Raw genomic sequence first — 57,671 nt, 5'->3', positions numbered from 1 at the left:
GTATTTCAGACCACGCCATCAATGATCATCGAACGCGGTGCTTCAACCCGCCTCGCCGATCATGTTCGCGCCAAGGGCTGCAAGTCGGTGTTGTTGGTGACCGATGCGGGGGTTATCGCGGCCGGGCTACTGGATGCGGTGATCAAAGGCATCGAGGGCCAGGAGATCGCCGTCAGCGTGTTTTCCCAGGTACAGGCCGACCCGCCGGAGTCGGTGATCCTGGCCGCGGTGGATGCCGCCAAAGCCTGTGGCGCCGATTGCGTGGTGGGCCTCGGCGGCGGCAGTTCGCTGGATGCCGCCAAGCTGGCCGCGCTGCTGGCGTGCAGTGGCGAGTCCCTGGCTCAAGCCTATGGCATCAACCAGGCCAAGGGCCCGCGCCTGCCGCTGATCCTGGTGCCGACCACCGCAGGAACTGGTTCGGAGGTGACGTCGGTGTCGGTGGTGACCACCGGTGCCGGTGAAAAGAACGTGGTTTACTCGCCGATGCTGCTGCCCGACCTGGCGGTGCTGGACGCCGAACTGACCCTTGGCCTGCCACCGCACGTCACGGCAGCCACCGGTATCGATGCCATGGTGCATGCCATAGAGGCCTATACCACCAGGCACCTGAAGAACCCGATTTCCGATTGCCTGGCGCGAGAGGCGCTGCGCCTGTTGTCCGGCAGTTTGTTCCAGGCGTGCGTGGACGGTACCCACCTGCAAGCGCGGGAGAACATGTTGCTCGGTGCTTGCCTGGCGGGCATGGCGTTCGCCAACGCACCGGTGGCGGCGGTGCATGCCCTGGCGTATCCCCTCGGCGCCCGTTTCCACATACCCCACGGTCTTTCCAATGCCTTGGTGCTGGGGCCGGTGATGCGCTTCAACCTCGAGACGGTGGCGCCGCTGTATGCGCAACTGGCCGATATCGTCCTGCCTGGCGTCCTGGGTAGCGATAGGGAGAAAGCCTCTGCCCTGGCCAACTACCTCGGCTCCCTGGCCGGTGAGCTGGGGCTGTCGACCCGCTTGCGTGACCTGGGCATCGTCGAGTCAGACATCGAGGCGCTGGCGATCGATGCGATGAAGCAGCAACGCCTGCTCGGCAACAATCCCCGGGAACTCTGCCTGGCCGATGTGCGCGCGATCTACAAGGAGATTCTATGAGCAACAAGGCCAAGCGCCCATGCCGGGACGAGTTTTGCCGTTTCACCTCGATGCCCACGCGCTTCGGAGACAACGACTCCTTCGGGCATGTGAACAACGTGGTCTACTACTCGTACTGTGAGTCGGCGATCACCGCGTTCCTGGTCGAACAGGGCACCCTGGACATAACCAACAGCCCGGTGATCGGCTTGATCGTCAATTCGGGGTGCGACTACTTTTCGTCCATCGGCTTCCCCGACCAAATCACCGTCGGCATGAAAATATCCCGCCTGGGCAACAGCAGCGCACGCTACGAGCTGGCGCTGTTTCGCAACGATGAACAGGTAGCGGCGGCAGCGGCCCATATCGTCTATGTGTATGTCGACCGCGCCAGCAACACCTCGGTGCCCATCCCGCCAACGGTGCGCTCCGCACTCGCCAGACTCGCTGACTAAGCGAGCCGGCTCGGTCATACTCCAGTGTGCTGCTTGCCGGTTCTGCCACAGTGGCAACGAGCAGCATTCTGGAGAGGACAGCATGATCAAACCAACCTCCGACAAGCCGGGCGTGCAGGTCGAAGTCCCGGCCCAGCCGCGCAAGGAACCTCGGCAGGCGCGCTCGATCGCGCTGGTCACGGCGGTGAAGCAGGCCGGTCGGCAGATTCTCGAAAGCGAGGGGCGCGATGCCTTGAGCGCCATTCGCCTGGCCGAAGACTCAGGGGTGGCGATCAGTTCGATCTACGAGTACTTCCCGACGATGGAGTCGCTGATCGCTGCGGTGTTTGATGATTACCGCACGGAAGCGCGCATCGGGCTCTACGCCGACATCATGGCGCTACCGCCTGGCACCACGCTGATGGACGGGATTTTGCTGGCCTTGCGGGCCGTACTGGCCGCCCATCACAAGAAAACCCTGTTCGACCCGGCGTTCAGTGTGCGCTCCACCCATTATGACGAGCTGGTGCGACTGGATGTGGTCAAGGCCAAGCAACTCTGGACCGCCACGGCGAGTTCGGCATTGATGAAGCGCTTCGCCAGTGAAATCACGGTGAAGGACCGGGAAAAGGCCGAGTTCATGGTTTACCAGACATGGTCGGCACTGCCACGGGCCATGCTGCTGGAAAGACCGGGCTACCTCACCGACAAGGACACGCCAAAAATGATGGCGCGGATGCTGCACGGGATGTTGACTGACTCGAGCAATTAAAACAGTTTCCAGGCGAGCAAGAAATTTGTGGTGAGGGGATTTATCCCCGTTGGGCCGCGAAGCGGCCCTCAGTGTCCGTACAAGCAGACCGAGTTGTGCGGACTTACGACTGCTTCGCAGCCGAACGGGGCGGTGCGACGTTTCGATAAATCCCCTCGCCACAAATGTGGGACCCCACGCTTAACTGAACATACTCAGATACCGATGCACAGGTACTTGATTTCCAGGTAGTCCTCGATGCCGTACTTGGAGCCTTCACGGCCCAGTCCCGAGGCCTTGATGCCACCGAACGGCGCCACTTCGTTGGAGATGATCCCGGTGTTGACGCCGACGATGCCGTACTCCAGCGCTTCGCCAACGCGGAACACACGGCTCAGGTCGCGGGCATAGAAGTAGGAGGCCAGGCCGAATTCGGTATCGTTGGCCATGGCGATCACATCCGCCTCATCCTTGAAGCGGAACAGCGGTGCCAGCGGACCGAAGGTTTCTTCCTTGGCGACGGCGGCGTTGCGCGGTACATCGACCAGCACCGTCGGCTCGAAGAAGGTCCCGCCCAGGGCGTGCGGCTTGCCGCCGGCCACCACGCGAGCCCCTTTGCCCACGGCATCGTCGATGTGCTCCTGGACCTTGGCCATGGCCTTGGCGTCGATCAGGGGGCCTGTGGTAACGCCGTTTTCCAGGCCGTTGCCGATGTTCAACCGGGCCACGGCGGCGGTGAGTTTTTCGACGAAGGCATCGTACACGCCATCCTGGATGTACAGGCGGTTGGCGCAGACGCAGGTCTGGCCGTTGTTGCGATACTTGGAGACCAGCGCGCCCTCGACGGCAGCGTCCAGGTCGGCGTCATCGAACACGATGAAGGGGGCATTGCCGCCCAGTTCCAGCGAGACTTTCTTGATGTCCTTGGCGCACTCAACCATCAGCTGGCGCCCGATTTCAGTGGAGCCGGTGAAGGTCAGCTTGCGCACCAGCGGGTTGCCGGTCAGCTCGGCGCCGACTTCGCCGGCACTGCCGGTGACCACGCTGAACACGCCTTTGGGAATCCCGGCGCGCTCGGCCAGCTCCGCCAGGGCCAGGGCCGAGTAGGGGGTTTGCGAGGCCGGCTTGAGGACCATGGTGCAGCCGGCCGCCAGGGCCGGACCAGCCTTGCGGGTGATCATCGCCGAAGGGAAGTTCCATGGCGTGATGGCCGCGGTAACGCCGATCGGTTGCTTGAGCACCATCAGGCGCTTGTCGACCTGGTGACCGGGGATCATGTCGCCATAGACGCGCTTGGCTTCTTCGCCGAACCACTCCAGGAAGGAGGCGGCGTAAGCGATTTCACCACGGGATTCGCTCAGCGGCTTGCCTTGTTCAAGGGTCATCAGGCGGGCCAGGTCTTCCTGGTTGGCCAGCATCAGGTCGAACCACTTGCGCAGCTTGTTGGCGCGCTCCTTGGCGGTCAGGGCACGCCAGGCCGGCAACGCCTTGTCCGCGGCTTCGATGGCTCGACGGGTCTCGGTCGCGCCCATCTTTGGCACACTGCCAATGATTTCACCGGTGGCGGGGTTGTTGACCTTGAGGGTCTGGCCGTTATCGGCATCGACCCAGGCACCGTCGATATAGGCTTGCTGGCGGAACAGTTGCGGATCCTTGAGTTGCACGCTTGATTCCTCGTTATCGGGTTGCGACGCAGGCCGCCACAGGGGCGGGCCGAGTGGAGCTGGCGGGTTTGGCGAAACTGGCGCCAGAGCGGATGAGTTGTTCGCCGACCTTGTCGACGATGTACGCACCGATCGGGATGGCGGAGGTCGCGGCAGGCGACGGGGCATTGCAGACACTGACGCTGCGAGCGGTGTTGACGAACAGGAAGTCGTCGATCAGTTTGCCGTCCAGCGACACCGCCTGGGCGCGGACACCGGCGGGGTAGGGGGTGAGGTCGCTCTTGCTGATACTTGGGCAGTATTTCTGCACTTGCTTGAGGTAACCGCCCTTGAACAGCGAGTTTTTCATCTCGATCAGGCCGGGACGCAGGTTGTTCTTCAGCACCTTGAGAATGCCCGGGTGGGTCAGGGTCTCGAACATGTCGGACAGCGAAAAATCGGACTTGCGATAGCCTTCGCGCTTCATGGCCAACACCGCGTTGGGACCCACGGTGACGGTGCCGTCGATCATGCGGGTCAGGTGCACGCCGAGAAACGGCATGGAAGGGTCCGGGATCGGATAGATCAGGTGATTGACGATCTGGTTGTGCTGCTTGGGCAGCAGGTAGTACTCGCCACGGAACGGGCAGATGATGAAGTTCGGCGTGATCCCGAGCATGCGCACGACGCGGTCGGCCATCAGGCCTGAGCAGGTGATCAGGAAGCTGCCGTGGTGCTCCTGGTCATGGGTGCGTACCACCACTTCATCCGCACGTTCATCGATGGCAACCACTTCACTGTTGTAGCGAATCTCGCCACCGGCGGCCTCGAATTCGCGCCCCATGGCGGCGGTGACCTGGGCGTAGTTCACGATACCGCTTGAAGGCACGAAGATACCGCCCAGGCCGACGATGTTCGGCTCGCGCTCGCGCAACTCGGCGGCCGTCAGCCAGTCACGCTTGATGCCATTGGCGGCGGTGCGCTCCCACAGCGCGCGCATGCGCTCCATTTCCAGCTCGTTGGTGGCCACCAGCAGCTTGCCGCACTCGTCATAAGGGATGCCGTGCTTGTTGCAGAAGGCCTTGGTGGCCTTGTTGCCTTCCAGGCAGAAACGCGCCTTCAGGCTGCCCGGGGTGTAGTAGACGCCGGCATGGATCACGCCACTGTTGTGACCGGTCTGATGCCGGGCCGGGCCGGACTCTTTCTCCAGCAGGAGGATTTTTGCGTCCGGGTAAACCTGCGCCAATTGCATGGCCGTGGACATGCCCACAATGCCGCCACCGATGATGATGAAGTCGTACACAGCCATTCGCTTGCACCCACCTGGATTACGTTTTTATTGGAAGCACCGTCACGCCTGGCAGACCTTACTGGCCGCGCTGGTACAGGGTTTTCTGGTAGCTGATGTAGCCACGCTGGCGCATCAACTCACGACGCAGGCCCAGGTGCGCGGTGAAGCGGTCACGGCCGTGCAGCCAGAACATGTTATTGACCAGCACGAAGCTGCCGACCGGCACCGGTACCGAGAGTTTCTGCGAGCTGCCTTCCAGGGATTCGCTCAGGGCGTTCAGCCAGATACCTTCCTCGAAATCCTTGGGCTGCACGAACTGGTCGATGTAGCGCATGGTCGGACGGCCTTCGGCATCGTTGTCGAACACGGCATGGAACACGTCTTCGCGCACGTTCTTGCTCGGTGGTGCGGTGAAGCGCATTTCACGGCGGGCCAACGGGTGGGTGTAGTAGTGATGCAGATCTTCCCAGTCATCCAGGTGCAGCAGCAGGGAGTTGCCGCCTTCCATGTTCTGCTCGTCGATCTTCATCATCATCACGTAGTCGGTGCGCTCCTGGACGAAGGTACCGTCGTTGTGCAGTTCCATGACCCGATGTGGCTGACGCAGGTAGCTGTCGGAATTGTCGGTGTTGACCACCACGAAGCGCGCGTAGAACTGGCCGCTCATGGCATCGAAGTTGGAGCGACCGATCAGGTGGGCGACTGCCGAGGAGAACTTGACCATGTCATCGGCCTGGGACACGTCGTCCAACCCTTCAGGCGTGATCAACATGCCGCCGGTGGCGCGGTCGAGGATGGTGTTGATCAACACCGGGCGCAGGGTGCCTTCGCACAGCTGGTCAAGGATCTGGGCAACCCGGAAGCGCAGGAACGACTTGTACTCCAGGGCCTGGACCGGCCACTCCGCCACGGCCTTGACGAACGCGTCGACGGTTTCCCTGGCGAATTTCAGCTCAAGCAGGCGCGGCGACTGGCTGGAAGGGCCAAGTGTGAAACCCTTGGTTTCCGATGGCAGTGGCATCACAAGGTCCTGAATTTGCGTAAAGGCGTTCATGGCAACTCCGGGCAGAAGGGAATGAAAGGCGCCTTCCAGCTGTCTCTGGATCTGGCAGATGAAAAATATCGCCACAATTTAAAAATGTCTACATTTTTATAAATAGACGACAAAACTTGCGTTTGTGGATTGTTTTTCGTCTGATAGATGTTTGGGTATGATGGATGTTTGGCACGTTTTGGAGCAGCACCTTGGAAAGCCTCACCCCCAGGCTCAACTCTGCGTTCAGTGGGTATGAGCGGCTCAAGCTGGACATCATCCGCGGCACCTTCAAGCCCGGTGAAAAACTCCTCATGAGCGGGCTCAAGGAGCGTTACGACCTGGGGGTCGGGCCGCTGCGTGAAGCACTGTCACAGCTGGTCGCCGAGCACCTGGTGGTGGTCATCAGCCAGAAAGGCTACCGGGTCGCACCCATGTCCCTGGCAGAGATGCAGGACATCTACGACGCCCGCGCCAATCTTGAAGCCATGATCGTCGGCCTGGCCATCGAGCGCGGTGATGACGCCTGGGAAGCACAGATCCTCGCCCAGTCCCACACCTTGTCCAAAGTCATGGACGTGACCACCCGCGAGAAAGTGCTCGACGTCTGGGATGAACGACACAAGGCTTTCCACAGCGCCATTGCGGCGGGTTGCGGCTCCAGGCATTTGCTGCAGGCGCGTACCTATCTGTTCGACCAGGCTGAGCGGTATCGGCATTTGTGGCTGACGCAAACGGTGTTCTCCGAAGAGGCACTGGCGTTGAAGCGTAAGGAGCATGCGGCGTTGGTTGAGGCCATTTTGGCCCGCGATACCGATCGAGCGACAAGCATGATGCGAAGCCATTTGATGACGCCGGTGCCGATTATTGTTGAGGTGATGCAGCGGGATGAGTGGGGGAAAGCCTGAGTGATCGAGGTCGTTAAACATCCTCCGGGGGAGCTTGTTTAACGACCTTTGCGGTTACTTGATGAAAGCCACAACTTCTTGCGCCGTTGCCTACGGTTACGCCAGAATCCGCCGGCTTGTGCGCCCTGGGGCCGCTCGGTAACTTGATTCGCGTCACTGCCCATCAGTGATCGGGTTTAGTCGCCCGTGTTAACTCAGTTGTGCGTGCATCTGTCATGCAGGTCTTTCATTGCCTGTACTTGATGGTAGCTGTACGTAGGGCGCTCTCGGGCGCGCCGGTTTGCTGAGTTTGCCGGTCGACTAACCTGCGTGCAGTTGCCTCCCCTTTCGTTTAGTCGCAAGAGGGGTTGGCACATCATCAGGAAAACTCAGCAGATGAAGAAGCCGTCACCCAATCCGCCAGACAACGATCCGGCATCCCCGTATGAACCCCACTCAAACAAACTCAACGAAGCCGCCGAACGCGCCCTCGATTATCACTTCCCCTCGACCGCCGATATCAAGGCCACGCCGCGCAAACTCTGCAGCATGTTCATCGTCAACCCTGAACTCGATGTCGAAACCCTGCTGGCCCACGCCTGTGAGTCTCTGGCTTCGGCCAATGTCATGACCCTGGATCTGGCGGATCGTACGGAGGGGACGAGTCGCAATACCCTGCTGGGGATTGCGCAAGTCATCATGCTGGGGGAGCTGGCGGTGAACCGGGCGCTGGATCGGATTGATCCGCGGGAATAGAAGATCAAAAGATCGTCCGAACGCGGCCCGAACCTGCGGCAGCTCCTACAGGGGATTGCGTATTTTCTGTAGGAGCTGCCGCACGCTGCGATCTTTTGCGGATGTGAAAACGCTTTCGCGAACTTTCGGTCGCCCCTTTGCCACCGTCGCGCTCAAGCCGGCGACGGTGGTGTGGGCTGACATCCGTCAGCGGGCTGCCGAGACCGCCACGGTCACCGTCGCCGGTGGCGACTCCGCGCCCTTGGTATCCTTGGCTTGATAGGTAAAGGTCGCGGTAAACGGCGCGGCGATTGTGGCCGGTGGTGTGTAGACCACACGCAAGCCGTCGGTGCTGACCGAGCCCTTGCCGGAGTCCGGCTGCGCTAGACCCACTACTTTGAGCGGCACATTGCCGTCAGGGTCGGTGTCGTTGGCCAGGACTTGTATGATCAGCGGCTTGCCGTTGTTGCTGACGGCGCTGTCGGCTTTGGCGATCGGTTTCTGGTTCTGGCCTTCGTTGTCGTCATCTCTGGCGCCGGTGCGGAAGGTCGGCAGCGCCGCAGAGTTCACGTAGGTGACGCCGTCCCAGCCGGGCAGGGGCGTTGGCATCAACTGGAACTGGCCGGGCTTCTCGATATCCCAGCGCAGCAACATCGAGGTGTCTTCGTGCTGGGTGTTGTGGCAGTGCTCCATGTAGGTCCCGGCGAATTCGCGGAAGCGGATGGCTATTTCCACGTCCGTCGAACTGTCGATGCCTTCACCGATGCGATACACGTCCTTGCGCGCCCACTTTTCCCATTCCGGTGGTGCCTTGCCGTCGCGGTTGAGGACAATGCCTTCTTCGAAATGTACGTGCACCGGGTGGTTCCAGCCGTTGCCGCCGTTCCTGATTTTCCACACCTCCAGGGTGCCGTCGCCGCTGTAGCCGCCATCGGTCGGGCCGTTGGCCAGTTGCGGGGCGGCGGCGAGCCGGCGTGGGTCCATGCTGTAGCCGAAGCCGCCGTCGGTCTTGATGGTCCACGGTTCTTCGTCGGTGCCGTCGGAACGGCCGAAAATGAACTCGCGATGCCGCGCCACGTTGAGCTTGGCAAGGTCGGTGGGGTTATCGCGATCGAGGGTCAGCGGGATCATTTTCTTGCCCGCCGGCTTGCCCGGTTTGGCCGGTTCATAGTCGGCCGGGTTCATGCTCAGGTCCTGGCCGGAATAAGGCTGCACGACCATCTGCATGAACTTGCCCACCACCGGGTCGCCCATGTCCCATTCCAGCCCTTTGCTGCCCAGCTTGAGCACCGCCTTGTACTTGCCGGACAGCACATCGGCCAGGCTCAGCGGTACGCTCTCCGGGCCCTTGCCGTTCTGGTGCTCCATCAGGTTGACGAAGTACAGCTTGTCGCCGGTCTTGATCCCGTTTTTCGCGAAGTTGACGATGATATCGAAACGCTCGGCGATGCCCTGGGTCGGCAGGATGGCGTTGTGGTCCTGTGTATCGCCGTCGCCATCGAGGTCCATGCTGCCGTCGAACGGCACGGCGTGTTCCATGAGGTTGCCGTCGTTGGCGATCAGGTGGAACGGCACGCGGGTATAAGACAGGCCGGAACCTGCAGGCCCCGGGAATTCGCCACCGGTGCCGGCGATTTCACGTACCAGGGCGAAACGGAAGTAGCGCGACACCGAGCCGTTGAGAATGCGGAAGCGGTAACTGCGTGCGCGCACTTTCAGGCGCGGTTGGTACTGCCAGTTGACCAGGATCTGATCGCCGAGGAAGCCGTCGGTGTTGAACGGGTTAAACCACAGTTGGCCGTTCTTGTCCCAGGCCTTGTCGGCGACCATCAGGTTGACGTCGTAGTCGCGGTTGCCCCATGGCATGGCCGAGCCGCTGGGCAGGCGCAGGTTGACGCCGTCTTGAAGCGCTTCGTTGCCACGGTCCAGGGCGCTGTAGTAGTTCATCATCACCGCGTTGCCCTTGTAGACGTTCTGTGCGGTGAAATCGAGCATGTGGTCGTGGAACCAGTGGGTGCTCATGGTTTCGCGCCAGTCGCCACGGATCTTGATCGAGCCGTTGTTGCAGGTCTTGAGACCGGGACTGGCGTCGTTGACGTACAACGTTTCGCCCGGTGCGCAAGGGAACGCCGCGCGTGGATCTGCAGCCGTGGTGTTGATGGTGTCGTAGCCGGCCAGTTGCAGCGGCCAGCGATAATCGTAGTACTGCCCGGGAAAGAAAAACGCATTGGTATAGCCGTCGCTTTCGGCCGGGGTGTGGCCGTTGTGTTCGTGGGTACTGAGGGTGTGCAGGCCGAAACCCATGTTGGCCGACGGGTCGATCGGCAGGGCGTTGTAGTGACGCATCAGCACCGGTTGGCCATAACGTACCATCAGCAGTTTGGCCGGGAAGGTGCCGTCGAAGGTCCATAGCGCCTTGTGGTTCTGAATCGGCATGTTGGGGTGAAAACGGGTGTCGATACCTTTGGTCGTGCCGGTCGTGGTCGGGATGTCCGAGGTCTGGTAGTAGAGCCCGCCAGGCCCGAACTCACCGACGGCGTAGTTGTGCAATTGTCGGCGGTCGCGCATGCCGGTGTTGATCCGCGCGCCGACTTGCACGGTCTTGAAGGCGGCCTGCGGGTAGAACTCGTTCCAGCGTTGATGCGACCAACCCTTTCCAGGCGGACGCCCCTCGGCCGGCGAACCTACCGGATGGCGGTTGAGGAAGGCTTCGATCTGCGATTTCCACGGGTTGCGGTCCAGCACGTTGGAGTACTGCGACGGAAACGGGTAAAGCCCGGGCTGGCGCATGAAGGCTTCCAGTGCCGCCTTCGACGGGCCGCTGCGAGCGATGCTGTCCGGGTCCTGGGCCGGCGCCGGGCCGGCAAGGGGTACCGGGAATTTCAGTGGCGGCGCGGGCAGCGTCGGGTCGAGTTTTTCCGTGCCGAATTCTTCGAACAACAGCAATTGCTGGGTGAAGGGCTGGGCCCCGAACAACGGGCTGGGCTTGCCGTTGGTGGGGATCTTGAACGATGTCTGCAGGCTTGGCGGCAGAACGTTCTCGGCACGTGGGGTGTTGCGGTCGCCATACACGCCGTTGGGCAGGGCGATCGCGCCCTGGTTGGTCGGCGGCATGGTTTTCAAGGCTTCCAGCGCGGCCGCAGCGGCCAGTGGGTCGGCTGGAGGATTGGTATACGCCGAGGGGTCTGTCGGGGGTGGCTGGCTGACATCGTCGAGCGGCGCGGCATCGGCTGTGGCCAGGGTCAGGAGCATCGCGCAGGGCAAGCTGGACCTGCGCAGCAAGTCAATGGAATAGCAGGGTGGTGTTGCACGTTTCATTTTTCTCCCCTCGCGTGATGCCCCGCCGTCTCCAAGTCCGGGACGATGTTGCGGGTAGAAGGGATGGAGCAACTAACGAGCCACTACAGCAGGGCGAAAAAAAAGTTCAAATTAATTAATGAGTTGTTTTAATTGTTAAAAACGACAGAAATGTTACTGGGGGATATTCCTCAACTTTGGGGGGGAATTTCCCCTTAAGTGGGTGTAATGCCCCATTCATGTTGATAGTGGCGGCCCTGTTTTACCAACCGTTTTTGGCCAGGCCGCGCTCGATGCTGCCGACCAGATCCGGCACGGAGTCGACCGGGCAGGTTGCTTTTCAGGCTTCGCCGGTAACTGTGTTCTGATACAGATGTTTGGCCTGTATAGGCAGGAAGTACGGGACTCATGGCGCGATGTGGGGTGCCTGGACATTGCTCGCCACCTGGTGAAAAGTGGCGTGCAGGCCGGGGTGCCGAAGGCGAGTCGGAGTCGGGCAAATATGAAAAATTTGCTCCGGGGGTGTAGCGCCGGTCAGCCATCGCCTGGCTCGACCGGCCGGCAGGAAAAAGTTAGTTACTGACCAGTAGCTCAGGACCTAGATAATCGTTGATTTGATCGATATCGTCATCGCCAAGACTGCCCACCGAAGAGGCCAGGCGCAGGCGCGACATCAAGTAGCGCAACTTGGCTTCGAACAGATCGTGGCGCGCAACGAAGAGCAGTTCTTCAGCGTTGAGGACGTCCGAGTTGGTGCTGGTGCCCCCCTCCTTGAAGCCCTTGCGTGTCGAACTCAGTGAGCGTTCGTTGGACGCCACTGCCTTCTCCAGCGCGCGAACACGCTTGGCGCCGCTCTGCACACCTTGATACTCACGGGTGGTTCCGGAGATGACCTCCTGCCGTGTGGCGTCGAGTTCGTCCTGGGCCTTGTAGCTATTGGCACTGGCCTGGCGTGTCAACGCGCTGACGCCTCCACCGCTGAACAGCGGGAGATTGACTTCCAGGCCGATCGAGCCGTAGCGGTTGCGTTGATTCAACTCGGAGATCGATTGGCTATCGCCCGCGGTGTAGCCGGCAACGAAATCCAGTGTTGGCCAGTGGCCGGCCTTGGCGCGCTTCACTTCTTCTGCGGCGAGGTCGCTGCTGTAACGGCGCGCGATGATCAGCGGGCTATCGGCCTGGGCCTTGACCAGCCAGTCCTGCAGGTTGCTCGGCAGCAGCGGTGGTGTATCGAAGTTCGGCTGCAAGGTGGTCAGCGATTCGGGAGTCTCACCGATGTATTCCTCCAGCTGGCGGCGGGCGTTGACCAGGTTGTCCTGCGCTTCGATCAGTTCGGCCTCGGCGAGGTCGCGGCGAGCGACCGACTCGTCGATGTCGGTGACGGTGCCGGCCCCCAGCTCCATGCGCCGTTTCGCCGAGGCGAGTTGCTCATCGAAGGCACTCAACTTGGCCTTGGCCAGGACGATGGTTTCGCTCGCCAGAAGCACGTCGAAATAGCTTTCGGCCAGGCGCACCGCGGCGTCCTGGGTCTTGGCATCGAACACCGCGACACTGTAGTCGGCACGTTGCTGACCCTGGCGGTACTCGGCCATCTTCTGTTTGTTGAACAGTGGCTGGCGCAGGCGCACGTTGGCGCCCTTGGAGTCGTAGTCCAGATCCCTTTCGACACCGCTTTGGCGCTGGGTGCCATTGACCTTGTTGTCGTAGGCCGAGGCACTGATCTGCGGTAGCAGGCCGGCCTTGCCAATGGCGCGGTTTTCCTCGCCGGCGGCTTTTTCATGCACGGCGGCGCGGTAGACGGGCCCCTGGTACTGCAACAGGTCCCAGGCTTGTTTGAGGTCCATGGCGCAGGTCGGCAGGGAAAGCCCCAGCAGGCAGAAGAATAGGCAATGACGGTCCATTTCATTGTTCCTTGAATGAGCTGTCCACACGCTCGAGCATCGGTTTGAGCAGATAGCTCATCAAGTTGCGCTCGCCGGTCTTGATCGTGACGCTGGCGGGCATGCCGGGACGAATGTGATTGCTGCCAAGCAGGCTCATGCCGTCGGGTGTGACTTCCACCTGGGCCAGGTAGAACGGTTGCTTGCTTTCCTCGTCGAGCAGGCGGTCGGCGGAGATGGTCTTCACGCGCCCTGGAATGTTTGGCGTCTGGGCGTGGTTGAAGGCCGGGAAGGCAATGTCCACGGGCAGGCCGGGGACCATCTTGTCGATGGCCTGCACGGGAATCATCGCGTCGACCTGCAGCGGTTCGTTGACCGGAACGATTTCCATGATCTTGAAGCCGGGCTGAATGATTCCCCCGACCGTGGCAATGCTCAGGGACTGGACCATGCCATCGATGGGCGAGCGAATCACCGTGTGGGTCACTTCATAATCCAGCGCGCGCAAGCGGTCAGCCAGGGTGGTGTTTTCCTTGGCGGTTTCAGTCAGCTGCGATTCGACTTCCTTCAGGTAATCGTGCTGGCGTTGCAGGATGCGCAACTTGATTTCGGTGGTCTGGCTACGCACCCGAGCGATGTTGTTGAGGTTCTCGGCCTGGCCGGCGGACAGGTCGGCATTGCTGCGTTCCAGTTCAAGCAAGCGGTTGCGCGGCACATAGCCTTCGGCCGCCAGCACGCGGGTGCCTTGCAGTTCCTGGTTGAGGAAGTTGATTTGCGAGGCGCGGGCGCCATAGACCTGCTGCAGGCCCTTGAGCTGCACCTGCGACGCCGCCAGGTTTTCCTCCAGGATGCTGATTTCACCCGCGAGCCCAGCGCGCCGGGTGTCCAGCAGGCGCTGTTGCAGGTCCATGGCGGCCACCAGGCGGTGGTCATCCCTGAAGCGCTTGAGCAACTCAGGGTCGAATTCCACCACATCGCGGCCGTCACGTTCCGCTTCCAGGCGGTTTTCCACCGTCTTGCTGACGATGTACTGGGCGCCAACCGCACCCTGTTCGGCAGCGGCACGCAACGAGTCGAGGCGGACCACCTCCTGGCCTTTTTTCACCACATCGCCTTCGCGAACGAGAATGGCCTCCACGGTGCCGCCGCTGAGGTGCTGCACGGCCTTGCGATTGCTGGTGACCTTGACCGTGCCTGTCGCTACCACGCCGGCATCCAGCGGTGCCAGCCAGGACCACAGGAGGAAGCCGCCGAATCCGGCGAGCACCAGCCACACGCCCCAACGCGCGGGTTTACCGACGTCCAGGTCTACCACGCTCCTGGGATCGGCTTGAATCATCTCGGTAGTTTGGCTCATTTGCATGATCGGTCACTCCCGTGCTTTGACGGAGGCCAACGGGGTCGCCGCGCCAGCAGGCATCACACTGGCCTTGCGCAGCGCTGCGAATACTTCGTCGCGCGTGCCGAGCATCTGCACGCCGCCGTCACGCAGCATCAGCACCTTGTCGACGGCGCAGAGTACGTTGGGACGGTGGGAAATCAGAATGACGGTGGCGCCGCGGGCCTTGAGTTCGGCCAGCGCATCGACCAGGGCCTTTTCGCCGACGTCGTCGAGGTTGGCGTTTGGTTCATCCAGCACGATCAGGTTGGGCTCGCCATACAGCGCGCGGGCCAGGGCGATGCGTTGTTTCTGACCACCGGACAGCGGGCTGCCATCGGTAGCCAGGCGGGTGTCATACCCTTGCGGAAAACGCAGGATCATGTCGTGCACGCCCGTGCTCTTGGCGGCGCGGATGACTGCGTCGCTGTCCACTTCGCCAAAGCGCGCAATGTTATCGGCGATGGTGCCCTCGAACAGCTCCACGTCCTGTGGCAGGTAGCCGAGCCAGGGGCCAAGTTCGCCCTTGTTCCAGGTGAATATGTCCGCGCCGTCCAGGCGCACCTTGCCGGCCTGCGCCGGCCAGACGCCAACCAGCAGGCGGGCGAGGGTGGATTTGCCCGAGGCGGATGGGCCGATAACGCCAAGGCTTTCGCCGGGGACAAGGCTGAAACTCACCCCGCGCAGGATCGTGTTGTTGGTACCGGGGGAACCGGCAAACACATTCTCCACCGCCAACATGCCCAGCGGACGCTGCAGTGGCATGCCCGCTGGCCGGCGCGGATAGTCGTGCAGCATCTCGTTGAGCCGGCCCCAGGCCGAACGGCAGCCGAGCAGTTGCTTCCATGACGCGATGACCTGTTCCACCGGGCCCAGTGCGCGGCCAGTGAGGATCGAGCAGGCAATCATCATCCCCGGGGTGATCTTGCCTTCGATCGCCAGCAGCGCGCCGGCGCCAAGAATCAGCGACTGCAAGGTGATACGCACGAAGCGCCCGGTGCTGCTGATGAGGGCGGCGCGGTCGGACGCCAGGGTCTGCATTTCCAGTATGCGCAAATGGCTCTGGTACCAGCGCTTGCTGATCGACGGCAGCATGCCCATGGCCTCGATGACCTCGGCGTTGCGCAGGTTGTTATTGGCGTACGTGGCGGAGGAGAGAGAGGCCTGATTGGCTTCGGCCAGCGGCTTCTGCGTGGCCTTTTCGGTGAGGTAGGCCAGGCCCATCAGGATCAGCGAACCGATCAGCGTGAGCAGGCCCAGCAGCGGGTGGATCAGGTAGGCGACCAGCAGGTAGATCGGCGTCCACGGCGCATCGAAGAATGCGAACAGGGCGTTGCCGGTGAGGAACTGGCGAACCTGCGCGAGATCTTGCAGGGCCTGGGCCGGGTTGCCTCCGGCGCGGTTCAGGTTGCGCTCGAAGGCGGCGGTGAAAATGCGCCGGTTGAGGTCCATGTCGAGGCAGTTGCCGAGCCGGATCACGACGCGGGTACGGACCATTTCCAGCGTGGACATCAGCAGGAACAGCCCGATCACCAGCAGGGTCAGCATCGTCAATGTTGTGACGTTGCGACTGACCAGGGCCCGGTCATAGACCTGCAGCATGTACACCGCTGGCGTCAACATCATGACGTTGATAACGCCACTGAACGCTCCCAGCGAGTAAAAACTGCGACGCAGGCGAAAAATCGCGTCCGCCAGTTCTGAGCGGGTGCTCGACTGCTTTTGCATTTGACCCTCCCTCACCGAAAAGCCGGTTGCCCTTGCGGCGCACCCGCTACCAGTAAATGAAATTGACTATCAATACATCTAGTTCCCCGAGTAACTCGTCGACACAAGCGGTAGTTCTCTGGGTATGTTCTTTGGGTAATTCACATGCAGGAGCGTAGGTGGCGTTTGTTTCCGTAGCGATACACTTTGAAATAACATTTCGCGCTATAAGTGCTTCGTATTTTCTATATATCGTTTAAGAACAGCTAGTTGGCGGGTCTAACACCGGTCGTCTGTTTTTGCGGCGTAATATTGACAGTTTTTTGCTATGGAACTTTAGTCATGTTGGGTGATCGCCCCCCTGAAGCCAGCCAACACTTTGGCAATGCAAGGCACGGTGATTTTCCTGAAGGAGCACACATGGCGATCATTTCGTTGTCTTGCGCACTGACGGAGCTGTTCAGGAAGTTCGCTTCGACTTCCAGTTTCCATGGCCCCCCTCCGGCTCGGCATCGCTCTGCCTGATCGCTCAGCGAGCCATTCATTTCGCGAATTCCAGGCGCGCATTCCCAGGCGCCGGGGACGGCTTTGCCTATCCCACGCCTGCTCTCGCCATACAGCTGAACCAATGAACTACGCAAGCCAGCACCTGACTGGGCGTGGGAGGATTCGTTCGTCCCATGCCTTTCCCCCAGAGAGATCGAGGACAATAAAAAATGGCCAATTTCAACAAGTCGGACCTGGAATTCATTCTCAAGCAAATCTTCATCGCAGAAGCGCACGCCAGTGGCGCCAGCCTCATCGATTTGCTGCCTAACACTCAGGTGCCATTCGGTCTGCGAACCGTCGATGGCAGCTACAACAACCTGGTCGCCGGGCAAACCGAGTTTGGCGCCGCGGACAATTCCTTCCTGCGCCTGCTCGATGCCCAGTATCGAGCGGCCTATGCCGCATCAGGCAATGTGGTCGACCCGCAGCCACGCATCATCAGCAACCTGATCGTCGACCAGACCGGCAACAACCCGGCAGCAGTTGCGGCGAATGGCGGTGCCGACCCGGTGATCAGTCCCGGGCTGGATGGCGTGTTCGGCACGGAAGACGACAAGGAAGTGTTCTTCATCCCCAACGTGTCGCCGGACGTCGGCCTGACCGCCAGCTTCAACTCGTGGATGACCTTCTTCGGCCAGTTCTTCGACCACGGCCTGGACCTGGTCACCAAGAGCAGTACCGACATTGTGTTCGTTCCGCTGCAGCCGGACGATCCGTTGTTCGTACCGGGCAGCCCGACCAACTTCATGGTGTTGTCACGTGCAGTGCGTGCCGCTGGCGCGGACGGACAAGTCGGCACTGCCGATGATGGCCAGACCAACACCACCTCGCCTTTCGTGGACCAGAGTCAGACCTACAGCTCGCACCCCTCCCATCAGGTGTTCCTGCGCGAGTACGCCCTCAACGCGGCAGGCGACCCTATTGCAACGGGTCGCTTGATTACCAACCGTGATCTCGGCGCCGATGGCAAGTTCGGCACGGCCGATGATGGCAATGGCGAAAATGGCGGCATGGCGACCTGGGCAGTGGTCAAGGCCCAGGCCCGTGACATTCTCGGCATCAACCTGACCGACGCCGATGTGCACAGCGTGCCGCTGCTGGCCACCGATGCCTACGGCAACTTCATCCGCGGGCCAAGCGGCATGCCGCAGGTGGTGATGCGCGTCAACAACGGTGCTGACGGTACCGCCGGCACGGCGGATGACGTCACGCAACTGGTCGAAGGCAACCGGGATGCGCCGATCAGCCTGGCCAACGCCGTGAGCACCGGGCATGGTTTCCTCGACGACATCGCCCACAATGCCGCGCCGGTCGTGGTCAACGGGGTTCTGCAGGCGGATGGCGACACCGATGTCGGCAACGCGCAGGCCGTTGGCAATGCCGGCAACAACCTGACCTATGACAACGAACTGCTCGATGCCCACTATATTGCCGGCGACGGCCGGGTGAACGAGAACATCGGCCTGACCGCCGTGCACCATGTGTTCCACGCCGAGCACAACCGCCTGGTCCAGCAATCCAAGGACACCATCCTTGCCGCCGGCGACCTGGCCTTCCTCAATGAATGGCTGGCGGACGACGTGGCTGCGATACCCACCACGGCCGCCGGGATCGCGGCGTTGGTGTGGGACGGCGAACGCCTGTTCCAGGCCGCCAAGTTCGGTACCGAGATGCAGTACCAGCACCTGGTGTTCGAGGAGTTCGCGCGGACCATTCAACCGCAGGTCGACGAATTCCTTGCCCCCAACGGCTATGACACTTCGATCAACCCGGCCATCCTCGCCGAGTTCGCCCACGTGGTGTACCGCTTCGGCCACTCGATGCTGACCGAAACCGTCGATCGTTTCGACCCCGAGTTCAATCCGCTCCTCACTGACCCGAACAACCCGGACTCGCAAATGGGGCTGATCGCAGCCTTCCTTAACCCGCTGGCGTTCGCCGGTAGCGGAGCGACCTCGGACGAAGCGGCAGGTGCGATCATTCGCGGTGCGACCCGTCAGGTCGGCAACGAGATCGACGAGTTCGTCACCGAAGCGTTGCGCAACAACCTGCTCGGTCTGCCGCTGGATTTGCCGGCCCTGAACCTGGCGCGCGGTCGCGACACGGGCATCCCCACGTTGAATGAAGCGCGCCGTGAGATGTATGCAGCCACCGGCGACAGCCAACTCACGCCGTACATCAGTTGGGCTGACTTTGCGGAGCACCTCAAGCACCCCGAATCCCTGGTCAACTTCATCGCCGCTTTCGGCACCCACAGCGCATTGATCGCGGCCGATGTGGATACGCTGGTCGAGATGCGTGCGGTCGCCGCGGCCCTGGTGTTCGGCGGCAGCGCGGTGATCAACGTGGGTACTGAGAATGAGCGTACCTTTACCGCCAATCTGGCCGATCGCCTGGCATTCCTTAACAGTTCGGGCATCTACGCCATGGTCAACGGTGTCACCACCACCGGTGTGGACGACATCGACTTCTGGGTCGGTGGCCTCGCCGAGCAGAAGATGCCGTTTGGCGGCATGCTCGGCTCGACGTTCAACTTCGTGTTTGAAACCCAGATGGAGGCGTTGCAGAACGGCGACCGCTTCTACTACCTGTCGCGCGTCGCAGGCCTGAACTTCGGCACTGAGCTTGAGAACAACTCCTTCGCCAAGCTGATCATGCTCAACAGCGATGTCACCCACTTGTCGAACACCGTGTTCCTGACACCGACGTTCACCCTCGAGGTGAATCAGGACAATCAGTTCACGGGCCTGGGTGCGGGCGGCAAAGCCGACCCGACGGGCGGCCTCATGATCGACGGTGTGGAAATCGTCAAACTGGTGGTCCGCGACAACCCCGATACCCCCGGTGGAGACAGCAATTACCTGCGCTACAACGGTGAAGACCATGTGGTCCTGGGCGGCACCGCCGGCAATGACATCATCATCTCCGGTGACGGCGATGACACCGTTTATGGCGACGGGGGCAACGACCGCCTCGAAGGCGGCGCCGGCAACGATGCGGTGCTGGGTGGCGCAGGCGATGACATCATTACCGACTCGTTCGGCGACAACCGCCTGGAAGGCAATGCCGGTAACGACGTGATCATCGCCGGCAGCATGCTGGCCGCCGGCAACCTGATCCTGGGCGGCGATGGCCAGGACTTCATCGTCACCACCGAAGACATCACCACCACCTTCGGTGGCCAGGGCGACGACTTCATCCTCGGTGCCAAGACCAACCTGCCACCGACCGGCAACGAAGGTGACGACTGGATCGAGAAGGGCACCCAGGACGGAGCGCCTGGCGATAACGCCGCGCCGTTGCTCACTGACGATACGATCGGCAACGACATCTTCGTCGGTGGCGGTGGCTTCGACGAAATGATCGGCGAGGGTGGCGATGACATCTTTGTCGGCAGCGATGCCCAGGACAAGATGGAAGGCATGTCCGGCTTCGACTGGGTCACCTACAAGGATGACAAGTTCGGCGTCACTGCTGACCTGACCATGGCCGCGCTGGCGCAGCCACACGGCAACGCGCCAAACCAGAACACCGGCGTGTTCAATCCGGTCGGCGCCTCGCCCGCCTCGATCCTTGACCGCTTCGCCGAAGTGGAAGGCTTGTCCGGTTCGAAGTACGGCGACGTACTCAGGGGCGATGATGTCGATGCCGACACCATCCTCAACCACGGGGGGGCCACGGGCAGTGCGCTTACCAATGTGGCGTTGATCCGTGGACTGGCGCAGTTCCTGGCCGATGCCGGCCTGCCCACCACGGGATTTGCCACGGGCAACATCATCCTCGGTGGCAATGGCAGTGACCTGATCGAGGGCCGCGGTGGCGATGACCTGATCGACGGCGACAAATGGATCAACGTCAGGATTGCCGTTTATGCCCCGGGTGATGTCAACCATACCGGTCCCGAGGTCGCCAGCTTCGACAGCATGGTCGACATGATTCCCTTCATGCTCGATGGCACCTATAACCCCGGTCAACTCAAGGCAGTGCGGGAAATCCTGCCCGGTACCTCCACCGGCGGGGAGGCCTTCGATACCGCGATTTTCTCCGGGAATCAGATCGATTATCTGGTGACGCGCGACACCCGTGGCACGCTCGACACGGCGGACGATGTGTGGACGGTGGCGGATAGCGTAGCGGGCCGCGACGGCACCGATACCCTGCTGCATATCGAACGCCTGCAGTTCGCCGATGGACAGCTGGCGCTGGCGCCAGGCAATGCCCAACCGATTGGCAGACCGACCATCACCGATAACAACGGAGGCGCGATTACGGTGGGCGACATGCTGACCGTCAGCGTGGCCGGGGTGATCGATGCCAACAACGTCGGGGGCAGTCTCAACAACTCCTCGGTGTCCTACTACTGGCAATTCGAGGCGGATCCAGGCAGCGGAGTTTTCGAGGACATCATCCTCTTGCCCGCTGGCGACCTGGCGTTCCAGAGTGCCGACGGCACCTCGTTCAAGGTCTCTCCTGACCTCGCCGGGCTGTCGTTGCGGGTCAAGGCGATCTACCAGGATGGCCATGGCACGACTGAAGTAGTGTTCTCGCAGCCGACGGCCGTAGTGGCGCCCGGCGCGCCGGTTGTTCCGACGGCACCGACCCCCGTGGCCGATGCCACGGCGGGTGGCGAGGGCCTGCATATGGTCCGCTCCGACCTCAACTTCATCCTTGACCAGATCAAGATTGCCGAGGCTGACGCGGCCGGTCAGGACATCCTCTCGCTGATCCCGAATATCCGCGCGCCGTTGGGCCTGCGTGCGGTCGACGGGTCGAACAACAACCTGCTGAACCTCAACGGCATCAACAACACCGGGTTTGGTGCCGCCGATAACACCTTCCCGCGCTTGACCGATCCGGTCTTCAACCCGGCGCAAGGTGCGCCTGCCGGTTTCTTCGGCCCCGGTTCGCCGGCCATCCCGGGATCATCGTATGCACAGAACAGCGGCGCTGTGTTTGACTCGCAGCCGCGCACCATCAGTAACCTGATCGTCGACCAGACGTCGAACAACCCGGCGGCCTATGCCACGGCATACGACCCGGGTGCGAACGGTCATCTCGACTACGGTGTAGAGGGCAGCGGCAACGACGACGTGCTCAAGGATGGCGTACGCATAGTCGCCAGCCCCGGCATGGATGGCAAGTTCGGTACGGAAGACGATCACGATGTGTACCTGTTCGAGAACACCGCGACGGATGCGGGATTGTCCGCGCCGTTCAACGCCTGGATGACCTTCTTCGGGCAGTTCTTCGACCACGGCCTGGACCTGGTGACCAAGGGCGGTTCAGGCACCATCTACATCCCGCTGCAAACTGACGATCCGCTGTATGTGCCCGGCGGCAACACCAACTTCATGGTGCTGACCCGCGCGACCAACCAGCCAGGGGCGGATGGCGTTCTCGGTACGGCCGACGACATTCATGAGCACACCAACACCACCACGCCGTTCGTGGACCAGAACCAGACCTACAGCTCGCATCCGTCGCACCAGGTGTTCCTGCGCGGATACGTGATGACGGATGACGGCCCTAAAGCGACCGGCAACCTGATCACCAACCGTGACCTGGGGCTGGACGGCAAGTTCGGTACCAGTGACGACACCGAAATCGGTGGCATGGCGACCTGGAAGGTGGTCAAGGCGCAGGCACGTGACGTGCTGGGCATCAATCTCACCGACGCCGATATCGACAGCGGTCCGCTGCTGGCGACGGACGCCTATGGCAACTTCATCAAGGGGCCGAACGGCTTCCCTCAGGTTGTCATTCGCCTCAACAACGGGCAGGACGGCCTTGCCGGCACCGCCGACGACGTCACTACCCTGATGGAAGGCAATCCCGCCAACCCGATCAGCCTCGTGAACGCGGTACGCACCGGCCATGCCTTCCTCAACGACATCGCCCACAATGCTGTGCCGGTGTTCAGCGGCGGCGTGCTCGTGCCTGACCTGGATACCGATACGGGCAATCCACAAGCGTTCAATCCGCAGACCGGGGCCAACCTGACCTACGACAACGAGTTGCTGGATGCTCACTACATCGCCGGTGACGGCCGGGTCAACGAGAACATCGGCCTGACCGCGGTGCATGCGATCTTCCACGCCGAGCACAATCGGCTGGTGGCGCAGACCAAGGACACCGTGCTCGATTCCCATGACGTGGCCTTCCTCAACGAGTGGCTGCTCACGCCGGTGGCGGCCTTGCCAGCGAACCAGGCCGAGATCGATGCGCTGGTGTGGAACGGCGAGCGCTTGTTCCAGGCGGCCAAGTTCGGCACCGAGATGCAGTATCAGCACCTGGTGTTCGAGGAGTTTGCGCGGACCATCCAGCCTCGTGTTGACCTTTTCTTTGCACCGACCCAGGTCTATGACGTCGACCTCGATGCCTCGATCGTCGCCGAGTTCGCCCACACCGTGTACCGGTTTGGCCACTCGATGCTGACCGAGACCGTCGATCGCTACGATGTCAATTTCGACGTGATTGGCGATCCGAGCAGCGCTAACCCCGATCAACAACTGGGCTTGATCGCGGCGTTCCTCAACCCGTTGGCCTATGCCGCCAGTGGCGTGACGCCAGAGGATGCGACCAGTGCGATCGTGCGTGGGGTGACTCGGCAAGCCGGTAACGAAATCGACGAGTTCGTCACCGAGGCGCTGCGCAACAACCTGCTGGGCCTGCCACTCGACCTGCCGGCGATCAACATCGCCCGTGGCCGCGACGTGGGGATTCCCTCGCTCAATGCGATTCGCCGCGACATCTACAGCCAGACCGGAGATACCCAACTCAAGCCGTACAGCAGCTGGGTCGACCTGGTGCAGCACCTCAAGCATCCGGAGTCGTTGATCAACTTCATCGCGGCCTACGGCACCCATGGCACGATCACGGGGGCAACCACGCTGGAAGCCAAGCGCGCCGCGGCGATGTTGCTGGTCTTTGGCGACGGGGGTATTGACGAGCCATCCGATCGCCTGGACTTCCTCAACGGCACCGGCACCTGGGCCAACGTAACGCGGGCCGGCAAGGATGGGGTCCTGGGGACTGCCGACGACCTGAAGGGTGTGACGATCACGGGGGTCGACGCCATCGATCTATGGATCGGCGGCCTGGCTGAACAGATAACGCCGTTTGGCGGCATGCTCGGCTCGACCTTCAACTTCGTGTTCGAGAATCAAATGGAGAAACTGCAGGACGGCGACCGCTTCTACTACCTGGAGCGTACCTCTGGCCTGTCGATGAATGCCGAGCTGGAAAGCAACTCGTTCGCCAAGCTGATCATGGCCAACACCTCGGCCACGCACCTGCCGGGCCTGGTGTTCTCGGACCCTGGCTTCTATCTGGAGAGGGACCAGTCCAAGCAGTACAACGATGGCCTGGGCAGTGCCGATCCGTTCGAGAACGGCCATCAGGTCGTGTTCCGCGACAACCCGCTGACCGCCGGACCGGATGCCAACTACATCAAGTACACCGGTGAAGAGCACATCGTGCTGGGCGGTACCAACAGCGCAGACATCCTCATCGCAAGTGAAGGCGATGACACCGTCTGGGGTGACGGCGGCAACGACCGCATCGAAGGCGGTGACGGCAACGACCAACTGCGCGGTGGTGCCGGCGACGACATCATCACTGACGCTGGCGGCGACGATAACATCCAGGGGGGCGACGGCAACGACGTGCTGCACGGTGGCAACGGCGTCAACCTGATCATTGGCGGGTTCGGCAATGACTTCATCGTGACCGGTGAGGACGCTTCCGAAGCCATTGGTGGCCAGGGCAACGACTTCATCCTCGGCAGCAAAGCCAACGAACAGGACATGGGTAACGAAGGCGACGACTGGATCGAGAAGGGCACCTCCGACGGTGCACCTGGCGACAACTTCGACCCGCTGGGCAACGACCCGATCATCGGCAACGATGTGTTCATTGGCGGTGGCGAGAACGACAAGTTCAACGGTGAAGGCGGTGACGACATCATGGTCGGCAGTCTCGGCCTTGGTGACCGCTATATCGGCGGCTCCGGCTATGACTGGGCGACGTTCAAGGATCTCGCCCAGGGCGTGAGCATCGACATGAGCGACCGCTTTTTCGATGTACCGCTGGTACCAGGTTCGGGGGCCTCGGCGCTGGTGCGTTTCGACATCATGGAAGGTCTGTCGGGTTCCAGGCATGGCGACTTCCTGCGCGGTGACAACGAAGATGCCGCATCACTACCTGGCGCGGGTGCAACCGGAAGTGTGCTGACCAACATCGACCTGATCGACGGCCTGGCGGATGTGCTGCCGGAGGGCGCGACGTTCTTCGACGGCGGCAACATCATCCTCGGTGGCAGCGGCAGCGACCTGATCGAAGGTCGCGGCGGCGACGACATCATCGACGGTGACAAGTGGCTGAACGTACGCATCAGCGTACGGGCAAACCTTGATGGCACTGGCCCGGAAATCGCCACCTTCGACAGCATGGAACCGCTGGTGCCGTTCATGCTCAACGGTACGTACAATCCGGGTCAGTTGATCATCAAGCGGGAGATCCTCACCGGCAATGACCGCTTCGATACCGCGGTGTTCTCCGGTAATTCTACGGAATACACCGTCGAAGTCGTGGGCAATACGGTCATCGTGACCGACCTGGTGGCGGGGCGTGATGGTGTCGATCGCCTGACCGGCATCGAGCGTCTGCAGTTCTCTGACCTGGCGCAGTCGTCCGGCGTTGGCACTGCCTTGAACGAGGGCCCGTCGGGTCATCTGGCGATTCTCGATAATGCTACCGGTCTGCGTGACGATACGCCTGTGGCCGGCCAGTTGCTGCGCGTCAGCAATCGGGGGGTACACGACGCGGACAACGTAAGCGCAAGCAATCTGACCGGCGCGGTGAGCGGAGCGGTGGCTTACTACTGGCAGGTTGAAAACATTCCTGGCACGGGAATCTATGAGGACATCACCGTTGTCGACGCCGGCGAAGCTTCGCGGGCGACGGGCACCACCTTCCGGGTGACGGACGATGTGGCGGGCCTGAACATCCGCGTCCGGGCGGTGTACCAGGATGCCAAGGGTACGCTGGAGATCGTCGACTCGGCGGGAAACAGCACACCGACCGCAGGGCCGACCATCCTCGGGGTTTTGGCGCAGAACCAGGTGTTGACCGCTGACCCGTCGAGCATCATTGACCTCGATGGCCTCAGCAATCCGCAGTTCACCTACCAGTGGCAGGCGACCAACGGGGTCAGCTTCGTCAACATCCCCGGAGCCACCGGGAGCACGTTCACGCTGACTCAGGATCAGGTCGGCGATCAGGTGCGCGTGGTGGTCAGTTACGTGGATGACTTCGGTGTGGCCGAAAGCGTGGCGTCCGACCCTTCGGACCCGGTGGAAAACGTCAACGATGCACCGACAGGTGCGCCGCTGATCAGCGATACGACACCGGAACAAGGGCAGGTGCTGACCGCGCTGACCGCCGGGATAGCCGATGTGGATGGGCTGGGCACCTTCAGCTACCAATGGCAGCAAGGTACCGGGACTACCTTCACCGACATCAACGGCGCGACCGCTGCGACGTTCACCCCGGGTGGGGCGCAGGGCAATCTGCAACTGCGGGTGATCGTGCGCTACACCGATGGCTTCGGCACGCTGGAGACGGTGACCTCTGCGGCAACGGCGCTGGTACCGCCTGGCGTGATACTGACGGGGGACGCTGGGGCGAACACCCTGACGGGCGGAACGGGTGACGATGTGCTCAATGGCCTGGGCGGGAACGATACGCTCAATGGCCTGGCGGGTGCCGACCTGTTGTTGGGCGGCACGGGCAATGACATTCTCAACGGCGGAGCCGACAACGACGTCCTCAATGGCGAGGACGGCAACGACACCCTCAACGGTGGAACCGGCGCGGATGTCATGAATGGTGGTGCCGGCAACGACACCTTCGTGGTCGACAACGTCGGTGACACCGTCACCGAGGCGGCCGGTGGCGGTACCGATCTGGTGCAAACCACCCTGGCCAGCTACGTGCTCGGCGCCAACGTCGAGAACCTGGCCTTTACCGGTGCCGGCAACTTCACCGGTACCGGTAATACGCTGGCCAACAGCATCACTGGCGGGGCCGGCAACGACACCCTCAGTGGCGGAGACGGCAACGACATCCTCAGCGGTGGGCTTGGCGCGGATGCCATGAACGGCGGTGCCGGCAACGACACCTTCGTGGTCGACAACGTCGGTGACAGCGTCACCGAGGCGGTGGGTGGCGGTACCGATCTGGTGCAGACCACCCTGGCCAGCTATACGCTCGGTGCCAACGTCGAGAACCTGACCTATACCGGCGCCGGTAACTTCACCGGTACCGGTAATGCGCTGGCCAACACCATCACCGGCGGGGGTGGTAACGACGTCCTCAATGGCGGTGCGGGTGCTGACCAGTTGGTGGGGGGAGCTGGCAACGACACCTACGTTGTCGATGTAGTCGCGGACGTGGTGGTCGAGGTGGCGGGTGGCGGTACGGATACCGTGCAGACGTCGCTGGCCAGCTACACCCTGGGTGCTGATGTCGAGAACCTGACCTATACCGGTGCCGGTAACTTCACCGGTACCGGTAATGCCCTGGATAACATCATTACCGGCGGGGTCGGTAACGACACCCTCAACGGTGGGCTCGGCGCGGATGCCATGAATGGCGGTGCCGGCAACGACACCTTTGTGGTCGACAACGTCGGTGACACCGTCACCGAAGCGGTGGGTGGTGGTACCGATCTGGTGCAAACCAGTCTGGCCAACTACCTGCTCGCTGCCAACGTCGAGAACCTGACCTATACCGGTGCCGGTAACTTCACCGGTACCGGTAACGCACTGGCCAACACCATCACCGGCGGGGTCGGTAACGACGTCCTCAATGGCGGTGCGGGTGCTGACCAGTTGGTGGGGGGAGCCGGCAACGACACCTACGTCGTCGATGCAGTCGCGGACGTGGTGGTCGAGGCGGCGGGTGGCGGTACGGATACCGTGCAGACGTCGCTGGCCAGCTACACCCTGGGTGCTAATGTCGAGAACCTGACCTATACCGGTGCCGGTAACTTCACCGGTACCGGTAACGCGCTGGACAACATCATTACCGGCGGGGTTGGCAGCGACACCCTCAGTGGCGGGGACGGCAACGACACCCTCAACGGCGGGCTGGGCGCGGATGCCATGAACGGCGGTGCCGGCAACGACACCTTTGTGGTGGATAACGTCGGTGACAGCGTCACCGAGGCGGTGGGTGGCGGTACGGATCTGGTGCAAACCAACCTGGCCAGCTACCTGCTCGCGGCCAACGTCGAGAACCTGACCTATACCGGTGCCGGTAACTTCACCGGTACCGGTAACGCGCTGGCCAACACCATCACCGGCGGGGCCGGCAACGACGTCCTCAATGGCGGTGCGGGTGCTGACCAGTTGGTGGGGGGCGCCGGCAACGACACCTACGTCGTCGATGCAGTCGCGGACGTGGTGGTCGAGGCGGCGGGTGGCGGTACGGATACCGTGCAGACGGCGCTGGCCAGCTTCACCCTGGGTGCCAACGTCGAGAACCTGACCTACATCGGTGCCGCAAGCTTCACCGGTACCGGTAATACCCTGGCCAACACCCTCACCGGCGGGGCCGGCAGCGACGTCCTCAATGGCGGGGATGGCAACGACATCCTCAACGGTGGGCTCGGTGCGGATGCCATGAATGGCGGTGCCGGCAACGACACCTTTGTGGTCGACAACGTCGGTGACAGCGTCATCGAGGCGGTGGGTGGCGGTACCGACCTGGTGCAAACCAGCCTGGCCAGCTACCTGCTCGCGGCCAACGTCGAGAACCTGACCTATACCGGGGTCGGTAACTTCACCGGTACCGGTAATGCGCTGGCCAACACCCTCACCGGCGGGGTCGGTAACGACGTCCTCAATGGCGGTGCGGGGGCTGACCGGATGGTGGGGGGCGCCGGCAATGACACCTACGTCGTCGATGTCGCCGCGGACGTGGTGGTCGAGGCGGCGGGTGGCGGTACGGATACCACGCAGACGTCGCTGGCCAGTTACACGCTGGATGCCAATGTCGAGAATCTGACCTACACCGGCGTTGGCAACTTCGTGGGCAACGGCAACACGTTGAACAACGTCATCACCGCAGGGGCAGGCAATGACACCCTCAGTGGTGAAAGCGGCGATGACATCCTCAGCGGCAACGGCGGTAACGACACGCTCAATGGTGATGCCGGCAACGACCAACTGCTGGGTGGCCTTGGCCTCGATACCCTGAACGGCGGCACTGGCGATGACAGCCTCGACGGCGGTGACGGCAATGATGCGTTGGATGGTGACGCAGGCAACGACACGCTGCTGGGCGGGCTGGGGAATGACAGCCTGGATGGCGGTACCGGCAACGATCTGCTCCAGGGTGGCGATGGCGATGACTCGTTGCTCGGCGGTGTCGGTAACGACACATTGCTGGGGGGTAACGGCAATGACCTTCTCAATGGCGGTACTGGCAACGATACGGTCACGGGCGGTGCCGGCAACGACATCATGGATGCCGGCATCGGCAACGATATCTTCCTGTTCGCAGCGGGATTCGGGACCGATCAGATCATCAGCTTCGATGCCAACGCGGCAGGAGGCCAGGATCGGCTCGATGTCACCGCGTTCAACATCACGGCGGCGACCTTTGCCGGCAGCGTCACCATCACCGATGTGGGTGCGGATACCCTGGTCAGCATCGGAGGAGCTGACTCCATTCGCCTGGTAGGTGTGAACGACGCAACAACCATTACTGCAACAGACTTCATTCTGGCCACTTGAGGTCCTGGTCAGTAGTGTCGCAGTAAGCGTAAACAGAGGAAGGGAGGGCAATGGATGCCCTCCCTTTTTTTTGATTGCCAACCACTGTAGGAGCGAGGCTTGCCCGCGAAGAACGATAACGCGATCCACCTGCCGGAACACAAGCGCCGTAAGGCACTTGCCATTGCCCTGACGTTAACGTCAAGATGGCTCCACAGCGCCGACATATAAAGTACGGCGCAGGGCGGACGACCCGGAGCGCTTGATGACGCTAATAAAAACAAACTCCCCCAAATTGCACCGTGAAGCCCGGCTGGCCCGGGAAAAGCTGCACCTGGAAGGCGAAGTCCCGGACGGCGTCCTGCGCGCGGAAATCGATGCCTCCTGGCGGCGCAGCCTCAGCCATGGCGTGCATTTCAATGCCAAGCATGAGTTGGCGCTGGAATCGAGTGCCAGCGTCGATGTGTTGCTGGCGAGCAATCGCCTGCTGATCGATGCGGCGTTGCCGTCGATCGATTACCTGGCCGAACGCCAGGGCAAGGAAGGGCTGATCATCCTCGCCAACTCCGACGCCACCATCCTCGCCGTCGAAGGCCGCGCCGACCGTCTCAAGGGCAGTGGCCTGCAAGACATCACCCTTGGCGCCTGCTGGAGCGAAGCCGTTCGCGGCACCAACGCCCTTGGCACGGCACTGGTCGAAGCCCGGCCAACCCTGATCGATTGCGGCGAACATTACCTGGATCGCCTCAGTGATTTTTCCTGCACCTCGGTGCCGATCCATTGCCCTCAGGGCGACATCCTCGGCGTCCTCGACCTGACCCGCGAAGGCCCGCTGGGCCGAGCCCACGACAGCACCGCGCTGCTGGCCATGGCCGTCAGCCAGATCGAGAGCCGGGTGTTCAACGCCAGCTATCCGGACGAAATCGTCCTGGCGTTCCACAGTCGCCGCCAGTACCTCGAATCGCCGTGGCAGGGCCTGCTGGCGGTGAGCCTGGGCGGGCAGATCCTCGCGGTCAGCGCCCAGGCCTGTCAGTTGTTGCATGCCGAGCGTTCGGCGCTGGTGGGTCGGCGCTGCGAAGAGTTTCTCGGCGTCGATGGCCTGCAATTGCTGGCACGCCTGCACCAGGGCGGCGTCGGCAGCCTGCAGACCGCCAAAGGCGAGTTCTTCTACAAGACCCTGCGCGCGCCGCAGCGAACCCTCAACGTCGGAACTGCGCCACGCAGCCCGGCAAAAACCGCCAAGGCACAACCGGACCTGGAATCCCTAGCCGGCAGCAATACCCGGTATGCCCGTGCCCTGCGCATGGCCCGACAAGGCCTGGCCAACCAGTTGCCGGTATTGCTGCTGGGTGAAACCGGCACCGGTAAGGAAGTCATTGCCCGCGCCCTGCACATGGCCGGCAGCCGCTGCGACAAACCCTTCGTCGCGGTCAATTGTGCGGCGATCCCCGAAGGCCTGATCGAGTCGGAACTGTTCGGCTACCGCGAGGGCGCGTTCACCGGTTCGCGCCGGGGCGGGATGGTCGGACGCCTGCAACAGGCCCACGGCGGCACCTTGTTTCTCGATGAAATCGGCGACATGCCGCTGGCCTTGCAGGCCCGCCTGCTGCGCGTGCTCCAGGACCGCAAGGTGGCGCCGCTGGGCGCCGGCGAAGAGCAGGACATCGACGTCGCGCTGATCTGCGCTACCCACCGCGACCTCAAGCGCCTGGTGCAGGACAAGCACTTTCGCGAAGACCTGTTCTACCGGGTCAACGGCATCAGCGTGATGCTCCCGGCGCTGCGCGAACGCGAGGATTTCAGTGCGCTGGTCGGCCGACTGCTGACCCGTCTCGAGGCACCGAACGTGGTCCTGCACGACGACTTGAACCGCTTGCTCGAGGGCTATCACTGGCCGGGCAACATCCGGCAGCTGGAGATGGTCCTGCGCACCGCGCTGGCCATGCGCGAAGCGGGGGAGACCGTGCTCACCCTCGACCACTTGCCCGACAGCATGCTCGACGAGCTCAACGCCGGCGAACGACCCCAGGCCGGCAGTATCCGGGAAAACGAACTGGAGATGATCCGCCAGTCCCTGGACAGCCACCAGGGCAACGTCTCGGCCGCCGCCGACGCCCTGGGCATCAGCCGCGCGACCCTGTATCGCAAGCTCAAGCAGTTGCGCCCGTGATGCAGCGCCTGATCGTGCGGCTGATCGACAGCCAGGACCCCGAGGCCCTGCAAGCCGCGTTGCGCTGGCTATACAGTTTCGTGCGCCCGCACCGTTTGGCGATTGCCGGGCTGCTGGGCTTGTCGGTCTGCGCCTCGGCGTTGGTCCTGGTGCAGCCGTGGCTGACCAAGTTGCTGATCGACGATGGCCTGTTGGCGCGCAACTTCCCGATGCTGGTGCTGATCGCCGGGCTGATGATCGTCGCGGGATTGCTCGGCACGGCGTTGTCCGGGATCAATCGTTACCTGCACACGCGCTTGTCCGGGCGCATGCTGTTTGCCCTGCGCGATGATCTGTATCGGCATTTGCAGACCCTGTCGCCAAGCTTTTACGGCCAGCGGCGCATCGGCGACCTGATGTCGCGACTCGATGGCGACGTGGCGGAAATCCAGCGCTTTGCCGTGGATTCGTTGTTCTCGGCGGTGTCCAGCGTGATCGGCCTGGTGGTTGCCGTGGTCATGCTGCTGACTTTGTCGTGGAAGCTGTCGCTGCTGGCACTGGTGCTGATTCCCCTCGACGTGCTCTGGCTGCGCTGGATGCGGCGAAAGGTCGAGCGCGATGTGCGGCAGTTGCGTGAGCGCTCGGCGGACATGTCGTCGTTCATGGTCGAGACGCTGCCGGTGATGAAGTTCATCCAGTCCGCCGGCCAGCAACAACGCGAGGCGCGCCGGCTGGAGAGCCTGGGCCAGGGCTACATGAGCCAGTTGCTGCGCCTGCAGGTCACCGAGTTTTTCACCCAGGCCGTGCCGGGCACGCTGACTTCGCTGTCGCGCGCCTGTGCGTTCCTGATTGGCGGTTATTGGGTGGTGCAGGGCACCTGGCAGTTGGGTGCGTTGATTGCGTTTTCCACGTACCTGGGCATGGCCGTCGGGCCGGTTCAGAGCCTGCTTGGGCTTTATGTGGCGATTCAGCGTATGACCGTCAGCCTCGGACGGGTGATGGAGCTGCGCGGCGAAGAAGCAACCGTCCTGACACCCGAAGCACCGAAAGCGATGCCGAGCTCTGGCGAGCTGCGTTTCGATGACGTGCACTTCAGCCATCCCGGTCGCCCGACCACCCTGCGCGGCATCGAGGCGCGGATTCCCTACGGCTTGAAAGTCGCCCTGAGCGGCGGCTCCGGGGTCGGCAAGTCGACCCTGATCGATCTGCTGCAACGCCACCACGACCCGCAATCCGGGCGGGTGCTGCTGGGAGACGTGGATGTGCGCGAACTCGACCTGTTCGAGTTGCGTCGGCGCATTGCCGTGGTCAGCCAGGACATCGTGCTGTTTCGCGGCAGCCTGGCCGACAACCTGGCTTACGCCGTGCCGGACGCCAGCCGTGAAGCGATCGCCGAAGTCGCACGGCTGGCGCAGCTCGACAGCCTGATCGCGACCCTGCCCGAGGGCCTCGACAGTCCGTTGGGGGAGCGCGGCCAGCAGTTGTCCGGCGGGCAGAAACAACGCATCGCCATTGCCCGCGCCTTGTTGCAGGACCCATTGATCCTGGTGCTCGACGAAGCCACCTCGGCGGTGGACGAAGCCACCGAGCGCGAGGTGATCGAAGCCATCGACCGGCTGTTTGCCGGGCGCACGCGCATCCTCATCAGCCATCGCCCCTCGACCCTGGCCGATGCCGATCTGCGCTTTGAATTGCTCGACGGTGTATTGATTTCGAAAACGGTGCTGCATGAAGCCTGAGTTGAGGATTGGTGTGGTGGACAGCGGCCATTCGACGGCGCAGCGGGTGCAAGTCGTCGCCGGCCGGCGTTTTTCCCTGGTGGAAGATGGCCTGGTTGAAAGCGACTTGCGTGATGATCCGCTGGGCCATGGCAGCGCGGTGATCGAAGCCATCGGCCGGCGTGCACCTTCGGCCCTGTTTTGCGTGGCACAAGTGTTCGACCGGCGCGGGGTGACCAGCGCCTTGCAGATCGCCACGGCCATCGACTGGCTGGTGGCGCAGGACGTGCGCTTGATCAATCTGAGCCTGGGTTTGCGTCAGGATCGCAGCTTGTTGCGCAGCGCCTGCGCGGCGGCGGTGGAGCGGGGCGTGCTGCTGTGCGCTTCCAGCCCGGCCCAGGGCGAAGGCGTGTTTCCGGCGAATTACCCACAGGTGCTGCGGGTGACCGGCGATGCGCGCTGCGCCGAACTCGAATGGTCATGGCTCGACAGTGCCCAGGCGGATTTCGCCGCGTGCGTGCACGGCACTTATCCGGGGCAGTCCGGCGCCAGTCTCGGTTGTGCGGCGTTGAGCGGGCACATTGCGGCATTCCTGGTGGCACAGCCCGAGGCGAGCAACGAGCAGGTCATCGAGTATTTGCAGAAAAACGCCCGGTATCGCGGCCCCGAACGGCGTTCAGGGCCATGATCGCGATAGTGGTCCTGGGCGCCGGGCCCGCGGGCGCGGCGGTAGCGCTGGGGCTGCGGCGATTGGGGTATGCGGTCACGCTGGTCAGCGAATGGCGCCGCTTTGCCGCCCTGGAAGGTGTTTCCCAACGGGTGCTGGAGGCGTTGCGCGGTGCCGGGCTGCATGAGGCGCTGGCGCAGGCGACGTTGCCCTCCCAGCGGCAAGTGAACTGGAACGGCCAGCAGCACGCGCAGAACGTCGAGTTCCTGCTCGACCGTCCGACCTTCGATCGCGGCCTGCGCGAAGCGTTGCGACTGGCGGGCATTGAGCTGATCGAGGGCCGGGTGTTGGCGGTTCAGGCACTCGCGAGCGGTCATCGAATCGACATGGACGGTGGCCAGGCAGTGGTTGCGGACTTCCTGGTGGAAGCCCGTGGCCGCCAGGCACCCGCCCTCGGCAAAGGCTTGCGCGGGCCGGAGACCGTCAGCCTGCTCAATCGCTGGCAAGGGGCGCCAGGCAACACCGCCAGCGCCGTGGAAAGCCTTCAGGACGGCTGGGCCTGGATGGCGCGACGGGCCGACGGCCAGTGTTATTGGCAATGGACCGTGGACGTGGCCAGCGCCGCCCTGCCGGGCAAGGCTCAACTGCTCGAGTACTGTCGACAGCGGCGCCAGGCATCGTCGTTTGCCCAGGCGTTTTTCGGCGGCGACGCCGAGGTCGATTTGCAGCTGCACGCCCGCAGCAGCACGGCAATTCTCAGCCCGCAGGTGTGCGGCGACAACTGGATTCGGGTCGGTGATGCGGCGATGGCGGTCGACCCGTTGTCGGGCAACGGCATCTTTCAATCCCTGTCCTCGGCGTTGCAGGCGCCGACGGTGATCAACACCTTATTGCGCAAACCCGAGCGCGCGGCGCTGGCCCGGCGGTTTCATCAGCAGCGGGTAGAGCAGCTGTTCCTGCGGTTTGCGCGCATTGGCCGGGATTTTTATGCCGATGAGCAGCGTTGGCTGGATCAGCCGTTCTGGCAGGCGCGGCGGCAATGGCCGGATACCGAGGTGGCTCATGCCGAGGCGGATTTCACTGCGTTGAGGATCGAGCGGGCACCGGTGCTGCGTGACGGGTTTGTCGATGAGGCCGAAGTGGTGATCACGGCGGATCAGCCGTTGGGGATCTGGCATGTGCAAGGGGTGGAGTTGGCGCCGTTGGTGCGGCGGTTGCGAACCGAGCCGGCTGAGCAGGCGCTGGCTGGATTGACTGTAGAGCAGGGGAGGATGGTCAGGAGTTGGTTGTTGGCTCAGGGTTTCAAACCAGCGCACTGATCGTTCCCACGCTCTGCGTGGGAATGCCGCCAGGGACGCTCCGCGTTCCGCTTCTGGAGGTGACGCAGAGCGTCACAGGATGCATTCCCACGCAGAGCGTGGGAACGATCAGTGAGTCAGAGCTTGATCAGCACCGACTTCAACTCGGTGTAATGCTCGATCGCCGCATACCCCATCTCGCGGCCGACCCCCGACATCTTGTAGCCACCGAAGGGCAGCGCCGGGTCCAGGGCGCTGTGGCAGTTGACCCACACTGAGCCGGACTTGATCCGCGGGATCATCCGGTGCACCGCCGCCAGGTCATTGGACCAGATGCTCGCGCCCAGCCCATAAGGGCTGTCATTGGCCATGCGCAGCGCATCGGCTTCGTCATCGAAGGGAATCGCCACCAGCACCGGGCCGAAGATTTCTTCCTGCACCAGCGAATGTTTTTGATCGACGTCGACGATCACCGTCGGTTTGACGAAAAAGCCCGGCCCGAATTGCTCGCCACCACAGGCGATGGTCGCGCCGCTTTCGCGGCCCTTTTCTATGTACCCGTAGACCCGTGCCTGCTGGCGCGCGGAAATCAACGGGCCCATCTCGACGCTCGGGTCCAGGCCGTTACCCAGTTTCATGGCGTTGGCGATATCGCTGATGTCCGCTACCACATTGTCGAAATGCTTGCGCTGCACATACAGGCGCGAGCCGGCGCAGCAAACCTGGCCCTGGTTGAAGAAAATTGCGCTGGCAGCACCGGCGGCCGCGGTTTTCAGGTCGGCATCGGCCATCACGATGGTCGGCGATTTGCCGCCCAGTTCCAGGGTGACCCGGGTCATGGAATCCATGGCGATCTTGCCGATCTGCTTGCCCACGGCGGTGGAGCCGGTGAAGGTCAGCTTGTCCACCAGCGGGTTTTGAGTCAGCGCGGAGCCTGCGGTGATGCCGGTGCCGGTGACCACGTTGAACACGCCCTCGGGGTAACCGGCCTCAAGGACCAGCTCGGCGAGTTTCAGTGCGGTGAGCGGGGTTTCGTCGGCGGGCTTGAGCACCACGGTGCAACCGGTGGCCAGGGCCGGGCCGAGTTTCCAGCAGGCCAGCAGCAGCGGGAAGTTCCAGGCGACGATGGCGCCGACCACACCCACCGCTTCGCGGCGGATGAAACTGTGGAACTGGTCGTTGGGCATCAGCGGCGCTGACACGTCGACCGTGGAGCCTTCGATCTTGGTCGCCCAACCGGCCATGTAGCGCAGGAAGTCGATGGACAACTGCACGTCCATCACTTGCGCCACGGCGGCGCTTTTGCCGTTGTTCAGGCATTCCAGTTGCGCCAGCAGTTCGGCGTCGCGCTGCATCAGGTCGGCGAGTTTCCACAACAGGTTCTGCCGCTCACGGGGACGGGTGCGGGTCCAGGCCGAGTCATCGAAGGCCTGGCGGGCGGCGAGGACGGCGCGGTCTACATCTTCCGGTGTGGCCCGTGGCACCACGCACAGCACCTCGCCGGTGGCGGGGTTGTGCAAGGGCATGGTCTGGCCGTCGGCGGCCTCGACCCAGTCGCCACCGATGAGCATGCGCGGGGCGCGCTGGATAAAGGCCGAAGTGGCGGGAAGCAGGTTGGGAAGCGACATGATGAAACCTCGTCTTGTTCGTGTGGCGAGGTCTTTCGCAATGGCTGTGCCAGATGCGGTTTTTTGCGGCGAGGGCTTGATTCGACGGGTTTGGCGGCCCTTTTCCGAATCGCAATGACATCGACAAACGTCGCAATTTGCGACGGCGTGAGACATCCGAAACACCTCGCCCTGTAGGAGCTGGCTTGTCGGGTCGCCGCATCGCAGCGAAGGCGGCCTGAAGATGAAAGGTGTTTTCAAGGGCCTCTTCGCTGGCAAGCCAGCTCCTACAGGGGGTCTATGCTTGTCTCAGGTTGCAACAGTTGTCGCGAAATTAAACGTGGAATGCCGTTAACGTTTACGTCAAAACCCCGGTAATTACCCGCAACCCATTGATTCAACGAAATGTTCTTAAGCTGGCACGCTCCGTGTATTGCTCATCGCAGACGTTTCTCCTGCCTCCGTCAGCGGCTTGCCGCCGGCGGCAGAAACCCAAAAAACGATAAGCCACAAAAATAAGAAAGCACCGTGCGAGGTTCGACGTTGATGAAGAGAAAACTCCGTTCAGGTATGAGCGCCAGTCTGCTGGCCATCGCAGCTTGCGTGGCCCTGCATTCGCCTCACAGCCTGGCAGCCCGCGACGCCCAGACCATCCTCAAGGAAACCTGTCAGGGCTGTCACACCCCCGAAGCCGATAACGCCCTGAGCCGCATCAGCCACCAGCGCAAAACGCCGGAAGGCTGGCTGATGAGTATCGCGCGGATGCAGACCATGCACGGCCTGCAGATCAGCGATGAGGATCGCCGTACGCTGGTTAAATACCTGGCCGACACCCAGGGCCTGGCGCCGAGTGAAACCGATGGCGTGCGTTATGCGCTGGAGCGCCGGCTCAACACGGTCGAGCAGTTCGACGACCAGCACAGCCAGATGTGCGGCCGCTGCCACTCCGGTGCGCGGGTCGCCCTGCAACGGCGTCCGGCGCAGGAGTGGGAGCGTCTGGTGAACTTCCACCTAGGCCAATGGCCGTCCCTGGAATACCAGGCACTCTCCCGCGACCGCGACTGGTTCGACTTGGCCCGCAAAGAGATGGTGCCGCTGTTGGCCAAGCGCTATCCGCTGGACAATCCGGCCTGGAAAAAATGGCTTGGCACGGCACCCAAAAGCGAGGCACTGGTGGGTGACTGGAGCTTCAGCGGTCACTTGCCGGGCAAAGGCGAGCTGGCCGGCGTCATGAGCGTAAGCGCCGACGGCAGCGACACCTTCAAGGTCAGCGTCAAAGGCCAATACGCCGATGGCACGCCGTTCAACGGCGACGGCAGCGCGATTCTCTATACCGGCTACGAATGGCGCGGCAACGTGAGCATCGACGGCGTAACCATGCGCCAGGTGTTCGCCGCCCAAGGCAACGCGATGCAGGGCCGGATGTTCGAGGCCGAGCACGATGAACGCGGTCTGGACTTCGTCGCCGCCAAGCAGGGTTCCCAGCGTTTGCTGGCAGTGCAGCCGGGTTATGTGAAGGCCGGCAGCGAAAGCGAAGTCACCCTGATCGGCAGCGGCCTGAGCGGCAAGCCGAACTTCGGCAAAGGCGTGGAAGTGCTCGAAGTCGTCGAGCAGAGCCCGGAGCGAATCAAGGTCAAAATCAAGGCCGCCGCCAATGCCCAGCCGGGCTTGCACGCGGTCACCGCCGGCACGCTAAAAGGCCCGAGCCTGTCGGTCTACAGCAAGATCGACCAGGTCAAGGTCGTGCCGGAATTCTCGGTGGCGCGGATCGGCGAGGGCGGTGGTTCGACACCGAAAGTCCAGGGCCGTTTCGATGCCGAAGCCTGGGGCAAGGGCGCTGACGGCAAGCCGTATCGCATCGGCGTGTTCCCGGCGCAGTGGAAGGTCGAGGCCTTCGATGACCGTGCCAAGGAAGATGAAGACGTCAAGTTCGCCGGCACCATGCAGGCCGACGCGGGCGTGTTCACCCCGGGCGATGCCGGGCCGAACCCGGCGCGCAAAATGTCCACCAACAATGCCGGCAACCTCAAGGTGATCGCCGCTGTCGACGACGCAGGGAAATCCCTGACCGGCGAAGGCCACATGATCGTGACCGTGCAACGCTGGAACAATCCACCCATTCCATGAGTTGGCTGACCGTTGATCGCATCAGACACTTTTCGGAATGACCGCAAGCCCCGCACAACGGGGCCTGCACAGGAGGTTGGCAATGGGCGCTATCTTGAATCTGGTCGAACGCAACCTGCACGAAGTGCAGGTCGATGCCGACCGCATGCTGTTTCACATCCCCAGCAGTTCGCTGTTCGCCAGCGATGAACTGACGGGCACCATCATCGATACCTTGCGCGGCCCGGGCTGTTCGTCGGACGACCTGATCCAGCGCCTGGCCGCGCGTTTCAACGGCGAGGAAATCACCGAGACCCTGCGCGAGCTGATGGCCCTGGAACTGGTCAGCGACGGCTCGCCGCTGACCCCGGACATCGCCACCAAGCGCGTCGAGCGCACCGCGATCAATACCGTGGTGCTGAACGTCAACACCGGCTGCAACCTGAGCTGCACCTACTGCTACAAGGAAGACCTCGACAAGCCGTCGGCCGGCAAGAAAATGGACGTCGAAACCGCTATCGCCTCGGTGGAAATGCTGCTGCGCGAATCCCCGGACGAAGAGCGTTTCACCGTGGTGTTCTTCGGCGGCGAACCGCTGAGCAACCGCAAGCTGATCGAGTACATGGTCGATTACTGCGAGAAGCGTTTTCGTGAAGCCGGCAAGTTCGTCGAATTCGTGATGACCACCAACGCCACGCTGCTCACCGAAGAGACCGTGGACTACCTCAACGCCCACCGCTTTGGCTTGTCAGTGAGCATCGACGGGCCGAAAACCGTGCACGACCGCAACCGCATCACCGTGGGCGGGCAGGGCACCTACGACGTGGTGCGGCGCAAGGCGGAGATGCTGCTGTCGCGCTACAACAGCCGTCCAGTGGGCGCGCGGGTGACCCTGACCACCGGCGTCACCGACGTCGAAACCATCTGGGATCACCTGTTCAACGAACTGGGTTTTGCCGAAGTCGGCTTTGCCCCGGTGACCTCCGGCGACATCAGCAGCTTCAACCTCACCAGCGATGAACTGGTGCAGGTGTTCGCCAACATGAAGGCCCTCGGTCGGCGCTATCTGGAAGCCGCTTTGGAGCACCGCAACATCGGTTTCTCCAACCTGCACCAACTGATCACCGACATCCATGAAGGCCACAAGAAAGCCCTGCCATGCGGCGCGGGCCTGAAGATGCTGGCGGTGGATCACAAGGGCGAGCTGAACCTGTGCCACCGCTTTACCGGTTCGAGCCTGCCGACCTTCGGCAACGTGCACAGCGGCGTGAAACAGGTGGAGTTGAACGACTTTCTGTCCCAGCGCCTGGACCGCACCTACACCGGCTGCGAAGACTGCCAGATCCGCAACCTGTGCTCCGGCGGCTGCTACCACGAGAGCTACGCCCGCTACGGCGACCCGACGCACCCGACCTATCACTACTGCGAACTGATGCGTGACTGGGTCGACTTCGGCATCGAGGTCTACACCCGGATCATGGCCAATAACCCTGCGTTCATCAGCAGCTACATCACTCCGCGCAAGGCTCACTGATATGAAACATCTCAAGGCAATCAATAACAAGGCGTTGAAGCTGGATCAGGCCGCGGATGAAAACCGCATTGAAGAAGTGGTCGCCATGAGCTCCGTGGCGGGCTGTGCCTCGACCACCGACCCGGGCTGGGAAATCGATGCGTTTGGTGGTGTGTCGTCGCTGTGCCAGCCGATGGAAGCCGACCTGTATGGCTGCTCCGATCCGTGCTGGTGGCCGGCCCAGGTGCCGGACATGATGAGCACCTACCCGGACTGGAACAAGGATGCCCAGGCGTCCAACGACAATTGGCGAAACCTTGGCACTGTCTTCCCGAAAGACAAGTGATCAGATAACAAGAAGGATTCCAGCATGCACAGCAAAGCCTGCGGCCTGGCCGCGTTCGCCGTCCTGAGCACTCTTTCGCTCACCGTTCTGGCCGATGAAAACACCGCGCTGCAAGACGGTCACGAATACATGTTGACCACCAATTACCCGAACAACCTGCACGTGATCGACCTGGCCACCGACACCTTGTACAAGACCTGCAAGATGCCGGACGCCTTTGGCCCTGGCACCGTGCAATTGTCCCCGGACCGCAAGACCGCCTACGTGCTGAACAATCACTACGCGGATGTCTACGGCGTCGAACTGGACAGCTGCAAGCAGGTGTTCCACGCCAGCATCACGCAGAAACCGGGCGAGAAAGCCAAGTCCATGTTCGCCTTCACCGTCAGCCATGACGGCAAGGAGCTGTACACCGTCGCCAACCCGACGTTGATGATGAACGATCGCTACGAAGTGCAGCAGCCTCGGCTCGACGTGTACAAGACCGACGCCGGCATGGACGCCAAGCCGGTGCGCAGTTTCCCGGCGCCGCGCCAGCTGACCATCATGCAGAGCGGTGACGACGGCACGCTGTACGTGGCCGGGGCGGATGTCTACAAGGTCAATGTGCAAACCGGCAAGTTCGACGTGCTGATCCCCAGCCGTCACTGGAAACGCCCGAACTACAGCGCGCCGGACGTGCTCTACGTGTGGAACCAGCAGACCTACCGGCATGATTTCTCGCTGCTCTACACCGCGGCGAAATTCAAGGACAAGAAACAGGACCCGGCCACCGCCGAATACCTGTACGGCCTGTTCAGCGTCGACCTGAAGACCGGCAAGACCGAAACCACCGATTTCGGCCCCCTGACGGAAATCTACTTCAGCGGCATGCGCTCGCCCAAAGACCCGAACCTGATGTTTGGCGTGCTCAACCGCTTGGCCAAGTACGACATCAAGGAGAAGAAAATGCTCCAGGCGGCGACGCTCGATCACTCCTACTACTGCATTTCCTTCAACAAGGACGGCAGCAAGATCTACCTGGCCGGCACCTTCAACGATGTGGCGATCTTCGATGCCGACAGCTTGAAGCAGGTGGGCAAGATCAAGTTGCCAGGTGGGGATATGGCGATCACGACGGCGCAGATTTTTGTGCGGTAATTGCGGCGCCTGAACTGACGCCTTCGCTGCGATGCGGCGACCCGACAAGCCAGCTCCTACAGGTCTTGTGTACGACACGAATCCTGTAGGAGCTGGCTTGCCAGCGAAGAGGCCCTCAAGAACAATTCAAACCCCCGGCACCGGACACCCCAAATCCCCCTCCTGGCACTTCAGGTAAGTCTTGAACGTCTCCACCCGCGCCTTGGTCAATTCGGTCACGCAATTGCCGTAGATCAGCGGATAAACACTCCCACCCTCTACCCCGGACGCCGAAAACTTGCACTCGGCATCGCGAAACGCAATCCACGAACGCTGCGCACCCACCAGCAGCTTCTTGCTGTCGGGATTGCCCTTCAAACGTGTAGTGATCTGCTGGTAAAGCGCATTCAACTCCTTGTCCGCCGCCGCATGCTGCTGCGCTGCGCACTGGTTCATCGTGGCCTGGTCGCTGGCGTTGTCGCAGTCGGCAGCCTGGGCCAAGGGCGTGAACAGCAAAGGTGTCAGTGCCAGAAGGAAGCGTGAGTACATGGGGAAGGCTCGCTGTGACAGGGGAATTGGGGGCAGTGTAGCGATGCCAAGACGGCGATTTCGACAATTGACAGCCGCTTGATACAACTTTCGGGCTGGACATGTGGTCTTAGAGGCCTACTGTTGTTCATTACAGGAGGTGACGTATGAAACCAGTACCCAACAGTTTTGAACGCAAAATCATGCTCAAGTCGCCCCGCGCCCATGTGTGGCGCGCTTTGGTGGATGCCGAGGCGTTCGGTCAGTGGTTCGGCGTTGCGCTCGAAGGCAGGCGGTTCATTGCCGGCGAGTGGACGCAGGGGCAGGTTACGTATCCCGGTTATGAACATGTGTTGTGGAACGTGCTGGTCGAGCGGGTCGAGCCGCAGCAATTGTTTTCCTTTCGCTGGCACCCCTACGCAGTGAACCCCAAAATCGACTACTCCCAGGAGCCGACCACGCTGGTCAAATTCGAACTGCAGGATTACGAAAACGGCACGTTGCTCAAGGTTTCCGAGTCAGGTTTTGCTCACATTCCCGACATACGCCAAAAGGAAGCGTATTACATGGACAGCCGTGGCTGGGAAGAGCAATTGAGCCGACTCGAACAATTCCTCTCCGAAAACGCCAAGGCCCGCGAGCGGGGGGAGTGAGTGACGGCAGATCCTTGGTTAAAACGCGTCCCAGAGCATTTGGGAAGGGCAGCTATAGCGAATGTCTTACACGCGGTTACAACTATGTCGTCTGTTACATATTGGATCCTATGCGTATTCTGGCCACATCCACTGAGGCACAGGGAGTGCTCTCAGGATCATGGATGATCGGCCATTTGCAAGGAATGCTGACGACAGGGAGTTGTAATGGTCTTGGAAGAACCCGCTTCGGCGGGTTTTTTTGTGGGCGTCAGAAATGCCCTGGCTGCTTGAACACGGGTTCGCGCAGCCAGTCATTCATTTGTCAGCCGAGTTTCGCCGCCGCCCGCTCGGTGATCTGCGCGCGCAGTTTCAATGAACTGGCGGCACGTTGGCGAGCTTCCTCCAGCACGCGGGCGGGCGCCGTTTTCGGGCTACCGGCCTGGAATGGGGGCGCAGGCGCGTATTCCAGTTGCAATTGCACCAGCTGGGCGGTGTCCTGATCGAACAACTCAGCGGCCAGGGTCAGGGCAAAATCAATGCCTGCGGTAATCCCGCCACCGGTCAGCAGATTGCCGTCGCGCACCACCCGATCCGCCACCGCAATCGCTCCCAGCGGCGCCAACAATTCGTGATACGCCCAGTGGGTGGTGGCGCGTTTGCCCTTGAGCAGGCCCGCCGCACCGAGCACCAGCGCACCGGTGCACACCGACGTCACGTACCGCGCGTTGGTGGCCTGGGCCTTGATGAAGGCCAGGGTTGGCTCATCCTCCATCAACGGCCCGACCCCGCTGCCACCAGGTACGCAAATCACATCCAGCGCCGGGCAGTCGTCGAAAGTCACGGTCGGCTTGAGCACCAGCCCGGTGCTGGCGGTGATGGGCATCAGGTCCTTCCAGATCAGATGCACCTTCACATCCGGCAGCGACGCCAGAACGTCGTACGGGCCGGTAAGGTCGAGTTGCTGCACCTGTGGAAACAACAGAAAACCGATCTGCAAGGTCATGGTGTTTTTCTCCTGAAGTGGGTGGACGCCTTCACTGTAGGCGCCTAGGATTTGGCGTATACGCCAATCACCCCACGAATTACGCCAACATGTCGAAAACCATTCACGTGCTCGCCTTCGCCAATGTGCAAGTACTCGATGTCACCGGGCCGTTGCAGGTGTTCGCGTCGGCCAATGACATCGCCCGCCAGCAAGGCTCGCCGCCGCCCTATGCGCCGTCGGTGATTGCCGGCGGCGGCGGGGCGGTGATGTCGTCGGCGGGCCTGGCGTTGCTGGCCGAGCCTTTGCCCGGGCAGGGCAGCGACACCTTGATCATCGCCGGCGGCTGGGGCGTCTATGCGGCGGCGCAGGACCCGTCACTGGTCAATTGGGTGCGTGAGCACGCGGCAACGTGCCGGCGCGTGGCATCGGTGTGCACCGGGGCGTTTTTACTGGCGGCCAGCGGCTGGCTCGATGGCCGGCGCGTGGTCACCCACTGGACCCGCTGCGAACAGTTGGCGCAGCAACACCCGCGATTGCAGGTCGAGCCCAATCCGATCTTCATCAATGATGGTCCGGTCTGGACCTCGGCCGGGGTCACCGCCGGTATCGACCTGGCGTTGGCGATGGTCGAAGCCGACCTCGGTCGAACCATGGCCCTGGAAGTGGCCCGGCAACTGGTGGTGTTCCTGAAACGCCCTGGCGGCCAATCGCAATTCAGCGTAACCCTGTCCTTGCAGAAAGAAGGCAACCGCTTCGACGAACTTCACGCCTGGATCAGCGAAAACCTCAACAAGGACCTGGGCATTCCAGCCCTGGCCAACCAGGCCGGAATGAGCGAACGCAGCTTCGTGCGCCACTACCGCGCCGACACCGGCCAGACCCCGGCCCGAGCCATCGAGCTGATCCGGGTCGAAACCGCACGACGCCTGCTCAGCGATACGGGCGTGCCCATCAAGCGGGTGGCCGTGCAATGCGGATTCGGCAGCGAAGAAACCCTGCGCCGCAGTTTCCTGCGGGCCATGGGGGTAACGCCGCAGGCTTATCGCGAGCGGTTTTCGGTCAGTGCAGCAGCAGATCCAGTAATGCCTTGAGCGTGGCCTCGGGCGCTTCTTCGGGAATGTTGTGCCCTGTACCTGCCAGCACCCGGCGCTCGTAATGCCCGGTAAAGTGCTCGATGTCGTCGTCGATCTCGGGCGCCGGGCCCACGCCATCGTCGGCACCACACAGGGAAATCGTCGGCACGCTGATCGGTGGCTGTTGGGTCAGGGCTTCTTCCATCCACTCCAGCGCCGGATCGCCGGGCGCATACATGAACCGGTGCCGGTACGAGTGAATCACTACTTCGACAAAGTCCGGGTTGTCGAAGGCTGGCGCGCTCAGCGGGTACAACTCAGGACCCTTGGCCCAGGTCGGCGACCACAGTTTCCAGAGCAGTTCACACAGGACCCGGCGATTTTCCGTCAGTCCGGCGACGCCCCGTGGGGAGTGGAAATAGTACTGGTACCAGAGGCGGTGCTCGGTTTCCGGGTCCCGTGGCCGGGCCGAACGGGGAATGTCCTGCAGGTTGTAACCGTCCCCGGTTACCAGGCAACGAACCCGCTCCGGCCGCAGCGCCGCCACGATGCACGCCGCCCGACCGCCCCAGTCGTAGCCGCAAAGGGCCGCTTGCGGGATGCCAAGGACGTCCATCAAATCGAGTAAGTCCTGAGCCAGGGCGGCTTGCTGACCGGAGCGCAGGGTGTCGGGACTGTTGAAACGGGTCGGGCCGTAGCCGCGCAGATAGGGGACGATCACGCGGTAGCCCTTTGCAGCCAAGGGCGGGGCGATCTCGTCGAAGGCGCGGGGCGAGTAGGGGAAGCCGTGAAGCAGGATCACCGGGTCACCGGCGGTGGGGCCATGTTCCTCGTAGGCGAGGTTCAGGCTTGGAGTGCGGGCATACTGGATCAGCGGGTGAGTACTCATTCGTCAGCCATCTCCCAGGTTTAAGCTTCCGTCATCTGATTGAAATACTTCGTTCGATCCGGGGTAAACGTCACGACCATTTTTGTGCGTGCACAAGTCAGCACTCGTTCTTCGCCCAGATCCACATCCAGATCTTCCCCGCGCAAGCCCTGCCATTGGGCGAGGTATTTGAGGGAGCCGTATTTTTCGAGTTTTTTCAGGCTGCGATTGACGCCACCTTTCCAGCCCAGCACCGGCAGTTCGCCGGCGAGGCATTGATGGGCGAGGTCGGGGAAGCGGGCGGCGCGCTGGCGGCCGACTTCCCAGCATTTGATCAGGCCCTTGTCGTGGGCTTCCCACAGTTCGTTGCGGTTCAGGCCGGTTCGAAGGGGGAGGTCGATGCTGCGGTGGATGCGCTGGGTCATTCGTTTTCCTTGAATTCGGGTTTTGTTGGACAGCTCCGCTGTGCCCGTTGGACGGGGATGTTAGGTGGGGATGTAATGGCTGGCAACAGGGTATTTCCGGGTGTTTTGTTTAACGAATGTAGGACTTTGGCCTTGCGCAGCACCTATAGCGATGGAGCACTGTGGCGAGGGGATTCATCCCCGTCCGGCTGCGTAGCAGTCGTGAAACCATTTAGACAGGGTGTACCTGCCGGACCGCAATCATAGGGTTTGGGGCTGCTTCGCAACCCAACGGGGATGAATCCCCTCGCCACAGGGGATAGGTGGTGTTTGATAGATCACCTCAAGGCTGCCAGTTACTCTTCTCGCCGCTCAATTTCCGATCCAGAAAACACGCCGCGCTGATCAACGCCAGGTGCGTCAGCGCCTGGGGCGTATTGCCCATGTGCCGCGCCCGGCTGTCGAACTCTTCGGCGTACAGCCCCAGCGGGTTGGCGTAGCGCAACAGTTGTTCGAATTCCAGATGGGCCTTTTCCACCTGGCCGGCGCGGGCCAGGCATTCGACGTACCAGAATGAGCAGGCGGCGAAGGCGCCTTCGGTGCCGGGCAGGCCGTCGATGTGTTGATCGTCGTTGTGATAGCGGTAGACCATGCCGTCGCGTACCAGGGTTTTCTCGATGGCGTTGAGGGTCGCGAGCCAGCGCGGGTCCCTGGCGCTGACGAAGCGCACCAGTGGCATCAGCAGCATCGAACCGTCGAGGCCGGTGCCGCCGATGTGCTGCACGAAATGCCCGCGTTCGTCGTTCCAGAAGTTTTCCCAGATGTCGGTGTAGATGTCCTGGCGCGTCTGGTCCCAGCGGGCGAACGGCGCAGGCAGCGAGCGTTTCGAGGCGAGACGGATCGCCCGGTCGAGGGCGACCCAGCACATCAGTCGCGAGTGCAGGAAGTGGTGCTGCTCGCCGCGCATTTCCCAGATGCCGACGTCCTCCTGCTGCCAGGTTTCGCACACCTGATCGACCACTTCCACGGTGTGCTTCCAGCCTTCGTGGGAGATGGCTTCGCCGTATTTGTTGACCAGGTACACCGCGTCCAGCAGTTCGCCGAAGATATCCAGCTGGACCTGCGCATACGCCAGGTTGCCGATGCGAACCGGCGTGGCGCCGCCGTGGCCGGACAGGTGCGAGAGTTCGATTTCCGGCAGTTCCTGGCGACCGTCGATGCCATACAGGATATTGAGTTTCATCGGTTGGCCACGACAGTCGCTGACGCGCCCGCGCAACCAGCGCATGTAGGCGTTGGCCTCTTCGGTGAAACCCAGGCGCATGAAGGCATAGACGGTAAAGGAGGCGTCGCGGATCCAGGTGTAGCGGTAATCCCAGTTGCGTTCGCCGCCGAGGGTTTCGGGCAGGCCAAAGGTCGCCGCGGCGAGGATTGCGCCATGTTTGCGTGAGGTCAAAAGCTTCATGGCCAGGGCCGAGCGGTTGACCATTTCCCGCCAGCGGCCCCGGTAGTTGGACAGGCCGATCCAGTCGCGCCAGAACTTCAGCGTGCGTTCCAGGCATAACGTGGCGCCTTTTTCCTTGAAGCGCGGATCGTCGATGGCGCCCAGCAGGAATTCGGCGGTCTGGTCCTGCTCGAGGGTGAATTCGGCGACGGCTGCCTGCCCGTCAATGCGCAATGGCTGATCTGCGGCCAGGCGCAGGGACGGTTGATCGGCGGCTTCGAAGACCACGTCCTGTTTATCCAGGCGGGCGAGGGTGCTGGCCCGGGCGTAATCGTGGCGTACGGCGCAGCGCAGGTGAAACGTCGCTTGGCCGCTGACCACCCGCACCCGACGCATCAGCACCGGCAGGTTGTCTTCGGTGTCGCCGATGGGCAGCAGGTCGGTGATTTCCACCACGGCACGATCACTGAGCCAGCGGGTTTGCAGCACGTTGGTGTCGGGCAGGTAGATTTGCTCGCGGCGAGCGTCCGGCAAGTCCGGGGACAGTTGGAAAATACCGGCCTCGGGGGTGTCCAGCAGCGAACAAAAAATCGACGGGCTGTCGAACTCCGGCCAGCAGAAAAAATCCACGCTGCCCTTGTCATTGACCAGCGCGGCGCTGCGCATGTCGCCGATGATGCCGTGGGCGTCGATGGGGCTTTGGCGTTCGAGGTGATGGTCGGGCATTGGCGCGGGGCTCGTTAATCGAGGGCTTAAACAGCTGACTGGTTTGAGCGGTGGAGAGTTCATTAGTCTGGGATTGGGTGGTGGCTTTGTTGGCCCCTTCGCGTGTTGCAGGTACACCGCAGCGCCTGGTTCGCCGGCAAGCCTGGCTCCTACAAGGGGCCTTCACATTCAACCAACAATTCGGACCTTTCCCTGCTACCGGCCATATGGCAACTTGCATGCCCTTATCGAGGCCGGATCCATGGCAAACCCTTACCGCGAACTGTTCAAGGCCCCAGGCAGCAGAGCTTTCGTGCTGGCCGGGATGATCGCGCGCATGCCGATTTCCATGACCGGCATCGGCCTGATCACCATGCTGTCGCAGTTGCAGGGCGGCTACGGCCTGGCCGGTGCCGTGGCGGCGACCTTTGCCCTGGCCACGGCATTTTGTGCGCCGCAGGTGTCGCGGCTGGTGGACCGTTTCGGCCAGCGCCGGATCCTGCCGGTGTCGGCGCTGATCGGGGGTGGGGCATTGTTGCTGGTGTTGCTTTGCACCCGGTTGCAGGCGCCGAACTGGACGTTGTTCGTGTTCGCTGCGATCGCCGGTTGCATGCCGAGCATGTCGGCGATGGTCCGGGCGCGCTGGACCGAGCTATATCGCGGCCAGCCGCAACTGCAAACCGCCTATGCCCTGGAGTCGGTGCTCGATGAAGTCTGCTTCATCGTCGGGCCACCGCTGTCGGTGGGGTTGTGCGTGGTGGCGTTCCCCGAGGCCGGGCCGTTGGCAGCATTGCTGATGCTGGCGATCGGGGTTACGGCCTTCGTGTTGCAACGCAGCACCGAGCCACCGGTGCACGCCCATGAGGAACACCATCAAGGCTCGATCATCCGTTCCCGCGAGATTCAGTGGCTGATGCTGTTGATGGTCGCCATGGGCACCATCGTCGGGGTGGTGGATGTGGTCAGCGTGGCCTTCGCCCAGCACCAGGGCCAGCCGGCCGCGGCGAGTATCGTGTTGTCGGTGTATGCGATCGGGTCGTGCCTGGCCGGATTGGCGTTCGGTGCGTTGCGTTCGAAAGTGCCGCTGCCGCGCCTGTTCCTTTACGGCGGGGTCGCGACGGCGGTGACGACCTTGCCGTTACTGCTGGCGGCGAACATTCTCGGGTTGTCCCTGGCGGTGTTCGTCGCCGGGCTGTTTTTTGCACCGACCCTGATCGTCGCCATGGCCCTGGTGGAGCAAATCGTGCCGCCGGCCAAACTCACGGAAGGCCTGACCTGGCTGGTGACCGGGTTGAGCATCGGCGTGGCGATCGGTGCGGCGGGATCGGGGTGGATGGTGGATGCGTTCGGGGCGCGCAGCGGGTTTTGGCTGGCGATTGCGGCGGGGGCCGTGGTCCTCGGTTCCGCGATCCAAAGCTATCGCCATCTGAAATGATGTTCTAACTGTGGGAGCGAGCCTGCTCGCGATGGACGCATGGACGACACGGTCTGTCTGATGCCCTGCGTTATCGTTGACGTCCATCGCGAGCAGGCTCGCTCCTACAGGGGATACACGCACGACTAATTCCCTGCGTACCTCATCCGTTCTCCTATACAGACAACTTCCGAGGTAACCCCGGTGACCCAGCTGACATTGCTGTGCCTGCCCTATTCGGGCGCGAGTGCCATGGTCTATAGCCGATGGCGGCGCAAGCTGCCGGAGTGGATCAAGCTGCAGCCCGTAGAGCTGCCGGGGCGCGGTGCCCGCTTCGGCGAACCCTTGCACACCGACATGCGCCGCCTGGCGCTGCAACTGGCGCTGGAACAAAAAACCATGCTCAAGGCGCCCTATGCCCTGTTCGGCCATAGCCTCGGCGCGTTGCTCGCCTGTGAAATGGCCCATGCGTTTCGCTCGCTTGGCTGTCCTGAGCCGGTCGCACTGTTCGCCTCGGGCACTGCCGCGCCGACCCTGCGCGAGGACTACGACCGTGGGTTCGCCGAGCCCAAGACCGATGCCGAATTGATCGAGCAACTGCGCACACTCAACGGCACCAGCGAAGAAGTGCTGGCCAACCAGGAGTTGATGAGCCTGACACTGCCGATCCTGCGCGCCGACTTCCAGTTGTGCGGGCGTTTCGAGCCGCTGCAGCGGCCATTGCTCAAATGCCCGGTGCACGTGCTCGGCGGCAAGACCGACCGCGCCACCAGCGAGCAGTTGATCGGCTGGCGCAAGGAAACCCTCGGCAGCTTTTCCGTGGACATGCTCGCCGGCGGGCACTTCTTCATCCATGAGCATGAAGCCAAGGTACTCAAGGTGATCAAGGATCAGCTTGAAGTTCATCATCGGCGGCATGCCATGGCCGTCAGCGCCTGACCACATAACACCCCGTAGGAGCTGGCTTGCCGGCGAAGAGGCCCGCAAGCCCGATACAAGATTCCAAGACCGCCTTCGCTGGCAAGCCAGCTCCTACAACCCTCATTTCTGATAGTTGTTCTCATTCGCTAATTTTTCCGGTCTGCATTCGTTTTATAGGGACGACGTGCCTTTGTGCTTCCCGCCACTGATCCGGATACCCAGAAATGAATGCTGAAGACTCCTTGAAACTTGCTCGCCGGTTTATCGGGTTGCCCCTGGAAAAGCGCCAGATGTTCCTTGCGGCCTTGCACAAGGAGGGCGTGGATTTCGCCCGGTTTCCGATTCCGGCAGGGGTTGCGGCCGAGGATCGCCAGGCGCTGTCGTACGCCCAGCAACGCATGTGGTTTCTCTGGCAGTTGGACCCGCAAAGCGGCGCCTATAACTTGCCGGGTGCGGTGCGCCTGACCGGTCGCCTGAACCTGCCGGCGCTGGAACAGGCATTCGCCAGCCTGGTGGCGCGCCACGAAACCTTGCGCACGGTGTTCGCCGCGCAGGCTGACGACAGCTTGCTGCAAGTGCCGGCCACGGCGCCGCTGCTGATCGAACAAGTCGATTTCAGCGCCTTGCCGGCCACCGAGCGCGAGCAGGCGGTGGCCGAAGCCGCCGAGCGCCAATCGGTGCTGCCGTTCGATCTGGGCATTGGCCCTTTGCTGCGCGTGACCTTGCTCAAGCTCGCCGAACAGGAACACGTGCTGCTGTTGACCCTGCACCACATCGTGTCCGACGGCTGGTCGATGAACCTGCTGATCGACGAATTCATCCGCTGCTACGACGCCTTCCATGCCGGTGCACAACCGCAACTGGCAACCTTGCCGATCCAGTACAGCGACTACGCCTTGTGGCAACGCCGCTGGCTGGAGGCTGGCGAGCAGGCGCGTCAGCTCGAGTACTGGCAGGCACAATTGGGCGACGAGCACCCGGTGCTGGAGCTGCCCACCGATCACCCGCGCCCGGCGATGCCGAGCTATCGCGGCACCCGCTACGAGTTCGCCGTCGACGGACAACTGGCCGAGCAATTGCGGGCCACCGCGCAGAAACACAACATCACCTTGTTCATGCTGCTGCTCGGTGCCTTCAATGTGCTGCTGCATCGCTACACCGGGCAGACCGACATCCGCGTCGGCGTACCGATCGCCAACCGCAACCGCGCCGAGATCGAAGGGCTGATCGGCTTCTTCGTCAACACCCAGGTGCTGCGCACGCAACTGGACGGCCAGGTCCGGGTCGACGAACTGCTGCGCCGCATCAAGGAAACCGCACTCGGCGCCCAGGCTCACCAGGACTTGCCTTTCGAGCGCCTGGTCGAAGCGCTGAAACTGGAGCGCAGCCTCAGCCACACGCCGCTGTTCCAGGTGATGTACAACCACCAGCCGCAGGTCGCGGACATCTCCACGGTGACCACGGCGTCCGGCCTGGTGCTGGGCACGATCGAGTGGCAAGGGCGCACCACCCAGTTCGACCTGACCCTGGACACGTACGAAAAAGGCGGCAAGCTGCACGCCGCGCTGACCTACGCTAACGACCTGTTCGACGCCACGACCATCGCGCGCATGGCGCAGCATTGGACGCACCTGCTACAGGGCATGGTCAGCGATACCCAGCAGCGCATCAGCGATCTGCCGCTGCTGGAACAAGCCGAATACCAACTCATCGTCCATGACTGGAACCGCGCCGATGACGGCTTCGCCCGGGACTTGTGCATTCATGAACTGATCAGCCAGCAAGTCGCCGCGACCCCGGATGCGCTTGCCGTGACCTTCGCCACCCGCCAGATGACCTATGGCGAACTCGACCACCAAGCCAATCGCCTGGCGCACAAGCTGATCGAACTCGGCGTCGGCCCGGAAGTCCGGGTCGGCGTGGCCATGCAGCGTTCCGAGCAACTGCTGGTGGCCTTGCTGGCAGTGCTCAAGGCCGGTGGCGCCTACGTGCCGCTGGACCCGGATTACCCCGCCGAACGCGTGGCCTACATGCTCGAAGACAGCCGCGCGCTGGTGCTGCTCACCGAAGCGGAAGTGGCCAGGACCCTGAGTGTGGCGAGCGATACCCAAGTGGTGCTGATGGACAGCCTCGCGTTGGCGGCTTACCCCATCAGCGCCCCGGTCACCGGCGTCACGCCGGACAACCTGGCCTACGTCATCTACACCTCCGGCTCTACCGGCAAGCCCAAGGGCGTGGCGATTGCCCATCGCAACGTGTTGGCGCTGATCGACTGGTCGCAGGCGGTGTACAGTCGCGACGACATTCAAGGTGTGCTGGCGTCGACGTCGGTGTGCTTCGACCTGTCGGTGTGGGAACTGTTCGTCACCCTGGCCAACGGTGGATCGCTGATCATCGCCCGCAACGCCCTGGAGTTGCCGCAGCTGCCGGCCCGGGACCGGGTGCGCTTGATCAACACCGTGCCCTCGGCGATCAACGCGTTGCAGCGCGACGGGCACATCCCGCCGAGCGTGCGCATCATCAACCTGGCCGGTGAGCCGTTGAAACAGAGCCTGGTGGAGGCGCTGTACCAGCAACCGACCGTCGAGCACGTCTACGATCTGTACGGCCCTTCGGAAGACACCACCTATTCCACCTGGACCCGCCGCGAAGCCGGTGGCCGCGCCAATATCGGCCGCCCGCTCAAGCACACCGCCAGCTATCTGCTGGACGCCGACCTGCAACCGGTGCCACAAGGCGTATCCGCCGAGCTGTACCTCAGCGGCGCGGGCATCACCCGTGGTTACCTGGCACGGCCAGGCCTGACCGCAGAAAAGTACGTACCCAACCCGTTTTCCAGCACCGGCGAACGCCTGTACCGCACCGGTGACCTGACCCGTTATCAGGTCGACGGTACCTTGCAGTACGTTGGCCGTATCGACCATCAGGTCAAGGTCCGTGGCTTCCGTATCGAGCTGGGTGAAATCGAAGCGCGGCTGTTGCAACAGGACGCGGTGCACGAACTGGCGGTGCTGGCCCAGGACGGTATCAACGGTCAGCACCTGGTGGCCTACATCGTGCCGAGCGATCCGGCACTGCTGGTCGACCTCGACGCGCAAGCGACCCTGCGTGAGTCCCTGAAGGAGGCCTTGCGTCAGCACCTGCCGGACTACATGGTCCCGGCGTTCCTGCTGTTCCTCGAGCAACTGCCGCTGACCCCCAACGGCAAGCTCGACCGCAAGGCGCTGCCGGCGGTGGACGGCAGCCAGCAACAACGCGAACACGTCGCGCCACGCAGTGCGCTGGAAAAATCCCTCGCGGCGATCTGGCAAGACGTGCTGGCCATCGACAACGTCGGCCTGGAAGACAATTTCTTCGAACTGGGCGGCGACTCCATCGTCTCGATGCAAGTGGTCAGCCGCGCGCGGCAGGCCGGGATCCTGCTCAGCCCCAAGGACCTGTTCCAGCACCAGACCATCCGCAGCCTGGTCCAGGCGGCGCGCAGTGGCGAGCAACAACTGATCGACCAGGGTCCAGCCAGCGGCGCGGTAGCGCTGGCACCGGTGCAACAGTGGTTCTTCGAACAGGCTATCCCTGCGCGTCAGCACTGGAACCAGTCGCTGTTGCTGGTACCGCGCGAGCCGCTGAACATCGAGGCGCTGGAGCGTGCCCTGGAACAATTGCTGACCCATCACGACAGCCTGCGCCTGCGTTATCAACAGACAGATAGCGGCTGGCAGCAGGCCTATGCCGCGCCGACCACCGACTCGGTGCTGTGGCAGCGCCAGGCGCAATCGGTCGAAGCGCTGAACACCTTGTGCGATGAAGCCCAGCGCAGTCTCGACCTGCACAACGGCCCGTTGCTGCGCGCACTGCTGGTTTCGATGGCTGACGGCAGCCAGCGTTTGCTGCTGGTGGTTCACCATCTGGCGGTGGACGGTGTGTCCTGGCGCGTGCTGCTGGAAGATCTCCAGCAGTTCTACAACGGCGCTGCGGCGCCAGCGAAAACCAGCAGCTACCAGCGCTGGGTCGCGCGTTTGCAGGATCACCTTCCAGCCTTCGAACTCAGCCTCGGCCACTGGCAGGCCCAACTGCAGGACGCGCCAGTCGACCTGCCGTGCGAACGCCCGCACGGCGCACTGGAATACCGCTTCGAACACAAACTCGAAATCAAGCTCGATACCGAACAAACCCGCCAGCTGCTGCAACAGGCCCCGGCGGCCTACCGCACCCAGGTCAACGACCTGCTGCTGACCGCACTGGCCCGCGCCGTTGGCCGCTGGAGCGGGCAGGGCAGCACGCTGATCCAGCTCGAAGGCCATGGCCGCGAAGACCTGTTCGATGACGTCGACCTGACGCGCAGCGTCGGTTGGTTCACCAGCCTGTTCCCGGTCAACCTCAAGCCTGCTGCCGATCTCGGCGCCTCGATCAAATCCATCAAGGAACAACTGCGCAGCGTCCCGGACAAGGGCCTGGGCTACGGCGCGCTGCGCTACCTCGGCAGCGCACCGACCCGCGCCGAACTGGCAGCGTTGCCGCAACCGCGCATCACCTTCAACTACCTGGGGCAGTTCGACCGTCAGTTCGACGACGGCGCGTTGTTCACCCCGTCCACCGAAGGCAACGGCATCGCGCAGGACCCGTCGGCACCGCTGGGCAACTGGCTGGTGGTGGAAGGCCAGGTCTACGGCGGCGAGTTGTCCCTGAGCTGGGGCTTCAGTCGTGAGATGTTCGACACCGCGACCGTCCAGCGCCTGGCTGATGATTACGTCCAGGAACTGATCGCCCTGATCGAACATTGCTGCGCCCTTGAAGCACCGCAAGCCACGCCATCGGACTTCCCGCTGGCGCGCATCGATCAGGCGCAACTGGACGGGCTGCCGCTCGCCGTTGCCAATCTCGAAGACCTGTACCCGCTGTCGCCAATGCAACAGGGCATGCTGTTCCACACCCTATACGAACCGCAGGTCGGCGCCTACATCAGCCAGTTGCGCCTGGACATCGGCGGGTTGGACACCGAGCGATTTACCCGCGCCTGGCAAGCCGCGGTCGAGCGTCATGACATCCTGCGCAGCAGCTTCCATTGGCAAGGCCTCGATAGCGCACACCAGGCGATTGCCCGTCAGGTCGCGTTGCCACTCCAAGTGCTTGAAGCGACTGACACCGAGGCACTGGCCGACGCCGAGCGTGCGCAAGGTTTCGAGCTGGGCATGGCGCCGTTGTTTCGCCTGAAACTGGTGCGTACCGGCGCTGACGCCTGGCACTTGATCTACACCAGCCACCACATCCTGATGGACGGCTGGAGCAACGCACAGTTGTTGGCCGAAGTGATCCAGCACTACGCCGCCGGCCAGCCGCTGCCAGCGCCAAGCGGTCAATACCGCGACTACCTGGGCTGGTTGCAACAGCAATCGGCAACCACCGGCGAGCAATTCTGGAAAGCCGCATTGGTACCGCTGCAAGCACCGACCTTACTGGCTGAAGCCTTGCGTCCACCGGTGGGCGCCACGGGTAACGAAGAGCATCGCGTCAACCTCGACAACCGCGCCACCCAGCGTTTGGCCGAGTTCGCCCGTCAACAGAAAGTCACCCTCAACACCCTGTTGCAAGCGGCGTGGAGCCTGTTGCTGCAACGCTACACCGGCCAGGATTGCGTGGTGTTCGGCGCCACCGTGGCCGGGCGTTCGGCGCCGTTGCCGGGGATCGAACAACAGCTGGGCCTGTTCATCAACACCCTGCCGCTGGTGTGCGCGATGAAACCGGACCAGACCGTCAGCCAGTGGCTGGGCGAATTGCAAGGCCTGAACCTGGCCATGCGTGAGTTCGAACACGTGCCGTTGTACGACATCCAGGGTTGGGCGGGGCAGCAGGGTTCGGCACTGTTCGACAGCTTGCTGGTGTTCGAAAACTTCCCGGTGGCCGAAGCGCTGAAGCAGGGCGCGCCGGCCGGGTTGTCGTTCGGCAACCTGCACAACCACGAGCGCACCCACTATCCGCTGACCCTGGGCATCGAACTGGGCGAAGGCCTGGGTCTGGAGTTCAGTTATGACGCGGCGCGGTTCAGCGCGGCTCAGGTCGCACAGTTGTCAGCTAATTTGCAGCACCTGCTGATGCAACTGGTGGCGTCGCCGGAGGCTGCTTTGGGCTCGCTGGAACTGCTCGATGTCGAGGGCAAAAACGCGGTGCTCGCGATCAGCCAGCCGCCTGCGGTCGAGTTATCCACAACGCTTCTGGCCCACGAACAAATCGCCACGCAAGCCGCTGCCACTCCCGATGCACTGGCATTGCAGGTGGACGGCCACACCCTGAGCTACGGCCAACTCAATGCACAAGCCAACCACCTGGCCCAGCGCCTGATCGACAACGGCGCCGGCCCCGGCAAGCGCGTCGGCCTGGCCGTGCATCGCGGCCCGCAACTGATCGTCAGCCTGCTGGCGGTGCTGAAAAGCGGCGCGGCCTACGTCCCCCTCGACCCGAAATACCCAACCGAACGCCTGGCCTACATGATCGAAGACAGCCGCCTCGACGTGCTGCTGCACGAATCCGGCCTCCTCGAAGACGTACCCAACGTAGAACGCCTAACCCTCGAAGACACCACACCTCCTGTAGGAGCGAGGCTTGCCCGCGAAGGCGTCCTCCCTGCCGCCGACGATCTGGCCTACATCATCTACACCTCCGGCTCCACCGGCCAACCCAAAGGCGTCGCCAT

General features: G+C 62.5%; 32 protein-coding genes (2 of these 32 cut by a window edge). 19 read left to right on the top strand and 13 right to left on the bottom strand.

Translation table 11 applies throughout. The features are described from left to right. The 3 genes from HFK74_RS12090 to HFK74_RS12080 all read left to right on the top strand — a co-directional run. A protein-coding gene (locus HFK74_RS12090) for an iron-containing alcohol dehydrogenase (protein WP_180203700.1) crosses the window boundary here: on the top strand, nucleotides 1-1,140 show its 3' portion. It extends 12 nt beyond the left edge of the window; only the last 1,140 of its 1,152 coding nucleotides appear in the window; its start codon lies beyond the left edge, outside the window; the stop codon is at nucleotides 1,138-1,140. Further along, nucleotides 1,137-1,574, top strand: a complete 438-nt coding sequence (locus HFK74_RS12085) for a thioesterase family protein (protein WP_180203699.1) — start codon at nucleotides 1,137-1,139, stop codon at nucleotides 1,572-1,574. The genes HFK74_RS12090 and HFK74_RS12085 overlap by 4 nt, the downstream gene beginning before the upstream one ends. A gap of 82 nt (nucleotides 1,575-1,656) precedes the next feature. After that, nucleotides 1,657-2,325, top strand: a complete 669-nt coding sequence (locus HFK74_RS12080) for a TetR/AcrR family transcriptional regulator (protein WP_180203698.1) — start codon at nucleotides 1,657-1,659, stop codon at nucleotides 2,323-2,325. Between the two features lie 194 nt (nucleotides 2,326-2,519). On the opposite strand, the gene gabD is transcribed toward HFK74_RS12080, so the two are convergent. The 3 genes from gabD to glaH form a co-directional block, all read right to left on the bottom strand. Next, the gene (gabD, locus tag HFK74_RS12075) at nucleotides 2,520-3,968 is read right to left on the bottom strand and encodes an NADP-dependent succinate-semialdehyde dehydrogenase (RefSeq protein WP_180203697.1); all 1,449 of its coding nucleotides are present in this window, start codon (nucleotides 3,966-3,968) and stop codon (nucleotides 2,520-2,522) included. Between the two features lie 13 nt (nucleotides 3,969-3,981). Then, the gene (gene lhgO / locus HFK74_RS12070; protein ID WP_180203726.1) at nucleotides 3,982-5,250 is read right to left on the bottom strand and encodes an L-2-hydroxyglutarate oxidase; all 1,269 of its coding nucleotides are present in this window, start codon (nucleotides 5,248-5,250) and stop codon (nucleotides 3,982-3,984) included. 64 nt (nucleotides 5,251-5,314) lie between these two features. Then, entirely contained in the window at nucleotides 5,315-6,292 is a 978-nt protein-coding gene (gene glaH, locus HFK74_RS12065) for a glutarate dioxygenase GlaH (RefSeq protein WP_180203696.1), read from the bottom strand. A 191-nt stretch (nucleotides 6,293-6,483) separates the two neighbouring features. On the opposite strand from glaH, the gene csiR reads away from it, so the two are divergent. Continuing rightward, a complete protein-coding gene (gene csiR / locus HFK74_RS12060; protein WP_257230301.1) occupies nucleotides 6,484-7,179 on the top strand; it encodes a DNA-binding transcriptional regulator CsiR in 696 nt (231 codons plus the stop codon). 375 nt (nucleotides 7,180-7,554) lie between these two features. Continuing rightward, nucleotides 7,555-7,914, top strand: coding sequence for a DUF6124 family protein (locus HFK74_RS12055; protein ID WP_180203694.1), 360 nt, complete (start codon nucleotides 7,555-7,557; stop codon nucleotides 7,912-7,914). 186 nt (nucleotides 7,915-8,100) lie between these two features. On the opposite strand, the gene HFK74_RS12050 is transcribed toward HFK74_RS12055, so the two are convergent. The 4 genes from HFK74_RS12050 to HFK74_RS12035 all read right to left on the bottom strand — a co-directional run bounded on the left by HFK74_RS12050 (nucleotide 8,101) and on the right by HFK74_RS12035 (nucleotide 16,176). Then, complete coding sequence (locus HFK74_RS12050) at nucleotides 8,101-11,211, bottom strand: Ig-like domain-containing protein (protein WP_257230300.1); 3,111 nt, start codon at nucleotides 11,209-11,211, stop codon at nucleotides 8,101-8,103. A 551-nt stretch (nucleotides 11,212-11,762) separates the two neighbouring features. Further along, nucleotides 11,763-13,091, bottom strand: a complete 1,329-nt coding sequence (locus HFK74_RS12045; RefSeq protein ID WP_180203693.1) for a TolC family outer membrane protein — start codon at nucleotides 13,089-13,091, stop codon at nucleotides 11,763-11,765. Nucleotide 13,092: 1 nt separating this feature from the next. Further along, nucleotides 13,093-14,433 (bottom strand): HlyD family type I secretion periplasmic adaptor subunit, encoded by a 1,341-nt coding sequence (locus HFK74_RS12040; RefSeq protein ID WP_180203692.1) that lies wholly within the window; start codon nucleotides 14,431-14,433, stop codon nucleotides 13,093-13,095. 6 nt (nucleotides 14,434-14,439) lie between these two features. Continuing rightward, nucleotides 14,440-16,176 carry a type I secretion system permease/ATPase gene (locus tag HFK74_RS12035; protein WP_180203691.1) on the bottom strand — a complete coding sequence of 579 codons (1,737 nt, stop codon included), beginning with the start codon at nucleotides 16,174-16,176 and terminating at the stop codon, nucleotides 14,440-14,442. Nucleotides 16,177-16,871: 695 nt separating this feature from the next. On the opposite strand from HFK74_RS12035, the gene HFK74_RS12030 reads away from it, so the two are divergent. The 5 genes from HFK74_RS12030 (at nucleotide 16,872) to HFK74_RS12010 (ending at nucleotide 35,336) form a co-directional block, all read left to right on the top strand. Further along, a complete protein-coding gene (locus HFK74_RS12030; protein WP_180203690.1) occupies nucleotides 16,872-29,504 on the top strand; it encodes a peroxidase family protein in 12,633 nt (4,210 codons plus the stop codon). Between the two features lie 244 nt (nucleotides 29,505-29,748). Then, nucleotides 29,749-31,653 (top strand): sigma-54-dependent Fis family transcriptional regulator, encoded by a 1,905-nt coding sequence (locus HFK74_RS12025; RefSeq protein WP_180203689.1) that lies wholly within the window; start codon nucleotides 29,749-29,751, stop codon nucleotides 31,651-31,653. Beyond that, nucleotides 31,653-33,371, top strand: a complete 1,719-nt coding sequence (locus HFK74_RS12020; RefSeq protein WP_180203725.1) for an ABC transporter ATP-binding protein — start codon at nucleotides 31,653-31,655, stop codon at nucleotides 33,369-33,371. The genes HFK74_RS12025 and HFK74_RS12020 overlap by 1 nt, the downstream gene beginning before the upstream one ends. Then, nucleotides 33,361-34,038 carry a S8 family serine peptidase gene (locus tag HFK74_RS12015; RefSeq protein ID WP_180203688.1) on the top strand — a complete coding sequence of 226 codons (678 nt, stop codon included), beginning with the start codon at nucleotides 33,361-33,363 and terminating at the stop codon, nucleotides 34,036-34,038. The genes HFK74_RS12020 and HFK74_RS12015 overlap by 11 nt, the downstream gene beginning before the upstream one ends. Continuing rightward, the gene (locus tag HFK74_RS12010) at nucleotides 34,035-35,336 is read left to right on the top strand and encodes a tryptophan 7-halogenase (RefSeq protein ID WP_180203687.1); all 1,302 of its coding nucleotides are present in this window, start codon (nucleotides 34,035-34,037) and stop codon (nucleotides 35,334-35,336) included. The genes HFK74_RS12015 and HFK74_RS12010 overlap by 4 nt, the downstream gene beginning before the upstream one ends. Nucleotides 35,337-35,452: 116 nt before the next feature. On the opposite strand, the gene HFK74_RS12005 is transcribed toward HFK74_RS12010, so the two are convergent. Then, nucleotides 35,453-36,943 carry an aldehyde dehydrogenase gene (locus HFK74_RS12005; RefSeq protein WP_180203686.1) on the bottom strand — a complete coding sequence of 497 codons (1,491 nt, stop codon included), beginning with the start codon at nucleotides 36,941-36,943 and terminating at the stop codon, nucleotides 35,453-35,455. Nucleotides 36,944-37,468: 525 nt separating this feature from the next. On the opposite strand from HFK74_RS12005, the gene peaA reads away from it, so the two are divergent. The 4 genes from peaA (at nucleotide 37,469) to peaD (ending at nucleotide 42,027) form a co-directional block, all read left to right on the top strand. Further along, nucleotides 37,469-39,049 carry a quinohemoprotein amine dehydrogenase subunit alpha gene (gene peaA, locus HFK74_RS12000; RefSeq protein WP_180203685.1) on the top strand — a complete coding sequence of 527 codons (1,581 nt, stop codon included), beginning with the start codon at nucleotides 37,469-37,471 and terminating at the stop codon, nucleotides 39,047-39,049. Between the two features lie 82 nt (nucleotides 39,050-39,131). Next, the gene (gene peaB / locus HFK74_RS11995; protein ID WP_180203684.1) at nucleotides 39,132-40,562 is read left to right on the top strand and encodes a quinohemoprotein amine dehydrogenase maturation protein; all 1,431 of its coding nucleotides are present in this window, start codon (nucleotides 39,132-39,134) and stop codon (nucleotides 40,560-40,562) included. Nucleotide 40,563: 1 nt separating this feature from the next. Beyond that, complete coding sequence (gene qhpC / locus HFK74_RS11990) at nucleotides 40,564-40,887, top strand: quinohemoprotein amine dehydrogenase subunit gamma (protein WP_008016081.1); 324 nt, start codon at nucleotides 40,564-40,566, stop codon at nucleotides 40,885-40,887. 24 nt (nucleotides 40,888-40,911) lie between these two features. Beyond that, nucleotides 40,912-42,027 carry a quinohemoprotein amine dehydrogenase subunit beta gene (gene peaD / locus HFK74_RS11985; protein WP_180203683.1) on the top strand — a complete coding sequence of 372 codons (1,116 nt, stop codon included), beginning with the start codon at nucleotides 40,912-40,914 and terminating at the stop codon, nucleotides 42,025-42,027. A gap of 126 nt (nucleotides 42,028-42,153) precedes the next feature. Here the strand turns inward: peaD and HFK74_RS11980 are convergent, their stop codons facing one another. After that, entirely contained in the window at nucleotides 42,154-42,555 is a 402-nt protein-coding gene (locus HFK74_RS11980; protein ID WP_180203682.1) for a lysozyme inhibitor LprI family protein, read from the bottom strand. A 146-nt stretch (nucleotides 42,556-42,701) separates the two neighbouring features. Here HFK74_RS11980 and HFK74_RS11975 point away from each other — a divergent pair, with 146 nt between their 5' ends. After that, entirely contained in the window at nucleotides 42,702-43,187 is a 486-nt protein-coding gene (locus tag HFK74_RS11975; RefSeq protein ID WP_180203681.1) for an SRPBCC family protein, read from the top strand. A gap of 304 nt (nucleotides 43,188-43,491) precedes the next feature. On the opposite strand, the gene inhA is transcribed toward HFK74_RS11975, so the two are convergent. Next, nucleotides 43,492-44,172, bottom strand: a complete 681-nt coding sequence (inhA, locus tag HFK74_RS11970; protein ID WP_180203680.1) for an isonitrile hydratase — start codon at nucleotides 44,170-44,172, stop codon at nucleotides 43,492-43,494. Between the two features lie 89 nt (nucleotides 44,173-44,261). Here inhA and HFK74_RS11965 point away from each other — a divergent pair, with 89 nt between their 5' ends. After that, complete coding sequence (locus HFK74_RS11965) at nucleotides 44,262-45,245, top strand: GlxA family transcriptional regulator (protein WP_180203679.1); 984 nt, start codon at nucleotides 44,262-44,264, stop codon at nucleotides 45,243-45,245. Here the strand turns inward: HFK74_RS11965 and HFK74_RS11960 are convergent. From HFK74_RS11960 to HFK74_RS11950, 3 genes are all read right to left on the bottom strand, one after another. Further along, nucleotides 45,214-46,116, bottom strand: coding sequence for an alpha/beta fold hydrolase (locus tag HFK74_RS11960; protein WP_180203678.1), 903 nt, complete (start codon nucleotides 46,114-46,116; stop codon nucleotides 45,214-45,216). The genes HFK74_RS11965 and HFK74_RS11960 overlap by 32 nt on opposite strands. A gap of 20 nt (nucleotides 46,117-46,136) precedes the next feature. Continuing rightward, a complete protein-coding gene (locus HFK74_RS11955; RefSeq protein ID WP_180203677.1) occupies nucleotides 46,137-46,520 on the bottom strand; it encodes a hypothetical protein in 384 nt (127 codons plus the stop codon). A 322-nt stretch (nucleotides 46,521-46,842) separates the two neighbouring features. After that, the gene (locus HFK74_RS11950) at nucleotides 46,843-48,669 is read right to left on the bottom strand and encodes a glycoside hydrolase family 15 protein (RefSeq protein ID WP_180203676.1); all 1,827 of its coding nucleotides are present in this window, start codon (nucleotides 48,667-48,669) and stop codon (nucleotides 46,843-46,845) included. Between the two features lie 241 nt (nucleotides 48,670-48,910). Between HFK74_RS11950 and HFK74_RS11945 the strand changes: the two genes are divergently transcribed. The 3 genes from HFK74_RS11945 to HFK74_RS11935 form a co-directional block, all read left to right on the top strand. Beyond that, complete coding sequence (locus HFK74_RS11945; RefSeq protein ID WP_180203675.1) at nucleotides 48,911-50,083, top strand: MFS transporter; 1,173 nt, start codon at nucleotides 48,911-48,913, stop codon at nucleotides 50,081-50,083. A gap of 183 nt (nucleotides 50,084-50,266) precedes the next feature. Continuing rightward, a complete protein-coding gene (locus HFK74_RS11940) occupies nucleotides 50,267-51,001 on the top strand; it encodes an alpha/beta fold hydrolase (protein ID WP_180203674.1) in 735 nt (244 codons plus the stop codon). A 206-nt stretch (nucleotides 51,002-51,207) separates the two neighbouring features. Then, nucleotides 51,208-57,671, top strand: the 5' portion of a protein-coding gene (locus HFK74_RS11935; protein WP_180203673.1) for a non-ribosomal peptide synthetase. It continues 4,516 nt past the right edge of the window; 6,464 of the gene's 10,980 nt are visible here — the first part of the coding sequence; its start codon is at nucleotides 51,208-51,210; its stop codon lies off the right edge, out of view.

Source organism: Pseudomonas sp. SbOxS1 (assembly GCF_013416725.1).
In the GTDB taxonomy this organism is placed as follows: Bacteria; Pseudomonadota; Gammaproteobacteria; order Pseudomonadales; family Pseudomonadaceae; genus Aquipseudomonas.
Note: the sequence above shows the minus strand (reverse complement) of the source record. Positions and strands in the feature narration are given on the sequence as shown.

Excerpts from the sequence above, each read along its gene's own strand:
- HFK74_RS12085 (WP_180203699.1), top strand. The coding sequence starts at position 1,137 with ATGAGCAACAAGGCCAAGCGCCCATGCCGGGACGAGTTTTGCCGTTTC.
- HFK74_RS12080 (WP_180203698.1), top strand. The coding sequence starts at position 1,657 with ATGATCAAACCAACCTCCGACAAGCCGGGCGTGCAGGTCGAAGTCCCG.
- glaH (WP_180203696.1), bottom strand. The coding sequence starts at position 6,292 with ATGAACGCCTTTACGCAAATTCAGGACCTTGTGATGCCACTGCCATCG.
- HFK74_RS12055 (WP_180203694.1), top strand. The coding sequence starts at position 7,555 with ATGAAGAAGCCGTCACCCAATCCGCCAGACAACGATCCGGCATCCCCG.
- HFK74_RS12050 (WP_257230300.1), bottom strand. The coding sequence starts at position 11,211 with ATGAAACGTGCAACACCACCCTGCTATTCCATTGACTTGCTGCGCAGG.
- HFK74_RS12045 (WP_180203693.1), bottom strand. The coding sequence starts at position 13,091 with ATGGACCGTCATTGCCTATTCTTCTGCCTGCTGGGGCTTTCCCTGCCG.
- HFK74_RS12040 (WP_180203692.1), bottom strand. The coding sequence starts at position 14,433 with ATGCAAATGAGCCAAACTACCGAGATGATTCAAGCCGATCCCAGGAGC.
- HFK74_RS12035 (WP_180203691.1), bottom strand. The coding sequence starts at position 16,176 with ATGCAAAAGCAGTCGAGCACCCGCTCAGAACTGGCGGACGCGATTTTT.
- HFK74_RS12030 (WP_180203690.1), top strand. The coding sequence starts at position 16,872 with ATGGCCAATTTCAACAAGTCGGACCTGGAATTCATTCTCAAGCAAATC.
- HFK74_RS12025 (WP_180203689.1), top strand. The coding sequence starts at position 29,749 with ATGACGCTAATAAAAACAAACTCCCCCAAATTGCACCGTGAAGCCCGG.
- HFK74_RS12020 (WP_180203725.1), top strand. The coding sequence starts at position 31,653 with ATGCAGCGCCTGATCGTGCGGCTGATCGACAGCCAGGACCCCGAGGCC.
- HFK74_RS12015 (WP_180203688.1), top strand. The coding sequence starts at position 33,361 with ATGAAGCCTGAGTTGAGGATTGGTGTGGTGGACAGCGGCCATTCGACG.
- HFK74_RS12010 (WP_180203687.1), top strand. The coding sequence starts at position 34,035 with ATGATCGCGATAGTGGTCCTGGGCGCCGGGCCCGCGGGCGCGGCGGTA.
- HFK74_RS12005 (WP_180203686.1), bottom strand. The coding sequence starts at position 36,943 with ATGTCGCTTCCCAACCTGCTTCCCGCCACTTCGGCCTTTATCCAGCGC.
- peaA (WP_180203685.1), top strand. The coding sequence starts at position 37,469 with ATGAAGAGAAAACTCCGTTCAGGTATGAGCGCCAGTCTGCTGGCCATC.
- peaB (WP_180203684.1), top strand. The coding sequence starts at position 39,132 with ATGGGCGCTATCTTGAATCTGGTCGAACGCAACCTGCACGAAGTGCAG.
- qhpC (WP_008016081.1), top strand. The coding sequence starts at position 40,564 with ATGAAACATCTCAAGGCAATCAATAACAAGGCGTTGAAGCTGGATCAG.
- peaD (WP_180203683.1), top strand. The coding sequence starts at position 40,912 with ATGCACAGCAAAGCCTGCGGCCTGGCCGCGTTCGCCGTCCTGAGCACT.
- HFK74_RS11980 (WP_180203682.1), bottom strand. The coding sequence starts at position 42,555 with ATGTACTCACGCTTCCTTCTGGCACTGACACCTTTGCTGTTCACGCCC.
- HFK74_RS11975 (WP_180203681.1), top strand. The coding sequence starts at position 42,702 with ATGAAACCAGTACCCAACAGTTTTGAACGCAAAATCATGCTCAAGTCG.
- inhA (WP_180203680.1), bottom strand. The coding sequence starts at position 44,172 with ATGACCTTGCAGATCGGTTTTCTGTTGTTTCCACAGGTGCAGCAACTC.
- HFK74_RS11965 (WP_180203679.1), top strand. The coding sequence starts at position 44,262 with ATGTCGAAAACCATTCACGTGCTCGCCTTCGCCAATGTGCAAGTACTC.
- HFK74_RS11960 (WP_180203678.1), bottom strand. The coding sequence starts at position 46,116 with ATGAGTACTCACCCGCTGATCCAGTATGCCCGCACTCCAAGCCTGAAC.
- HFK74_RS11955 (WP_180203677.1), bottom strand. The coding sequence starts at position 46,520 with ATGACCCAGCGCATCCACCGCAGCATCGACCTCCCCCTTCGAACCGGC.
- HFK74_RS11950 (WP_180203676.1), bottom strand. The coding sequence starts at position 48,669 with ATGCCCGACCATCACCTCGAACGCCAAAGCCCCATCGACGCCCACGGC.
- HFK74_RS11945 (WP_180203675.1), top strand. The coding sequence starts at position 48,911 with ATGGCAAACCCTTACCGCGAACTGTTCAAGGCCCCAGGCAGCAGAGCT.